This is a genomic window from Halanaerobium saccharolyticum (genome assembly GCF_003259895.1).
Classification (GTDB): domain Bacteria; phylum Bacillota; class Halanaerobiia; order Halanaerobiales; family Halanaerobiaceae; genus Halanaerobium; species Halanaerobium saccharolyticum_A.
Window position 1 is genome coordinate 115,343 of record NZ_QLME01000004.1, and the last position, 46,685, is coordinate 162,027.

Genomic DNA, 46,685 nt, shown 5'->3' on the forward strand with positions numbered 1-46,685 from the left:
AGCTCCTCTAAAATAATAGGCTTAATCTTTTCAATTGCAAATACAACAAAAACACTTATAATACCTTCAATAATAATTACCGGAACATGACTGATTATAGTTAATTTTGCGATTTCCAAGAATGATTGGTTTGTAAAAAATAAAGAAACAGCTACCATTACTGCTGTTAAAAAAACCGCTAGAGCTCCACTAAAAAAAGCAACAGTCCCTAAGAAAACACGACTATTATTTAAATCATATATTTTAAAAAATTGATGAGCAATAATAGCTGGTAAAGCAACATTTAAAGTATTTACGCCAAGAGCAGTTATCCCACCAAATTGAAATAAAATACTCTGCAAAAATAAGGCTATTAAAACAGCTGGAAAAACCTGCCATCCAAGCATAATCCCAGCAATTCCATTTAAAAGAAGATGAATACTGGTTGGACCAATAGGTACATGGATTAATGAGGCCACAAATAAAGCAGCTGAGACAATTGCAGTTTTAGGTATATCTTGATCTTTCATTTTTTTTAAACCAACAGCAACTCCTACAGCAGAAAATAAGCCTCCCCCAAATAAAACCGGTGCTGATAAGACTCCCTCTGAAATATGCAATTAAATTCACTCCCCTGTAATGAAATCAAAAATCAGTCTTTATTAAAGCTATAAATTAGAAGAAGATAACTAAAACTCCACTAATTTATTGATAAATAATTAATTCATATCATATGCTTTAACCCACATTACTGCACCAATTTCATGATCTTTACCTTCAATCTTTTCACCTTCCAGCAAAGCTGCAAAACCCCACCAACCAGATTTAGGTATGGAATAAGAAAAAACTCCATTTTTGTCTGTTTTTACAACCTGAGTGTAGAATGAATCAGCAGGAACTTTAATTCCAGCACCATTTAAACCGCTAAAAGATCCAGCATTAAGGTATTCAACCTCCACTTCTGCATAAGGAACAGCTTCTCCATCTTTTTTAACAATAGCTCTAAAGTTATTACCTGTCCACAAACCATAGGGCCTAGCTAAGGGTACAATCTCTGCTTTTTGACCAATTTCTCGATCCCAGTCACTGGGCATTCCCATTTTATTAACTACGACTTTTGTATATTGAGTTATGTATGCATCTTCTCCAGACTCATAATAGGGAGCCGGTTCTAAATAAAATAGATAATCACCTGGAGCTTTAGTTTGATAAGTAGTTTTCCAGGATTGAGAACCAAAGTATTCAAATGAGACTAATTCAGAAGTTAAATCTGTTTCTCTTCCTTTATTGATCACAGCAAATTTTTGAGGCTTATCCATTTTCATAGTGTGAGAAGCCTCCATAGGGTGAGTAAAAATCAACTGCAGTCCAATTTCTTCTTCCTCCCCCTTACTAATTGTCTCATCAGTAGGTAGAACAAGCTGAAAATGAGCTGAAACACTCAGGGTTATAGCTAAAACAAAAATTATTAAAAATAAAACTGATTTTTTAAACATTAAAATCATCCTTTTCTATTAGTGTTTTTTAAAAATTCTTTAAGCTTTTATTTTAAGCTGTGTTAGATTTCAAATGATGGTCAGGTAAATAAATAATACTTAACTGGCCTGTTTCCGTGTCTTTTCGAACCCTGGCCTCTATTTGATATACTTCTTTCAATAATTCTTCACTTATAACCTGACCAGGATTTCCTTCAGCAACTATTTTCCCTTCTTTCATCACATAAATTCTATCACAATAACTAACTGCCAGATTTAAATCATGAATAGCAGCTAAAACCTCCATATCTAAGGACTTAATCAAATCCAAAATTTCTAACTTATATCTAATATCAAGATGATTTGTAGGTTCGTCAAGAACTAAGAAATCAGTTCTTTGAGCAAGTGCTCTGGCCAACAACACACGTTGTTTTTCACCACCAGAAAGGGTAGAAAAACTTCGTTTAGCATATTCTAGCATATTCACCTTTTCCAGAGAATCATAAATCACTTGATAATCATTAATATTTTCAAATTCAAACATAGATTTATGAGGTGCACGTCCCATCATCACTATTTCTTCAACTCTAAAATCAAAGCTGAAATTATTAAACTGTTTTACAACTGCCATTTTTTTGGCTGTTACTTTTAAGGGTTGTCGGGCTAAGTTGTCTTCGTCAAGATAAATTAAACCAGTATCTGCTTTTAAAACTCTATAGATATTCTTGAGCAAAGTGCTTTTTCCACTTCCATTAGGACCAATCAAGCCAACAAATTCACCTTGAGCAACATTAATATTTATATCTTCTAAAATATTTCTGCCGCCTAATTCAATTGAAACATTATTTGTTTTTAATCTCAAATCAATTCCCCCCAAACCCATATGTTTTTCGAATCAGGATCCAGATAAAAAATGGCGCTCCCAGGAGAGATGTTATAATTCCAATTGGCATTTCTGTCCCCTGCAGTAAGGAACGGGCCAGAACATCAGTCCAGATTAAAAATATAGCACCTGTTAACCCACTAAAAACAATTAATTTTTTGTGATCAGTTCCTACTACTGCTCTTACAATATGAGGAATTATTAAGCCAACAAAACCAATTGTTCCAGCCACATAAACTACCATCCCCGTCATCAGAGCAGTAATAACAATGTAAATTTTTCTATAAAAGTTCAAATCGCTTCCAAGAGTTATTGCACTCTCATCTCCAAGCAGCATCATATTTAAATTACGGAACTGAGATAAAAAATATAATCCTCCGGCTATTAAGATAACAGCAGGCAATAATATATTATCCCAGGTAGCAGAAACAAGACTACCCATTAACCAGAAAGTTAACGTTCTCATTCCCTGAGCATCGTTGGCAATAAATATTATAAAGCTGCTAAAAGCAGAGCAGAGAGCACTAACTGCCATTCCAGATAAAAGCAATTTTATCGAAGAGGACTTAGCTCCGATATTTGCAATACTATAAACTACAAGTGAAGATATTAAAGCTCCTAAAAAAGCAGATAGCCCAATAAAATGAGGGCCAAAAACACTTCCGACTCCAATCATTATAGCAAATGTCGCTCCCAGTGATGCTCCAGAAGAAACCCCAAGCGTATAAGGGTTAGCAAGAGGGTTTTTTACCATAGCTTGCATTACAACTCCAATAACCGAAAGTCCCATTCCAATAACAGCTGCCATTATTACCCTGGGAAATCTGATTCCCCAGATAATATCATTACTAATACCAGAGCTCAGCGAAATATTACTTTTTATAAATAATTTAAAGATATTGTGATAGATTACTCTAAAAGTTTCAAAAACAGTAATATCTACCGGTCCGAATAATAAAGATAATATCATTGAAATTAATAAAAGAACTGTCAAAATAAATATACCAGCAAACAAAACTTTTTTTTCTTTAATAAGCTTCTTTTTAAATTTTATTTGATCATTTCTTTTTTTAGTTATCAATTCTCCGGCTTCCAAAAATATCACCTTTTTCTATCATTAATTAAGAAATTATTTTCTGTGAACTACAATAGTAGAAATGTCTACCAAAAATTTTATCTAAATAATTCAGGATAAAAAGCTTCGGCAAATCTTTCGATCCCATTGATTGTTCTAACTCCTCCAGCATAAGTTTCTGCAAGTGGTGTATAAACAATTCTGTTATTCTTAATTGCTTTTACATTTTGTAAAGCACTATTATTCTTTAACGATTCAGCTGTTTTGTTTGCATTATCCTGCTCAAGATAGTAAATCAGAATAATAATGTCAGGGTTTTTTGCAATTATATTTTCTGGACTGAAAGTTCCACTTTTTTTCGCCAGATTAATACCACCGGCTTTTTCAACCATCTCGTTAACAAGTGAATCTCTACCATAACTGCGATATTTATTATTGCCAGCACCTTCTAGAATAAGAACTTTTACTGTTTTTTTTGCTTCAGTCTTTTTTTGAATAATCTCTATTCTATCTTTCATAGAATTAATAAGTTCAGCTGCTCTTGCTTCAATGTTAAATATTTTTCCGATATCTGAAATATCCTTATAGATATTATCTATTCCCCGATTTTTTATTACTCCTGAATTTCTCTGAATAAAGGTTTTTACCCCTCTGCTGTTCCAGCTTTCTACAGTACCTAGATTTTTGGGTGAAAAGACACTATTCCAGCCCATAATTAAATCTGCCTCTTTTGCTATTACAACTTCTTTAGCCGGATATCTATCTGAAAGCACTGGAATCTTTTCGTACTTCTCTTTCAGTTCTGCTGAAATCGGATTATCAAGCCAGGCAGTTCCAACCATAAAATCTTCTAAGCCCAGTCTTAATAGAAGTTCAGTTGGAGGCTGATTTGTAGTTATGACCCGTTCCGGTTTTTTTTCAAAAGTGATTTTATATTCATCTCCAGCCGTATTATAATTTTTAACTGTAACTGGATAATGATCTTTGGCAAGGGCATAAGCTCCCAGAAGACTAACTAAGATTATAAAACAAAATAAGATTGTAATAATTTTCTTCTTCATCTCTATTCCTCCCTGTCTGACTACCGTTGCATCAAATTTAATTTTTTTAAAATAATAATTTATTCAACTAGAGCAGTAACTTTATCTATGTAAAATTTTTGAACTCGGGCATACTCTCCGAGCCCCTGAAGCTGGATTTCAACTTCAAAACCTTCTGCTTCCAACCTTTTTTTCCAGCTATCTTCTTCCTCTCCTGCCATATCATTTTGCGCATGATCACCAGCTACCAGCATCAGAGGTGCCAGTTTTATTTTCTTATAATCTTTTTCTTTTAACTTTTTAATAACCTGTTCCAGCTCCGGATAACCTTCTACAGTCCCCACATAATAATTATCCAATCCTTTATCTTTGAGAACATAATCAAAAGCAGAATACACAGAATTAGCTGCATGCTGACTTCCATGACCCATTAAAACAATAGCTTGTTTTTCTGATTCAGCTTTAATTTCCTGTGAAATAATGTCTGCAAGCTCAAAATAATCTTCAGTTTTAGTTAAAAGGGCCTGACCTACTTTTAAAACTCTAAATTTATTTTTAAACTTTTTAACAGCTTTAATCAAATCATGATATTCACTACCATTAATAATATGTAAAGGCTGAACAATGACCTGCTGATAACCTTCCTCATATAATCTTTTTAAAGCTTCTTCCGGATTATCAATAAAAATTTTATCCCTTTGTTTTAATTTTTCAATAATCATTCCGGAAGTAAAAGCTCTTTTTAAGTCATAATCCGGATTGTTTTTTGCAATTTCTGCTTCACAGGCTGCAATTGTTTTCTTTCTGGTCTCAGGATAACTGGTTCCAAAACTAACCACTAAAATTGCTTTTTTCTCTTCCTGAGATTTTCTAAACTGATGTGAAAATTTTTGGTCATATAATTTTGATTTTTGATAATCACTATCCAGAAAATCTCCGACTAATATTAGAGCTGTTTTTTTAATTCCTGCTTTTTTGACTTCGGCTGCTATTTCTCCCAGAGTAGATCTAATTACTTTTTCTTCCGGCCAGGAGGCTTTAGATACTACTGCAGCCGGTGTGGCAAGTGGGTACTCTTCTGTCAGATTATTAACAACCTCATCGATCATCTGCACACTCAAAAAGATAGCCATTGAAGCCTGATGCTGAGCTAAACTCTGTAGTTTTTCTTTTTCAGGTACTGCAGTTCTTCCGGCCTGCCTGCTTAAAATTACAGTCTGAGAAACATCCGGCAGAGTATATTCTGCAGCTAAAGCTGCTGCCGCTGCCAGAAATGAACTAACTCCTGGAATTATCTCATATGCTATCTCATTTTCCTCCAGTAAATCAATCTGTTCCTTTATTGCGCCATAAATTGATGGATCTCCGGTATGAATTCTGGCTACATTTTTATCTTCTGCTGCAGCCTGCTTAATTATTTTTATTACCTGATCCAGATTTAAATTAGCACTATTGTAAACTTTAGCAGATTTATTATATTTTAAGACTTCTTTATTGACCAGGGATCCCGCAAAAATTATAATCTCCGAGGCTTCAATTGCTTTTTTACCTTTAATAGTTAATAGTTCCGGATCACCCGCACCGGCCCCAATTATATATACTTTCATTTAAATCCCCTTTCTTTTTACAATCATTAGTGTCAGGTATTCAATTTTCTTATTTTTAAAAACTTCTATGTTTTCGGTATAAAATTCATCTTCAAAACCACATTTGCTTGCAATAAGTACATTTTCCTTTAATCCCAATTTTTCCAGAACAGAGTAGGCTATCTCAAAATTACGGCTCAACTTTAAAATAACCACTGTTTCAAATAAATTAAAGACCTTTTCTATATGTTCTTCATTTTTTAACTCCGATAAGATAGCTGTATTTTCTTTCCCCTCTGCTAAAGGTAAATTATAGCTGGAAGTAGCAGCGGCAATAGAATTAATTCCCGGCACTGTTTCTATGTTAATTGAATTATCCCATTCTTTTATTTTTTTCAGCATGTAAGCATAAGTACTGTACAAAAAGGGATCGCCAATGGTTACAAAAGCTACCGTTTTACCTGCTTCTAATAATTGATATATTTTTTGAGCAGCAGCAGAGCGTGATTGTTCTAACTCCTGCTTGTTTTTAGACATCTTAAATCTTAGTTTAATAACTCTATCTTTTAGATCGATCAGATTTGAAATAATCTCCAATGCTTTGCTGGAGTCACTTTTAGTTGACAGTGGGGTACAGACATAATCAACCTCTTTTAAAATTTCTACTGCTTTTAAAGTAACTAAACCCGGTTCACCAACTCCAACTCCAATTCCATATAATTTTTTGGCCAAATTGCAACCTCCATTCAGTTAGCTATTTCTATTAAGTTTAGCTGTTTTTTACTGCACTAATAATATAAACTGGGGTTAAAGCTCTAAACATCTGATAGTTACTAATATTTTTAGTTCTGGTTACAGCAATATTAACAATATCCAGCTGATAGTTCAATTTTTCCAGCTCCTGCACAGCCGTTGTCAGGGTATTAATTGTAACAGCAGTTAAAACAATTCTACCAGCGCCTTTTAATTTTTGATCAACAGCCGCAAGAATTGCAGCCAGTTGACCACCACTACCGCCAATAAAAACTCTGTCAGCTTCCGGCAAATCAGAAATTCCCACTGGAGCTTCCGTCTCTATTACTTCAATATTATTTAATTTAAACTTTTTAACATTTCTCTTGATTAAGTTAAGGGCCTTCTTTTTTCTTTCCAGTGCATAAACTGTTCCCTTCTCCAGGGCCAGGGCCATTTCAATCGAAACACTTCCGCTCCCAGCTCCAATATCATATACAGTCTGATCTTTTTTAAGTCTTAACTTTGAAATGATCACTGCTCTTACTTCTTCTTTTGTCATCGGCACTTCATCTCTGATAAAATAACCATCAGGAATTCCGGGCGTATTAGCTTCCCATTCTCTCATCAAGATCACCTCTCTGCTTAAAATTAATTTTTCCTCTGTCCAGGATAATCATCACTGTCAGTTTCGAAAATGAAAGTTTTTTTATTTCTGCTGCCCTGCCAACAGTAATCTTTTCATCTGGATAAGAAAGATTTTCGAAAACACAGACTGTTTTATCTTCAACTTTATTTTTTAATAAATACTCCGCAATTTTTGCAGGAGGAAATTTATTATCAGTAAAAAATCCAACCTTAACTTCTTTTTTTAAGAGAGCAAGCAGTTCCTCTTTATTGTCTTTACCATGGAGACTGGTGATGCGCATGTCATTCCAGCTAATTTGAATTCTAGAAGCTGCCAGTTGTAAAGAACTGATCCCGGGAATAATCTCTAAAATATCAACCTCAATTTCCCGTTTTAAATAATTAAGTAAACTATATAAACCGGGATCCCCGGAAACTAAAACAGCAATTTTCTGCTGTTGATAATTATCCAGAATATAGTTTTTAATTTTAGACAGAGGTAAGGTTATTTTAATTTTTTTAGCCTTCTCTTCAGCAAAAGTCTCTAAAGCTCTGCTGCCCCCAATTAGTACATCCATTTTTTCGATAATTTTTTCTGTTTTATTCAACAAATAATCTCTGCTTCCCGGCCCAATTCCCAGCACATAAACTTTATTCAAAATCAAAATCCTCCTCTGCTTCTCTAGAGAGAGCGACAATCCCCTGATTTAAGGTGAAAATTACTGACTTACACTTAATCTTCTTTTCTAACTTCGCTTCTACTTTGCTGACTACTGCCTCACAAATATTTTGTAGAACCTTCTCCAGCTTATGAGCAAGCAGATATTCAACCGCCTCTTCGGCAGTATTAATTGCAAAAATAGCTTCGATCACTTTCTGCTCTGCTCCCGCTAAAGCGGCATGGGCAGCAATAATTTCTCGACGACCATCTGCTAACTTACTGTGGGTATTAAAAATACCACCGGCAACCTTGACTATTTTACCAATATGACCGACCATTATAATCTCATCTATTTCGAGTTCATCTACTTTGGCCAGCATAAAACCGACAAAATTGCTCATTCTGATAATCTGTTCTTCTTTAAAACCGGCTGCCAGAGCTTCTTTTTTTCCGTAATTACCGAAAACTAAAATTAGTTTTTTATATCCTAAAGCCACAGCCTGTCTCAATTCTACAGCCAGTGACTCTTTATAGGCTGATTCGGACATCGGTTCTACAATACCACTTGTTCCCAGAATTGAAATTCCACCTTTAATTCCCAGTTTGGGATTAAAAGTTTTTTTCGCAATTTCCACTCCGGCTGGAGCATAAATAAGAAGCTCCAGAACCTCATTTTCCGGGAAAATATCTCGTACTGCTTTTTTTATCATCTGACGGGGTACAGGATTAACTGCTGCCTGACCAATATCAAGCTGCAGGCCAGGTTTAGTTATCCGACCAATACCCTCCCCAGCTTTGAGAATCACTTTGCTTTCAGCCAGAGCTTCATCTATTTTTATCCTTTTTAATTCAACTGTGATTTTTATACCATCTGTCTGATCTGGATCATCACCGGCATCTTTGACCACTGCCGCCCGGGCCAGATCTTGACTGTAAAAACAATCCTTAACCTCCATTTCGACCTCTATTTCTGCCGGAGTCTCAATCAGAATTTTTTTTACAGTTTTCTGCTCTAATAACATTTCTGCTGCTGCCTTTGCAGCCCCGGCCGCCGTAGTTCCAGTAGTATAACCCAACCTGTATTTTTTGCCGCCTTTGCTGATGTAACGTTCAAAACCCATAATTAAGCCTCTAAATTATATAGAACAGAGTTAACAATAGAAGCAGCAATAGCACTACCACCTTTGCGGCCTTTTAAAGAAATATGTGGTATCTCAGTCTGCATTAATTCGGCTTTAGATTCAGCTGCTCCCACAAAACCAACCGGGGTTCCTACAATAAAATCAATTTTTTTACCCTTTTTACTTAAGTTAATCAATTCAAATAAAGCTGTAGGAGCATTACCAATGGCAAAAATTTTCTTACCTGGTAGATCAATAGCTTTCCGCATGGCCATAATTGATCTGGTTAAAGAAGTTTTTTCTGCCCTATCCCGGACATCCTGATCAGAGATAAAACATTTAACTTCTCCTCCGTATTCGGCCAATTTTCGCTCATTGATTCCCGCTTTAAGCATTGTAACATCAGTTATAATATCTGCACCTTCCCGGATTAAATCACTCATAATTTCTATCGCATCTTGAGAAAATTTAACTTTTGCAGCCAGTTTAGGCTCAGCTGAAGCATGGATCACCCGTTTAATCGTTTTTAATTCTGAATCAGTGCAATCTAATTTTCCAATTTCCTGATCAATCAATCTCATACTTTTTGCTTCAATTTCTCTGGGATTATTATCTTTCATTATTTCCTCCTTCTCGGTTTATTTTAAATTCTACAAATTTATTCAAAAAATTGAACAGTATTTATAATCTTATATATTTTTAAAATAAGCCCTAAAATTTATTTTTCAATTCCTACTCTAGCTTTAACTCCCTTTTTGTAATAGTGCTTGATTTCCTTCATTTCTGTTACCAGATCAGCGTATTCTATTATCTCATCTGCAGCATAGCGTCCAGTGATAACTACTTCTACTCCGGGAGCTCGATTTTCAACAACTTCTATTAACTCCGCTGCCGAAAAAAGTTGATAATAAACAGCAATATTTGCTTCATCCAGAATTACCAGTTCATATTCACCCGATTTTAAAATTTCCGCTGCTGCTTTAAGCCCCTTTCTGGCAGCATTAATGTCCTCCTGCTCAGCTTTTCCATTGATAAAATAATTTAGGCCATACTGCTTAATTTTAATTTTTTCAATCTTACTTAAGCTGTTTAATTCACTATATTTCATTCCTTTGACAAACTGAGCGATATAAACATTTTTTTCTGCTCCCACTGCCCTGACTGCCAGGCCGAAAGCGGCAGTTGTTTTCCCTTTACCATTGCCAGTATAAACATGGACCATTCCCTGCATCTGCTGCACCACCTAATTATCAAAAATAATTTTATATAATTCTTCAAGATCAATATATTTTCTAAACTCTGCTGCCAGATAGTTATAATTATCTTCTCTGATCTCAGCCGCAGTTTTTTCTGCTTCTAAATTTGGACTCAAACCTTTCTGGCTGAGTAGATAATTAATTAATGATTTTCTAAAATCGTCATTTTTGAAGATATCATGCAGATATGTACCCCAGACATTTCCAGATTCATTTACTGTACCATCATAAACAATTTTTTCTACTTCCCCTGATTTCTGTCTTTTAAGCCTGAAAATAGCCTGCTGTTCAGAAGCTCTGACAGTTTTGCCCTGATGAATTTCATAACCAGACAAAACTCTGCCGCTGCTGTTTTTAAAAAAATTGAGCTTATTTAAGGGCTCTGCCCTGACCTGCCTTGTTATTTTTTCAGCTTCCAGAACAGTTTTGATTTTTAAAAGCGAGAGACCTTCTATTTCTTTCTCATTTCCTTCCAGATTATCCGGATCTGATATTTTCTGTCCCAGCATCTGATAACCACCACAAATACCTATAATTTCTGTCCCTTTATCTGCCTGCTTAAGGATTTCTGCAGCCAGATTTGTATTATATAGAAATTTAAGATCATTAATTGTTGTTTTAGAGCCGGGAAGAATAATTAAATCGGGATTTCCGAGCTCAGCTGCTCTCTTTACATATCTCATTTGAATATCTTTAGCTGACTTAAAATAATCAAAATCTGTAAAATTAGACATCCCCGGATAGGCAATAACTGCAATTATAAGCTTAAAGTCCTGATTACCATAATCTTTTTGCTGCAGGCTGTCTTCCGAAGGTAAATTAAGATCTTTTAGATAGGGCATAACTCCCAGAACCTTTTTTTGAGAATGTTTTTCTATCAGTTCCACTCCAGATTTAAAAGCATCGGGATCACCCCTAAATTTATTAACAATAATTCCCTTAACTCTTTTTCTTTCTTTTTCAGTCAGTAAATCCAGGGTGCCCACAATTGAGGCAAAAACTCCCCCTTTATCAATATCTGCAATTAAAATCACAGGTGCTTCAGCAATTTCTGCTGCTTTCATATTTACAAGATCTTTATCTCTTAAATTCACCTCAGCCGGATTACCTCCACCTTCTAAAACTAAAAGATCATAATCCGTCTTTAATTCAGAAATAGCTTCATTTATAATTTGGAGCAGCCTATCTTTTTCCGCAAAATAAGCAGCTGCCTTCATATTTTTATATACTTTCCCCTTTAAAATAATTTGAGACATATCATCAGCAATAGGCTTCATTAAAATTGGACTCATATTAATCTCAGCTTCTACTTTGGCTGCCTCTGCCTGTACTGCCTGGGCAACTGCAATTTCTCGGCCTTCTTTTGTAATATAGGAATTCAAAGACATATTTTGAGATTTAAAGGGGGCTGTTTTATATCCATCCTGAGCCAGAACTCTGCAGAGAGCAGCCGCTAAAATACTTTTCCCGGCATCAGATGCTGTACCCTGAATCATAACTGCATCTGCCATTTAATCACCTTCTACTTAAATTTAATAATTTATCAGTATCAATATTTTCTGCTACCACATCTGCCAGATGGTCAATGTCTTTCTCAATTTCTTTTTGATAGTTATAGTCGTTTAATTTCGAGCTGTCTGAACCATTATTTTTTCTAAGCTTATTTAAAACTGCACTGCGAAAATTATCATTATCAAATAAACCGTGCAGATAGCTGCCGAAGCAATTCCCAGCCTGATTTACTGCACCATCTTTATAATTTGCCCTACACCCGGATCTCTCTGTTATTTTAAATAATTCTTCAGTTTGATTTAAATATTCTGTCTGTCCCATATGAATCTCATAACCTCTAAAAATTTCTTCAAAACTAAATTTAGGAACTTTGTTTTTAAACTTCAGATTCAAATTCAACTTTACCTTTACCTGATGAGTAGTTTTTTCATTTAAAAATTTTGTTTTGATATCCAGTAAACCCAGACCCTCGATTTCTTTTATATTTCCTTCTGTTCCATATTTATCGACTAGTTTTCGTCCGAGCATCTGAAAACCACCACAGATACCAATTATCATAATCCCTGCCTGATCTGCCTTTTTAATTTCCGCTGCCAGACCGCTCTCTTTTAAAAACTTAAGATCCTTAGTTGTAGTTTTAGTTCCCGGAATAATGATTAAATCAAAACTAAGTAAATTCTTTTTATTTTCAACATACTCTAGACTAAGATTCTTTTCCATTTTTAGACTGTTAAAATCAGTGAAATTAGAAAGATGAGGCAGTTTTATAACTGCGGCTTTGAGATTATCTGCTTGAGAACTAAAATTGGTTAATTTTAGAGAAGCTGAGTCTTCTTCCGGTAAATTAAGATCTTTAAGATAGGGTAAAACTCCCAGAAATTCTTTTTCGGTATAGTTCTCCAAGAAATCAACTGCTGGCTTTAATAAATCAAAATCTCCCCGAAATTTATTAATTATCAATCCTTTTACCAGTTTTCTCTGAGCAGGTGGTAAGAGTTTTAAAGTTCCAACCAGAGCGGCAAGACAGCCACCTTTTTCAATGCTGCTGATTAAGAGTACCGGGGATTTATAAATCTCGGCTGTAAACATATTGGCAAAATCTGGAGTAGTTCTATTTATTTCAGCCGGACTTCCTGCTCCCTCCATAATTATGAGATCATTTTCCTGTCTCAATCTTTTAAGTGCCTCTTTAATTGTCCGCTTATAAATTCTAAGATAATCATTTTTCTTTTTTTGATAATTAACACTTTGATCTACCTGACCATTAATGATAATCTGACACCGGCCATCTCCCATTGCTTTAACTAAAATTGGCTGCATCTCTACAGCTACTTCTCTAAAGGCAGCTCTGGCCTGCAGAGCCTGGGCAATCCCGATTTCTCTGCCATCCTTTGTTATGTAGGAATTAAGTGACATATTCCAGGCTTTAAAGGGCACAGTTTTAATACCCTTCCTGGCAAAAATTCTGCACAAAGCTGTAACAAAAAGACTTTTACCTGCATCAGATGCTGTACCCTGAATCATTAAAGTTCCTTTTTTTTTATTCATAGTTCCAAACTCCTTAAAAGTAGATGAAATAAAAAAATCCCAACCCTCCGGTTGAGATTAAAGTATATAATCACAATTGATTCAGTTATCTAGAAAGAAACTAATGCTATAAATAACTATCTTTAATGATTACCTACCTGATACCTGTCCCCGAGGTCATTTGTAGATTATATAAAAGGCAGGTCTCCTGACTTCTGATTTAATGTTTAGATTTCTACCTTCCCTGAAACAAATTACAGGTGGTATAACAAAATCTATAGATCAGTTACAGTGGCGGGCCCGCTCAGGATTTTAACCTGATTCCCTATTCTCTTCAGCCTTAGCTAAAGCACCTTTTATATAAAGTATTCTTTTTTTATAATTCAAACAAACGAATCTATGTATTAACTATATCTCAATTTATTGTATTTGTAAAATTTAATTTACTTAAAATTATTTCCTGATCATAAATTTTCAACTCAGTCAGAGAACAATTATCTATCTGAAACTGCCAGAAATTTTCGGGCTTAGTTGACAGTACAGCTGTCAGATAAACTTTGATAACTCCTCCATGAGTAACTACCAGTATTTTATTGCCCTGGTGTTTCTTAATAAGCTTCTGGAAAAAATCTTCTATCCTCAATTTAAAGTCCAAAAGTTTTTCTCCTCCGGGAGGATAATTGTGGATGGGATCCTGCTGCCAGGCAGAGGCCTGATCGGAATATTGTTTTTTTATTTCTGCAAAACTTAATCCTTCCCAGTCCCCAAAACTCATCTCTCTCAGCTGTTTATTTTCTCTAATTTTTAAATTTTTCTCCCGAGATATTATTAGAGCTGTATTTTTTGCTCTTTTTAAATCACTGCTGTAAATTTGATCAATCTCTATCTTATTAATAATTTTTGCTGCCTTCTGGGCCTGTTTTCGCCCTTTTTTATTTAAATCAATATCAGTCTGGCCCTGAAAAATTGACTTCTGATTCCAGTCTGTTTCTCCATGTCTTAATAAATATAATCTGGTTAACATCAGCTCTCCACCTCAAAATTATTCAGCTTGATATTTTTTTCTTTCTATCAGCTGTAAAATAGATTTTTCTATAGCTTTTTTAACTGTCTGATATTCCGAGTGCTCAGGTTGATAATCACTGCTGTCTAAAATCTGGGGATTGTAATCAGCTATAATTTCTCTTATTTTAGCTAAAAAATCCGCAGAAGCTATTTCCCTAAAAATTAGTTTTCTAAGTTCAATACTATCAATATCTTCTATAATCCTCTGCCTCTTTTCTGACATTATATCAAGCAGAAATTCATATTCGAGGCCAAAATCAGATTCCAGTTTTTTTCTAATATTTTTTGAAAGTGCAGGTAGATTTGAACCAGAAGCGGCAGTTAAAAGCAGTTCGCCTCTTTTTACCATTGCCGGAACTGTGAAATCAGAAAGCTCAGCATTATCAATTAGATTGACCAGAATATTTTTTTCTCTGGCCAGAAGCGCAATTCTTTGATTTAATTCTGAATTATCAGTAGCAGCAAAAACTAAAAACTGTCCGATTAAATCTTTTTCCTGGAATTTGCGTTCTAAAAAAATATATTTTTTTGATTCCGGATTTCGATAAACTGCAAATTTCTGATTATATTTTGGAGCAATTATTTTGATCTGGGCTCCAGTCTGCAGCAGACGCTTAAATTTACGCAGTGCCACCTTACCCGCTCCTACAATTAAAACTTTTTTATCTTTTAAGTTTAAATTAATCGGATAAAATTTCACTGCTCTTCCCCTTTCAAAATTCTATTTACTCTTCTTCTCCTACTGCAAAAATTGTTTTGACAGCTTCCAGCTGATCGTCTCTGGTATTTCCATTTTCTACTGCCAGTTCTTTGAGGCCAACTGTAGGCTGATGTAATAACTTATTTAAAAGTCGATGTCCCAGCTGTTCAATAATTTCTGCTGCCTCAAGTTCTGAATTTTGAAGCAGATGTAGGGCTCTTTTTACTTCTTTTTCTTTAATACCGCGAGCATCATCACGCATTTCTCTAATTAGAGGGACACAGCGGCGCTCACGCAGCCAGCGCTGAAAATTATATTTTTCATCTTCTATTATTGCTTCTGCTTTTGTAACTTCATTTTCTCTTAAATTTAAATTTTTATCAATTACCCGCTTTAAATCATCTAGATTATATAAATGAACTCCGGGAAGTTCTTCTACATTCTGATCAATATCTCTTGGTAGAGCAATATCAATTAAAAACATTGGCCCATGATTTTTCTCTACTGTGTCTAAAAGATCATCTTTGTGAAGTACTGTATGGGGAGCTGCTGTAGAAGCAATTATAATATCAACTTCTTTTACTCGATCTTTAAATTCTTCCCAGTGAATAACTTCGCCTCCATACTCTGCGGCCAGTTTTTCTCCATTGCTGTAGGTACGGTTTGCTACCAGAATTCCTTCTACACCATAATTAAGTAAGTTTTTAAGAGTTAACTCCGCTGTCTCACCTGCACCTAAAATCATCACCTTTTCTCCATTGAGGCTGCCAAAAATATCCCGGGCCAGCTCAACCGCTGCATAACTTATCGAAACTGCCCGCTCGTTAATTTTAGTTTTAGTCCTTACCATCTTTCCAACTTTAATTGCTTCCAGGCAGAGTTGATTTAAATAAGAGGCAGTTAGATTTTCTTCTTTGTATTCTCTAAACTGCTTTTTTATTTGAGCCAGTATCTGATCTTCTCCCTTAACCAGCGAATCAAGACCAGCTGCCACTCGATATAAATGTTCCACGGCCTGCAGATCATGATATTGATAGAGATAATCATTTAAGTCATTAATCTTATATTTAAAATGGCCTTTGAGGGTCTTTTCCAGCAGCTTATAAATATGTTTTTTTAAAAAATTTCTGGCCTCAGCTTCCTTTTCCGAGTAAAGATAAATTTCAAAACGATTACAGGTACTTAATACGAAAAATTCTTTAAACACATTTTTGTTTAAATTCTTTTTTAGTTCATTTTTTATCTCAGCTGTTTTCTGAGAAAGCTGATCTCTGATTGAAATTGGAGCTGTTTTATGATTAATTCCGGATACTAAAAGCTGCATCAAAAGCCTCCTTATTCTTAAAAATTTTTATCTCTGGTTTTTAGATTTTACTTTTACTCATCTTTAATTATATTACAAAGTTTCTTTTACTGCAAAAAAGTTTAGGTACCGGGTACTTGGAAAAAAATTCCAAGTACCCGGTACCTATTTCGCCTGCTTAAATTTTTTCTCCAGTCTGATAACCGTTCCAGTTAATTTTATCTGCTATTTCGCATTCAGAATTGAGTTCTACACCTTTTAAAATTTCTTCTTTAAATTTAGGATAACCTGTACGATCAACAATATAACCTATATGTTCTTTAGCCAGACTGGTATCAATATGTCTTTCTATATAATCATATACATTATTAACAATTGCTATTACCACATCTCTGCTGGCCCACTTTAAAAATGGTTTTGCCAGGCGAGGATTCTTTTTCCCGGTTCTTCCCATAATTACAACTTTAAAAAATTGTTCTCCTCTTTCCCAGGCATTTGTGGGACACTGCAGTATACATTCACCACAGCCAATGCAGCGCTTTTCATCTCTCAGGACACGCTCCTGTTCAAAACTCAGAGCTGAAGTCACCCGCTTATGGCAATTATCAACACAGGCTTTACAACCAATACATCGCTCCTGATGATAAATAGGCTCAACCATTCCCAGAATTCCGAAATCCTGAAGATGACCTTTGATACAATCATTTGGACAACCTGAAAGAGCAATTTTAACATGATAATCATTGGGAAAAATATTTTTTTCTATCTGCTGAGCCATTTCTGTAGTATCATAATTAGAATAACGGCAGACTCGATTACCAATACAGGCAGATACATTACGCGTTCCTGCTGCTGGATAACCTTCTCTGGGATCAGCGATTTTGACCCCAATTTCTTTTTCCATTCCCTCTAAAATTGGAGCAATTTTTTTATTCACTTCTTCAAAATCTGCAAAAGAAATTCCTGGCACCTCAAAACCCTGGCGGGTAGTAATATGTAAGGTTCCATTACCATATTCATCTGCAATTTCTTTGATTAAGGATAGATATTTAGCATTAATATGACCACCGGGAACTCGAATTCTTAGAGCAGTAACTTCCCTATCTTTGGTAATTCTAAAAGCATTTTTCTTTATTTTTTTAGTATTAAAAGACATAATAACCTCCTTCTGTTAGTTAATTTAGTCCCTAATTTCCTTAACTTCTGCATAATTATAAACTGGACCGTCAATACAAACATAATTATCTTCAATTTTACAGTGCCCACATTTACCGAGACCACAGTGCATCTTTCGTTCATAGGAGACCCAGATTTGATCATCAGGAACACCCAGTTTCTGAAATTCAATAATAGAATATTTCATCATCGGTGGTGGCCCAACTACTATTACCTCTGTATTCGCAATATTTTCAAGATGTAATTCTGCAATATGTTCTGTAATTAAACCAACACATTCTCCCCAGATATCACAGGTTTTGTCTACAGTTAATAAAACATCAAATTTTTGACGCCAGCGTTTAATGTCTCTTTCAAACAGAAGGCTGCCTGCATCTTTAAAACCGGCCAGAACTTCAAAATCACTCAGCTGATCTAGATTGTTACCTGCATACTCAATCAAACTTCTTACAGGAGCTAATCCGGTCCCACCAGCCGCAATAATCAAATTTTTATCCTGATAGTTTTCAAAATCAAATCCATTGCCGTAGGGACCGCGCAAATAAAGATAATCGCCCTCTTCTAAATCATGAATTCTATCAGTCAGCTTACCAACTTTTCTGATTGTCAGCTCCAGCCACTGATCAGTAAAATTACTGACAGAAATTGGTGCTTCGCCATAACCAGGTATGGATACTTCTAAAAATTGACCAAAGTTAAGCTCAAAGTCTGACTCAAGCCTAAATGTATATTCAATTTCTGTTTCCTGAAATATTTCTAAAATCTCTGCCTTTTGCGACAAATATGGATTTTTTAAACTTTTCTCAGCAGTTAAAGACATTATACTCCCTCCTCAATGATTGTTGATAATTTATTAATGCATTTTGAAAATGAAATATATTCCGGACAGACGTCATCACAGCGGCCACAGCCAACACACATATCAAAATCAAATCTCTCACCAAAATCATAAATTTTATGCATTGTTTTATAGCGCATCCGGTCTCCATAATCTTCTCTAAAGTTATGTCCTCCTGCCATTTCCGTAAAACCATCAATATGACAGCCAGCCCAGCGTCGAAAACGCTCTCCACTTTTTTTGTTTTCATCATATAAAACATCCTTTACAGTAAAACAGCTGCAGGTAGGACAGGAAGTATTACAGCGGCCACAGGCGATACAGCGCTGGCTATATTCTGTCCAGAGTTGATGTTCAAAAACTTCATTTGTCAGTTTTTCTCGATCCGGCAGCTTAACCTCAACTTTATTTTTTTCTATAAACTGGGGCTCAAATTTAATTTCTTCTGCCTGAGATGAAAACTCTACTGCTAAATCTTGATCATTTACTTCACAGCTGACTCCATTCTCTTCAAAACGCAGAAAAGCTGCATAATCTTCAGCCTCTACAGTATTGCTCTCCATTGAAACACAAAAACAGGAATCAAAACCTGAAGTACATTCAATCACAAAAAATTTGACATTTTCACGCAGCCTTTTATAATATATGTCCTCTTCCGGGCCATTTTCCAAAAATATTTTATCCAGACGCTTAAATGCATTACGGTCACAGGGACGTAAAAAAATGATATATTTATCATCTGTATCTGAAGCTATAAATTGTTCTCCTTCTACAAAATGAAAAAGAGTTTCTCTGATTGGAAAGACAATTTCTTTTGCCGAATACTTACTCTTAACTGTCAATTCAATTTCTTCTAGACTTTTAATTAAGTCATATGTAATCAAATCATTTGCAGAAAAACTATCCTTATTCTTTTTTCGTACTGGAGCATAAATTTGATAATCCTGATTCAGACTCTCTAAAAGTTGATTGAATCCATTTTCACTAAAATTAAAACCCATTCTTTTTCCTCCTTAGCTATAAATGCCAATTACAATTTTAATTTAATATAAAGTCTTTAAGCTGCATTCTTATTTTTGCTTTCTAGACTGGGATGACCGCTGGAAGCATACCAGTAAAGTGCACCAATTAAAATTGCTCCACCGACAATATTACCTGCTGTAACAAAGACCAGATTATAGATATATCCTCCAACAGTTATCGCGGCAGTGTGAGGTATCATTAAACTCATTGCCAGTAGAGACATATTTGCAATACTGTGTTCAAAACCACTGCCGATAAAGGCAAATAAACACCAGAAAATTAATGTCAGTTTGGCTATCTCATTTTTAGCCTTGATTGCAGTCCAGACAGCCAGACAGACTAAAATATTGCATAAAATCCCCCGGAAAAATAATTCTCCAGCAGGGGCAGACATTTTAGCAGCTGATGCACTTAATATGAACTCAGATGTAGGTGAAGCAGAAATTAGGCCTGACTTAAAAATCATCCAGGCAGTAAAAATTGAGCCAACTAAGTTTCCGAGATAACAATAAAACCATAGTTTAAGCATCGAAGCAGCAGTAATCTTTTTATCAAGCCAGCCGACAGTCATAATTAAATTATTGCCTGTAAAAAGCTCAGAGCCAGCAAATAAAACCAGTATTAAAGCCACTGCAAAAGATGCACCCATGACAAGCTTTGTAAATGGTGATCCAGCAGCATTAAGTGGTGCTCCTATTGAAAAAATAAGCATGATTCCTAGTCCAACAAAACTGCCTGCAAAAGCTGAAAAAATAATATATTTCAGCCTATTTGCTTCCATATAATTGACTTTCTTAACGGCAGCATTTCCAACAGCTTCAATATTTTCTCTGTACATTTAAACCATCCTTTCTATGTGAAATTTATTACTATTATATGTGAGTATTTTAACAGGAATACTCGGGTTTCTCTGTGATTTAACTCACAGAGAATAACTATAGAAAACAACAATGGGACCTATCCCTTATCGCCTATAACCTATAAACTCAATTTAACACTTGTCTATCTACATCTGATTTTATATAATTAAGGCAAGTCAGATTAAATATTTAGAATTTTTATTAAATCTATTTTAACTAAGGGAGGGGTTTTAGCATGTATGGGGAAAAAACTATAGAAGAATTCTTAGATGAACTAAGCTCAAACAATTCTATTCCAGGCGGTGGTAGTGCAGCAGCTTTAAGTGGTGCTTTAAATGCTTCAGTTATTAGCTTTATTGCTAACCTGACAGTTGGCAAGGAAAAATATCAGGATGTTGAAGCTGAAGCTAGAGAAATACTGGCAGAAAGTGAAGAATTAAAAAAAGAAATGCTGTTGATGATTGATCAGGACAGTAAAATTCTTTCGGATATTTTGGACAGTTATAAAGTCGGAGATCAGAAAAAAGTTAGATCTGTCTGTCAGGATGCCGTGGAGTTTTCGATGGACATGACAAAAAAAGCAGTCAGACTGATGCGCCTCAGCTTAGAAATTAGTGAAATAGGAAATAGAATGCTGGCCAGTGATTTTGAGGTAGCAGCTTACATAGGAGATGCGGCAGTAGGCAGTGCAATTGCCAATGTTAAAATCAACCTTAAAAGTCTGGATAACGAAGAATATAAAGCAAATATTAAAAATGAATATTTAAAATTAAAAAATGAGAGTTCACGTCTAAAAGAAGAAATAATTGAACTTGCTAATCAATAAGCTTTAATTAATATTTTAGATCCATAATTTATTTAAATTTTAGATATAATTTTAAACAAAGGAAGTGGAGATATGAAAATACTTGATGGTAAAGAAATAGCAGAAAATATTAAAAGAAATTTAACTGCTGAAGTAGAAAATTTAAAAAATACAACCGGAAAAGCACCACACTTAATTGTACTGCAGTATGGAGAAGATGCAGCAAGCAAATCTTACGCTCAAAGAATTGAAAAAAACTGCAAAAAAATTGGCATTGAGTTTGAATACCAGCAGTTTATTGAAGAACCGGCTAAATTTAAGGCCTGCTTAAAAGAAGCAAATGAAGATGATCAAATTACTTCAATTATGGTTCAGCAGCCACTTCCACCTGACTTAATAGAAAGTCTGGAAATGATCAATCCAAAAAAAGATATTGAAGGAATCACTTCTGCTTCTCTGGGAAAACTTTTTGTGGGGCTGAAAACTCTAAATCCTGCCACTGCTGAAGCCTGTATGGAAATCCTGGACTATTATGAGATTCCAATTAAAGGTCAGCGAGCAGTTGTGGTTGGGAGAAGCAATATTGTTGGTAAACCTGTCTCTATCTTATTGCAGCAGAGACATGCTACTGTAACCATGTGTCATTCCCGGACCAGAGATTTAGAATGGGAATTAAAACAGGCTGATATAGTTGTAGCTGCTGTAGGCAGAGCAGAAATGATTAAAGGTGAAATGCTGAATAAAAATTCAGTGGTTATTGATGTTGGCACCAATTTTGTTGAAGGGAAATTACTGGGAGATGTCGACTTTGATTCTGCCGCAGATAAAGTTAAAAGTATAACCCCTGTCCCTGGAGGAGTGGGGACGGTTACCAATCAGGTTTTAATGCGCAATATAGTTAAATCATTTAAAAATTTGCACGAAATTAAATAATTCAAAAAGACCCTGCCTCAAGTCCTAAAGCAGGGTCTTTTTATTAATCTCATAACTATTTATTTCCAGACATTCATTACTGAATAGTTGAAGTAATTGACTTTATTTAGTATTTTAACTATTAACTTTTTTACTCAGTAATTAACTCTAAAGGTACTGGAGTATATTCTTCAACTTCTTCTCCATTGGCTACCTTAACTGCAGTTTCTACTGCCATTTCTCCCATTAATGATGGTTTCTGTGCCACAGTAGCTGCCATTCTACCTTCTTCAACAGCCTCTACTGCATTTTCAATAGCATCAAAGCCAACAATCATAATCTCATCAGAGCGTCCAGCAGCTGAGATAGCTTCCATAGCACCTAAAGCCATATTATCATTGTGAGCAAATACAGCATCTATTTCTGGATTACCCTGCAGAATATTTTCCATAACGGTCATACCTTCTGCCCGGTCAAAACCAGCAGGCTGTCTGGCAATTACTTCTAAGCCAGAATAGCTATCCATACTGTTATTAAAACCTTCACCTCTATCTCTGGCAGCAGAAGTTCCGGGAATACCCTGTAATTCCACAACATTGCCTTCTTCTCCTAACTGCTCAGCAATAAAGTCACCTGCCATTTTTCCGCCAGCAACATTATCAGATGCAATGTGACTTACAACATCTCCACCTTCAGCTGCGCGGTCAACTGTAATTACAGGAACCCCAGCATCATTGGCGGCTGTAATTGCAGAAACAACTGCATTACCATCAACGGGGTTAACAATTAAAACATCAATTTGTTTGATTAATAGATCTTCAACACTGCTTAACTGACTGGCAGCGTCATTTTGGGCATCTACTGTTAAAATTTCTACACCCATTTCTTCTGCCATTGCTTCAGCACCATCTTTTAAGTCAACAAAGAAAGGATTATTTAAAGTAGATACAGCCAGACCAAGCTTAATATCCTGAGCTGCAATACCTGCAGAAAGTCCAACCACCAGAATTAATGATAAAGCTAAAATAATAGTTAATTTTCTCATTTTTTTTATTCCTCCTTGAATTTTATTCTTCTAATGAATTTTGTCAAAAAGAAGCTGCTAACAGGCTCACCTCCTATTTGAAATATTTTTCTTAATTTATATTATCACTGCTGCTGGCTCTTGCGATCTAAGAAGACAGCAAGCAGAATAACAGCACCTTTGGCAACTAACTGATAAAATGAAGATACATTTAAGAGGTTCAATCCATTATTTAAAACCGCAATAATTAAAGCACCAACAATAGTTCCAATTACCCCTCCACTACCACCAGAGAGGCTGGTTCCACCAAGAACAACGGCTGCAATTGCATCTAACTCATAACCTTCTCCTGCCATCGGTTGGGCAGAATTCAATCTGGATGTTAAAATAATACCACTTACAGCTGCTAAAAATCCATTAAGTGCATATACTGCAATTTTAATTTTATCAGTATTGATACCGGATAATTTAGTTGCTTTTTCATTACCACCTATCGCATAAATATAACGGCCCAGAGGTGTTTTTTTAAGCAAAATATAAATTACAAATAAAAGTAAAAACATAATAACAACCGGGACGGGAATTCTACCTAAATAACCTGCTCCAAAAAAACGAAATGTTTTCTCAAATCCGGAAATCGGACGACCATTTGTGTAAATTAAGGTAAAACCTCTGGCTATGGTCATCATTGCTAAGGTTACAATAAATGCCGGCAGTTTGGCCTTTGCAACTGCAATTCCATTAAATAAACCTAAGGCTGTACCAGCTGCCAGACCAATTAAAATAGCTAAAAATACATTAAGACCTGAATTAATAATCATTCCAGCTGAAATCGCTCCAGAAAACGCAAGCATTGAGCCTACTGAAAGATCAATCCCACCTGTTAAAATCACCATTGTCATCCCAAAAGAAACGATTGCTATAATTGAAACCTGTCTGACTACATTTAATAAGTTTGGTATTGTTAAAAAGTAAGGACTTAAAAAAGATAAAATAATTATTAAAGCTAAAAGTCCAATCCCTGTTTTAAATTTATTTAAAATTTCTAAGATATTCTTTTTATTTATATTACTGCTAAGATTATTCACTTTACTGATTCCTCCTTCCGGTTGCCAGCTTCATAATATCTTCCTGATCTGCATCAGCGGCATCCAGCTCTCCCATTATTTCTTTTTCGTGCATTACCAAAATGCGATTACTTAAATTTAAAATCTCAGGCAGCTCTGAAGAAATTAAAATGACTCCCACTCCATTATCGACTAAATCCTGCATCAAATTATAGATTTCTCTCTTAGCCCCCACATCAATTCCACGTGTTGGCTCATCCAAAATCACAACCTCCGGCTTTGTAGAAAGCAGCTTAGAGATTACAACCTTCTGCTGATTTCCTCCACTTAAATTTTTAACCAGCTGCATTTCTGATGGAGTTTTAATACTTAGATCATCAATATATTTTTGGGCAAGTTCTTTTTCAGCTGCAGCATTTATAAAAGTGTGAGCTTTTAACATTGTAGTTAAAACAGAGATACTTATATTATCAGCAACCGGAAGTCCAAGCACTAAACCCTCGTCTTTACGATCTTCACTTAAATAGGAAATACCATTATCCAGAGCATCAGCTGGAGAGTCGATTTTTAATTTCTGACCTCTAAAATAAATATCTCCTGTCTTTTCTTTATAAACTCCAAAAATTGATTTTGCAAGTTCTGTTCTTCCAGACCCCATTAAACCAGCGACCCCTAAGATTTCTCCTTTTTTAAGAGAAAAAGAAGCATTAATAATTTCTCCAGGTACTGCTAAATTATCAACTCTTAAAATCTCTTCTCCCGGATTAAATTTCATTTCCGGAAAACGATCTTCAATTGTTCTACCAACCATCATATTTATTAATTGATCTTCATCAGTCTCAGCTGTCTCCACTTCTCCCACAAATTCTCCATCTCTTAAAACAGTTACTCGGTCACAGATTTCAAAAACCTCTTCCAGTCGATGTGAGATATAGACAATTGATATCTCCTGTTCTTTAAGTCTTTCTATTAGTTCAAATAAAATATCAATTTCCTGATTGGTTAAAGAAGAAGTTGGTTCATCCATCACCAGTATTTCAGCATCCTGAGAAACAGCCTTTGCAATTTCAACCATCTGCTGACTGCCAATATTTAAGTCCTTTATTTTTGCTCTGGGATCAATCTCAACCCCCAGCATATCCAGAACAGCTTCTGTTTTCTGATAAAGTTTTTTATAATTTACAAAAATTCCTTTTCTATCTTCACGACCAAGATAAATGTTTTCTGCCACATTAAGATGGGGAATTAATTCTAATTCCTGGTGAATTATTGCCAGTCCGGCATTTTGAGCCTGCTTTGTACTTTCAAATTCAACTGGCTCACCTTTTAATATAATTTCACCCTCATCTCGTCTATGAATTCCATTCAAAACCTTCATCAAAGTTGATTTCCCAGCTCCATTTTCTCCAAGAAGGGCATGAACTTCTCCTTTTCGAAGAGAAAAGTTAACCTTATCTAAAGCTTTAACTCCAGGAAATGTTTTGGTGATATTTTTCATTTCCAGCACTTTTTCGTTTCCCATTTAAAAATCAACTCCTGAAATTAAAATGATATTAGCATAAGGAATAATTTCTCCACTTCGAACTACAGCCCTGGAGCTATTTGTTTCCATTTTAAATGCTTGATGAGGTAGATATTCGATTTCTACATCCGGCAGTAAAGCAAGTATTTTTTCCTCTAATTCCGGACTCTGCTCTTTAATTTCTGCTGCCAGAATTGCTTTCTCTACCACCAGATCATCTAAAGTAGCGCTAAGTATTTTTAAAAATTCAGGATAACCTTTTGTTAAAGACAAATCTATTCTTTCAACTTCCTGTGGAATCGGAAGACCACAGTCTGCAATAACAAGACTATCTTTATGTCCCATCTCAGCAATTACTCTTGTTAATTGACTATTAATTATTCCGTTTCTTTTCATCTTAGTTACTCCTTTCTGCAAGGAATTCATTTAACTCATTTTGATCAGGGATAGAACTCTGAGCGCCTCTTTTAGTGACTGAATAAGCTGCAGCTTTAACAGCAAAGTCCAGCGCTTTTTGATAATTGTTTTTTTCAATTAAACTGGCTGCAAAAGCACCTGCAAAAACATCTCCAGCCGCTGTAGTGTCAACTGCTTTAACTTTTAAAGAGTCCAAATGAAGTGTCTGTTCTTTATTATAAAAATTAACACCTTTCTCTCCTTCAGTTACTATAATATTCTTTACTCCCTTATTTAAGAGAATCTCGATTTTTTCTGAACGATTTTCCGCTTCAGCAGCTGCTAATAATAAATCCAATTCTCCCTCATTGGGTAGTAGATAATCTATTTTAGATAGGATATGATCAGATAGTTTTTGTGCTGGAGCTGGATCCAGAATTATTTTTGTATTATTTGCTGAGGCAATTTCTACAATCTTTTCAATAGTTTTAAGCGGTATTTCTAACTGTAACAGGATAATTTCTGCTTCCAAAATTTTGTCTTTGATTTTATCAATCTTTTTAAGGTCCAGTTCGTGATTGGCTCCTGGAGATACAATAATTCGGTTATTAGCCTCGGGATCAACTGTGATTACTGCAACACCTGTACTTACACCTTCAATTTCAAAAATATTATCAATTTTTGCTCCCCCATTTTTCAGGCTTGCTTTTAATCTGGAAGCAAAACTATCGTCTCCACAGGCACCAATAAATTCTACCTCATCTCCCAGCTTAGCTGCAGCAAGAGCCTGATTGGCTCCTTTGCCACCCGGGATCTGCTCAAACTTACCTCCAATTATTGTTTCCCCTTCCTGAGGATACCGTTCAGTTTCTACAACCAGATCCATATTCATGCTTCCAATTACAAGTATTTTAGACAATTAATTCACCTGCTTTCTTCTTAATCAATATTTAAACTGATTCTCGAATAATTAAGTTAGTTTTTAAAGTATGATCTTTAATATCTGCTTCCTGATTGTTTATCATTCTCAACAGTACTGTTACTGCTCTTTCTCCCATGCTGTATTTAGGCTGCCGCATAGTAGTTAATTCTGGTCTTAAAAGTGAGGCAATATCAATATCATCATGACCGGCAACTGCAATATCATCCGGGATATTCAAATTAGCTGCAAATAGGGCTTTATATACACCGGCCGCACTTAAATCATTGGCTGCAAAAACAGCAGAAGGTCTATTTTCTAGCTTCAGTAGTTTCTGCATCGCTTCAAATCCAGAATGCTGAGTATAATCTCCTGCAATAATGTAATCATCGTTTATCTCAAGTTCATAATCCTTAAGCGCTTTTTTATAACCTTCCATTCTTTCTCTGGCAGTAGTAGTATTTAAATCACCACTAATATGGGCAATTTTTCTATATCCCTTTTTTAACATGTATTCTGTCATTTGATAGGCAGAATCTTTATTATCAATACTGACCAGAGGATAGGAATCACTGAGCACAGATCTATCAATCTGAACAACCGGAAAATTTGTAGCCTTCAATTCTTTTAGTATTTCCTCATTCCCCAGAGAAAGAGAAACAATTAAACCATCTACCTGTTTACTTTTAAATAATTCAACAGCTTTTCTTTCTCTTTCTAAATGATTGTCAGTATTGAAAAAAATAACAGAATAACCAAGTTTCTGTGCTTTATCCTCAATTGCTCTGGCTACCTGAGGAAAAAACGGGTTGCTAATATCTGGAATAATCAGGCCAATGGTATGTGTTTTCTGCATTACCAGACCCCGGGCCACACTATTAGGATTATAATTCAGCTCATCAATTATTTTTAATATTTTAGCTCTGGTATCATCCCCAACATCAGGTTTGTTATTTAAAACCCGGGAAACCGTGGTAACTGATACATCTGCTTCTTTTGCAATATCTTTGATTGTTACTTTCATTAGTTATCACCTGATTTATAATAAAATTATCAAACAGCCTGCATTAAACAAAAATCAACTTAAAAGTTAAGTCAAAATTTAATATTTCAGATTCGTTAACGTTTACGGTAACGTTTCCATTTATAATTATAAAATATTCTGAAAAATAATTCAAGTGATAATTCTATTGATTTCAGTTAAAATGTGTCTTCAGTTAAAATGTGTCTTCAGTTAAGTTTATCTCTTCCTCAAGCTCAAATTTTAATTTTAAATACTTGAGACGAGGTTATTCTTGATAATCTACTTACTAAAACAATTTCTTAAATTATTTTTTAAGAAAAATAAAAAACTCCCCGGGGGAGGGGAGTAAAATTATAATCATTTAAAATTTATTTAAATTAAGTTAAGAGGGCTCTAACAATTATAAATCCAATCGAAGGTACTACCAGAGTTCCCAGACCGGTGTAAAAAGTAGCTGTCATTGCACCATAAGGAACTAATTCTGGATCAGTAGCGGCCAGACCTCCAGCAACACCACTAGTGGTTCCTATTAAACCACCATATACCATGGCTGAAGTTGGGTTATCAAGACCTACAATTCCTGCAATAAAAGGAGTAATTATCATGGTTAAAATTGATTTAACCAGACCAGCTGCTACAGAAATAGCAATTACTTCTGAACTAACTCCCAGAGCAGTCCCTGTAACTGGACCAACAATAAAGGTCACTGCACCAGCTCCAATTGTAGTTACTACTGCTGGATCTGTATAACCTAAAATTACAGCAATTATACTACCGACCACAAAAGAGAATGTAACTCCAACTAAAAGAGAAATAACTCCCACAGGTCCTGCTTTCTTTAAATTTTTTAGTTTAACACCATAGGCAGTTGAGATAATAGTGTAATCTCGCAGCATACTTCCTCCCAGCAGAGCGATACCGGCCCCACCAAAGATGGAAATATCAGCTAAACCACTGCTGCCTCCAGTAACTCTTCCTCCAATATAAGATAAAACCAAACCAATTATAATTGCCAGAGCAGAAGCTATTCTTTCTTCTCCCATCATAATTGATATCTTTTTTGTAACAAACATAATTAATGCAACCAGAGCTATCGAGATAATTAAATGATCTGCTCCGGCAAATAAATTGACGGCATTTGCAAACAAGTTAAAATCACTTCCAATCTAATTTTTATTTATTTAATTTCGATAATAACGGTACTAAAAACATTGCTCCAATAGTTGTTACTCCACCAGCCAGGATTGCCACTGTTCCACCTCTTATTGCGCCAACAACATTTAATCTTGCTGCCATGGCTACAATAATTGGAATATATAGAGCACTTAAAAATCTAATCCCATTTTCTGTTCTGGTCTTAAAATTAAAACCTCTATTTTCTAAATAATTAACAGTAAGCACCATAAAAAGCATGGCCAGACCAACTCCACCAACATCTCCACCAGTTCCAATAAACTGGCCGAGTAATCTTCCTAAAAAGGATCCCAGCAGCATAAAGAATGCCACAAATCCCATACCAAGAATCTCCATTATTTCACTCCTTTATCTAATAAAAACTATTTATTATTTTAAATAATTAAGAAATTATTCCCTTTTCCCGCATTTTTTTAATCTCTTTGTCACTGAAACCAAGGCTTTCTTTAAGTACTGAATCAGTGTGTTCTCCCATTGCAGGTGCATGTGTTTTTATTTCACCTGGAGTTTCAGATAAATGGAAAGGAGACCCGGCCACCTTAACTTTACCAACACCTGGCTGTTCTAAATCTACTATCATATCTCTATATTTCAAGTTTTTATCTTCAACTACTTTATCTACTGTATTAACAGGAGAATAAGGTAGATCATATTCTTCAAAAATATCGGACCACTCTGCAGTAGTTTTTTCTTTTAATCCCTTAGCCAGAATCGGGATTAATTCACCTTTATTTTCTGCTCTTAAAGGATTTGTCTTAAAACGCTCATCATCTGCTAACTCTGGCATCTCAATTGCCTGACAGAATTTCTGCCAGAGGTTGTCATTTCCAATTGGAGTTACTATATAGTTATCCTTTGTTTTAAAGGACTGGAAAGGTACAATTGTTGGATGAGCTCCACCTAATGGACCGGGGATTTCTCCTGCCATTGTATATCTGGCAATAGCATTTTCTAAAACAGAAACCAATCCATCAACCATTGACATATCTACATGCTGCCCTCTGCCAGTTCTGTCTCTGTAACGAAGAGCACTTAAAATACCAATAACTGCCTGATGTCCTGCCATAATATCACCAATTGAGCTTCCTACACGGCATGGTTCTCCACCTTCGGGTCCAGTAATACTCATCAAACCACTGTAGGCCTGAGCCACCATGTCATAGGCCGGTTTGCTTGCATATTCTTCTAAAGCATCATGACCAAAACCACAGATAGAACAATATATAATATCCTCTTTAATTTTCTTAAGTTCTTCGTAAGAAAAACCAAGTTTTTTCATGGTAGTAGGACGATAATTTTCAACTACCACATCTGCATCACTAATTAGATCTCTTAAAATTTCTTTTCCTTTTTCTTCTTTTAAGTTCAAAACAACACTTTTTTTATTGCGGTTAATACTGATAAAATATCCACTTCGCTGATCCCCCAGTTCATCCTCAACAAAAGGACCGAACTGTCTGGAATCATCACCATAAGGTGGTTCTACTTTGATAACCTCTGCACCCAAATCTGCTAAAATCATTGTAGCAAATGGGGCTGCTAAAACATGACTTAAATCTATTACTTTTACTCCGTCTAATGCGCCCACAAAAAATCTCCTCCTATTATTAAATTAAATCGTTTTTTTAATAAAAAATCAAATTCGACCCAGAGTCAAATGACTCATAGTCGAATTATATAATATTATAATTAATTTGTCCAGCTAATTTTATAATTTTAAAGCAAATTAGTGTTTTTAGTAATATTTTAAAGGTTGATGCTTCTAATCCGTCTTAATGACATTAAAACATTTTGAAAATAATTTTTATTTTCTGTACGTAGATAACCCCGGCATTTAAACCGGGGCTAAACAGAACAGATAGCTGTCCTGGAATTATCTATCCATTATAAGATCGGGGGCCTTTACTTAGAGCCCCCGCCTTGTAGTGAAAAATCTTTGGTTTAACAACACAAATCAAATATTATTAAATACTTGGAGATGCAGCAACTGTTACGATAACTATAGCTTCATAGTCTCCAGCAGCAACTTGAGATACTTTAGGCATCCAGAGAGCTCCATTTAAGTGGAAGTCTATTGGGCCATAACATAATAGTTCATCTGCAAAATCAAGAGTAAAAGTATCATCAAGTCCTGCCGCGGCAGTATTGTGTTCATCTAATAATGGTTGATAAAGAGGGTTATTAGCAGTTAAACCAGTGTTTCCTACTAATGCTAAATCAGTAGCCCAATCACCATAACCATTTATTTGGTCTGTATCTTGATCAGAAGACACTCTAAATATCGTTGGAGCATCCATCCAGCCTGTAAAGTCAGCACTAAGTGTAACATCTACTGTGGTATTAGCATCTACCTTAAATAATTCAACTTGCGGAGAAGCACCCTGCCCTTCCTCAAAATATGCTTCATAAACTTCACCCGAACTTATCCCATTATTCTCAGCATAAGCAATTGCAGAATCCCAGATATCAAGAACACTGTTTCTGGTAGTATTACCATCACTGATATAAATACCTGGCTGGCCGATAGGAGTATTCTCATTCCCAAATAACCCCTTATAAATATCTGGAGTATCAAACCAAACATCATAATAGGGTTCTACGGTAACATTAACAATAACTTCTGCTACTGCAGGTGAAGCAGCTAAACCTACAGCACTAAACCCCGCAACCAATAACATTGCCAGAACAACAACCAATAATTTCTTCATTATCTTCCCTCCTTTCATAAAAGTAGATTTAAACAAGTAATTAAAACATTTAAATTTAAAAACTAAACTGAAGTCCTAGCCAGTATGCTTTTTCATTTTCTATATCTAGGTTCCAGGTATGTCCCAATAATAAAGCATAATTATTAAAATCATAGGTAAAATCTACTCCGGCAAAATCAGATTCAGATAAAGACCTATATTCTAAAGCAAAATTTAAATTTTGACCTAATACAGTCTCAGCTTTTAAATACCAGGTTATTCCATCTCTATCATCTTCAAAATTATAGGATAAAGGATTAAAACTTGCTGTAAAAATAAAAGGACCTAAGACTACTTTATCCCTTAACTTTAAAGCTACCTCTACCTCATCCTCTTCCAGTATAATCAATTCAATGCCCATCCATAAGTCGTCATTAAGATGACCTGTAACAGCTACCAAATTACGACCAGTTAGTACTTCATTTATAGTAAAATCTGTTCTCCATTTAAGTTGATTCTGATAAAATCCAGCTAAAGAAAAACTGTGATTTTTGTCATCATTTTCTTCGACGGCTGTTTTTAAAATTACACTCCCCTTATTTCTTGTTATTTCAGCAGTAGTAAATATTTTTCCTAATCCGGCCAGACTGCTTGATAAATCAGGCAAAGTCAAAATACCTGCAGGTTTAGCACTTAGATAAAGAGCAAAATATCTTCTTTCCATTACCCACGAATTTCCCATTATTTTTTTGATTTTCTCACTGCGGGAATCTTCCATAACTCCCAAAAGATAAGGTGTATTTGGTTTAATCCAGATTTCTGTTTCCAGACCTGTAGGTCCCTGACCAGTTTTTAAATTAATATCTGTAAAAACAGAATCATCTTCTGTAAATGAATTTCTGGGATAAAGCTCGAGCTCAAAAACATTTGAATAGATGATTGAATCAACAGATTCTACATCTAAAAATAGTTCTTCCTGAGCTACATACATGGTTGCTGTATGTCCTGGCGCTACCAGTATTTTCGGTTCTAAAATTAACTCAGTTTTCTCTGCTTCTCTTGCTGCATCAAACAAAATCTCAAAGTTATCACCTAAAAGTTCTACCAATTGATCACGATAAATAAGATTAAATTCCTGATCAGAATCTTCGAAATAATACTGAAGTCTATCCAAATTAACTTTTGACAAATTTTTTCTTGTAATATCTATCACCTGTAAACTATAAAGAATGTGATTTATAGATGCTTGTTTTTCTAATTTATGATTTTCAAGATTTGATTTTTCTTCAGAATCAGTGACAGCAAGAACAGATGCTGAAAATATTAATATAATTAATATTATACTGAAAAAATATCGGACATAGAATAAATATTTTTTATTGTATTCCACAACAACTCCCCCTATACTGATGGATTTACTATTTCCGTAGTTATAAAAATAAATAATTCTCTTTCAGTATCTTCATTTGTTTCCTGACGGAATAACCATCTTATGAGAGGAATATCACCCAGAATTGGAACTTTTCTTACATTGTCTCTTCTATTTTCTATAGTCATTCCTGCCATTACGAGAGTTTCATTGTTTTTAGTATAAATAGTAGAAGAAATTTCACTGCGCCTTATTCTCAGCCTCTGATCCATTTCTTCAGTAAAATGGCTGATAGAAGGAGCAATATTTAATTCGATTTCATCATCTCCAATTATTCTTGGTGAAACCTCGAGAGAAATTCCAACCTCTACTCTTTCCAGCCTGGCAGAAGCATCTTCCGGTTCCAGAATAATAACCTGTTCTTCACCAATAAATAGATTACCTGTACCTCGATTTTGTACAATTATTCTGGGGTCAGCTTTTATTTCCAGCTGTTCATTTTGTTCCAGTGCTCTTAAGTTTGCCAGAATTCTTTCCGGGCTTCCATACCAGGATACCTCTATAGAATCATTATTATAGCTAAACCTGTCTCTATTTTCTTCTGGTGGTATTACTTCACTCAGGTACTCAAAAAGATTGGCACCATATTCTTTAACCAGATCTGACGATATTTCTGTTACTACAACTTGAACCTCGATCTGCTGGGGCATAGAATCTATTTTATTTACTTCCTCAATAAAGTTTTCAATAATAGTTGGAGTAGCAGTAATTGTTATTTCGTTTCTTTCTTCACTACCTCTTAAAAATGGATCATAAAAAGCTGGTAGTAGATCTCTTGCTTCTGAAGTAGTAATATACTTTAATTTAATGTTTCTACTTTCTGCCATATGGCGAAAAGCTGGACTTCTGGGATCTGCCATACTAACCAAATAATAATCATCAAAACGTCTATAAGAATACCCACCACTTAACAAAACCATCTGCAGAGCTTTTTCCAAGCTAACATCTTCTAAGTCAAGAGTTACTAATCCCTGAACAGTATCATCAGCAATGATACTTACACCTGACTGCAGCATCAAATCATTAAGAGCCTCTCTAATATCTGTTTCAAAATATAGAGCAGAAACTAATAGTTCTTCTTTTTCCTCTGCTGCCGCAATAACAGAAAAAAATAAGAGTAAAGATAACATAAGAACAAATACAGTTTTCAGCTTCATAACTTTACCCCTTCCTATTCGATGACAACGGTTTGACTTACAGTATCAATTTCCTGATTTTGATTTGAGATTACAACTTCTGCAGTATAAGTTCCTGCTTCTAGTTCAGCTGTTCTAGCAGTCATAGTAGTTTTTTCTTCAGGTAGAAGCTGAATTTTTCCTTCTGGTAATTTCAAATTAATTGTTTCTACTGTAACATTTTCATCATCTATCAAACGCATACTTGCCCGGGGAATTATATGAACCGGACTTGAATTTTTAAAATCTAAAGTAAAAGTCTGTACTTCTTCTATTTTTTCAAAAACAAATTCTTCAATATTCAGACTGTACTCCCATTCTTCTCCAATTAATATTTCTAAATCTATGGTTTGAGTTTCAATTTCTTTTTCATTTTCATCGACTACAGCAAGTTCTAATTGTCCATAATAACCACCAGCTGCAGCATCTCTAGGAGATCTGAAAATAAAGACTACTCTTTCTGAGTTTCTACTCTGTAATTCTAATTCTTCTTCTCCCCGCAGCTGTAATTCTCCTAAATTAAATATAGAATAGATATTGTTTTCTACTACTTCTTTTCTTCTGATTTTTATTTTATAGTTTTGGTTAGAAATATTATTAAGATCTATTACCTGAGTAACAGGAGATCCTGCCCGGATTTCTTCTGCAATTAGCTCAGGTTCTATAGAAAGATGTCGTACTTCACCAGATTTTCTTAACTCTTCTTCCAGATTAATCTCTTTTCTTTCCACTAACTGTCGATTATTTCCATAGCGTAAGAAAATCTGTAAATTATATTTTCCTGGAAACATTGGCTGACTTAGATCAGCCTGAAAACTGACTTCACTCTCAGGATATATTCTGGTCTCAAGATTATTAGCTCTGGCAGCAGCCTCACTTACCAAATTTAATCTTTCAATCAATCTATTGTTTTCATCTCTAACTGTAGCCTCTGCACCTGCATTAAAATGCAGAGAAGAAGAGTTTTTAATATGAGCTACTACCTGGGGGTTCCCCTCTTTATTTTTATTTAATTCTAATTTTGTAATTTCAGCTCTGGCTCTCTGACCAGGACGATCTATATTTATATTAATTCGGACCGCATATCTTACCTGAAAATTAAAAAAGTCTGGATTGGCAATTTGGCCACCAGCCACCTGTTCTATCATAATCACCGCTGTATGTGATCCAGCTGCATCATAGGGAACACTTATCTGTCCCTGTACTACCTGTTCCTGATTTGGAGGGACCACAACTTCTGTCTGTTCCAGTTCTATCCAGTTTAACGCTAAATGTTGGGCAGGATCCCCTACCTCATAACCTAATCCACCACTAAGGTTTTGAATCGGATGATACGGTATTAAAGCAACAGTTTCTCTGCTGCTGCCCGGAGTTAATAATAATTCGAAATCGGCAGTATCTCCTGGTTTCAAATCAAAATTTAGAACCAGAGGTCTGACTCCCGCTGCAGTTCCTGCAGCAGAAAAAACAAATATAAAAAGACTGAGTAACAAAAATAAAGTTACTTTTTTAAACATTTTTTCCACCTTCTTCTTTATTTTGTTTCATTCTGTTTAATTAATTTAGGAAAAAAAGGAGAGAAAACCTCTAGTGAAGTATCTCTCCTGATTTATTTAATTTATAAAACTAATTAAAACAAGTAGTTAATTAGCTATCCTGACCATTAGCTGCAGCAACTGTTACGATAACTGTTGCTTCATAGTCGCCAGCAGCAACTTGGGAAGCTTTAGGCATCCAGAGAGCTCCATTTAAATGGAAATCTATTGGACCATGACATAACAGTTCTTCTGCAAAGTCAAGTGTAAAAGTATCATCTAGTCCTTCTACAGCCATATTATGCTCATTAAGCAGATCATTATAATCACCGTTGAATACTGGATTAACTGTATTACCAACTACAGCTAAATCAGTAGCCCAGTCACCATAACCATTAATATAATTATTGTCATCATCTGAAGATACTCTAAATAAAGTTGGAGCATTCATCCAGCCTGTAAAGTCAGCACTAAGTGTTACATCAACTATTGTATTTGCATCAACTTTGAATAATTCAACCTGGGGATCTCCTAACTGACCTTCATCAAAATAATCCTGATAAACCTGGCCGGATGTTACACCAGAATTTACAGCAGCAGCTATTGCATTTGACCAGATTCCAGTAACACTGTTAACTGTAGCCTGACCATCACTAATATAAATACCTGGCTGGCCAATAGGATGCATTGTATTACCAAATAAACCTTTATAAGAGCCAGGAGTATCAAACCAGACATCATAATAGGGGTCTACAGTAACCATAACATCAACATCTGCTTCAGCATCAGCCGCTAAACCTACAGCACTAACACCCATAACTAATAACATTGCCAGAACCATAACTAATAATTTTTTCATTTTTTTTCCTCCTAATTTGTTTTTGCCTTTAATCTGGCCGGTTTCACCCTGGCTTACCATCATTCTATAGGTGACCAGTTAAAAATGATGGGTCACAGCCTCCAAATTAGAAAAGATATAATTTAAATTAATACCACTAACATTGTAGCTCAGAGCGTCTTCCCCTTCCAACATGTTTTGAGTTAAGTTAGTTAAATGTAATTTTACCAATCACTCCCTTCACAAAAATAGAATTGAGCAGTTATCAGAAGAATTTGTCTTCTGAATCTCTATAAATAAACGGAATAATTAATCCGTTAATCACATAATCAATTCACTCTTCAGCTGTTATTCACTACCATCATTTACAGCAGCTACTGTATAAATAATTTGTCCTTTATACTCTCCTGCAGTAATCTGACTCCAGCTGCTTTCTCTGGCCCAATAGTATTGAACAATAATATCAAAATTATATACTCCCGGCTCCAGTCTGTATCCCTGACTGCTCTGTAACACATTTCCATCTTTTAATTCTGAAGCCAAGATAGAATAATCATTTTCTTTTTTTCTTCCTATTAGGCTGTCATCCTGATAATTCCCTTTATTGATTAAAAATGTATTTAAACCAAACGGTTGATCAGCTGCTTTTACGGTTTCCCCTCGAACTAATCTTTGAATAAATTCTATTGGAATTCCAAGAGGGAGTGATCTGCCTGTTTTTTCATTACTCAGCTTAGTTGTCTCCCAGCTCAGTTCTACTGCAGTATTAGTTTTAAGATATAATTTTGAAGAAGCTTCTCTTACTTCTCCCCCCTGCCAGGGTTGATCTACTGAGATGTTAATGTCCTCTCCAATTTCCAGATTTATATAAGGATTAATATTAATCAGCATATTTAAACTTTCTTTTTGAGTCTGGGCATAAATATTTGACGAAAAAACTAAAATTAAAAATAGACCAATGCTTAATTCCACTACTATTTTTTTCATAAGTCATCACTCCGCCACGAATTTTTATCTTCCAGAGTTCTAAGGGTAAAAATTATAGTTCCACTGTAAAGTCCAGCCGGCTGCACAGAATTGTTTTCTCCCTCTAAATCGACTCCAAATCTGATCGCTGTTAATCCTTTTTTATAGTCACTGCCATTTATCATTGTAATTATTCCATTTTTCTCCAGGCTGGCAAACTCTTCCTTTTTAAGTTCATTTAAATTATATTGTCGATCCACTGTTTCTAAGCGGTAATATAAATTATCTGGACTTAATGAATTACCCTGTTGATTAAGAAAAGTCTCCTGCTCTAATGCTACCTGAATTTCCCAATCAGTATGATTAGAATCCACATTTATCTCATATAAATCCGGAGCAATAAAAAAATCAGTTTGAGAAGCATTAGATATTTCAAATTCAAATCTATTCTCATTTAAATTAAGAACAACAAAAGGTTTGATTAAAATTTCAATATCTATCTCCCAGTCAAGTTCATCAATATTAATTTTTGCTGAGTATTTTCCTGGTCCAAAATAAAATGCGGGTCTCAATAAAGATATTTTAAACCAGCTTTTCTCTTGCCCATTTTTCATTAATAAAAAACGATAACTTTTATCTAAACTTTGATTAAGATAGGGAGTCTCTATTTTTATATACTGTGATGCTATTTCTTGTCCAGCTGAGTTCTGTAAAACAAAACTATCTATATATATATTATTGTTTTTAAGTTCAGCTTTTTTTTCAGTACTAGCATTTATATTTATAGGATCTGAAATAATTTCCTCAGGAGTATCAACAACCATTTCTATCTTATATCTAGAGGAAGTTAAATAACTGGCTGCAGCTGAATTAGAATTAATAACTAAGAATAATAGTATAATAAGTACTGCTGAAATCTTTACTTTACCAGACATTATTATCCCCTCCATTTCTTTTTCTAAATTATATTAAATATCGAAAATGTTAGAAATAATTTTATTTAAAATTCAACTCTACTGTCTATTGATTATTTAAGATCGGGGGCCATAATTTTCAGCCCCCGCCTTGTAGTGGAAAAGTGTTAGTTTAGTAACACTTGCACTGCTAATTAAGTAAAATCATTTCCACATTAAACCGAGAAAGGTAATTTATAAATATGATATAATAAATAACTTTTTACTTCATATAATTCCCATCTCTTCTTTGCTAAGCTAATAATAACAGTTCAATCTAAAAAAATTCTTATTTTCTTCTCGAAAAAATATCGAAACTACAAAAAGTCGCCTTTAAAGGCGACTTTTTGTTGAGATAATATAATATTATAAATCTTATTCTGATAAAATTAATTTATTTCTCTTATATCAATTGAAGGTTTTTTAACTAACCCAAGTTCCTTATAGAATTGATTAAATCTGGTCATAATTATTCCACTATTAACAAGGCTCATATCTCTTAACAAAATATATACTTTATTATTTAAAATTGAAACTACATCACCAGTTCTTAACTTATTTCCTACTTTTTCCGTTATTTTCTGAAGCGATAGTTCTAACTCGACATTATTAAAATCAATAATCATCAACACAAATTCTTTTTTAAATCTTTTAACATATCTAATCTCAAGTTCAAAAATCTTATTAAAAACTTCCATATTGCAAAACATAGCTCCTGAACTTAAAACAGGATTTTCGTTTAAATCTACTTCTATATCTTCAAGTATATCCTGATTCATCCGAATTCGATGATATTCTTCTTTAAGCTTCTGGCCTGGAAGCACATCGAGTTCTTCTTTTAATATTTTTTCACATTTTTTATAACTATTTATTGCTTCAGCTATCCGACCCAATTTAACAAGAGCTTTAATATAAAGCAAATAAAAATTTTCGCGGTAAGGATCATACCTGATCCCACTATGCAGATAATTAACTGTATCCCGATACTTTTGAGCAGTAAATAATTTTTCACTAAGTACACCAATTAAAGTCAGATAATTTTCTCTTAATTTTTCCCGCTGGATTTCCGTCCAGCCTTCATAACGAAGAGAGTGAAAAAAATCCCCTCTATAAAGTTGAAAAAGATGTTCTAATTCCTCTACTGCTAAATCTTCTCCATGAATCAGCTGATTTGTTTTTTTCTCAAAGTATTCCCAGTCTGTCCAGATCTGATAACTGCTATTTATAGAATATCCTCCACTGACTGATTCAATAATATCTTTTGGAATCCCATCTTTAGCAAGTGACCTTCTCAATAAATAAATAGTGTTATATAATTTGTTTTTTCCATCTTCTAAATCAGACTCTTCCCAGAAAACATCTACCAGTTCCTCTGCAGCGACATTCCTATCTTTAGCAAGTAAAAGATACATTAATAAATAAAGCGCCCGTTTTGAAATCCAGTTACTCCCATCAAATCTTTTCCCCTGATACTGATAATAAAATGGACCGAGACCATAAAAACTAATCTTTTCTTCCTCGCTCATATAAACACACCCCCTGTTGTGATACACATCAATCCACAAAATCTATTAAAAAGGGGCATCTGTCTTTTTCAGGCAAATGTCCATAATTTTAAAAAAATTAAAATGCTGCTTCTAAGATACTTTTTATATCCTCTCTTTTAACCTGACCGGCCGAATTTAAAAGTGTACTATTATGCATTGCTTTATCAATAATCTGCTCAAATTCTGACCTTTTAATCCCAATTTCCTCCAGTCGGACAGGAATACCGGTTAAAAATCTCAGTTCACTTAAAATTCCAACTACAGCGTCCACAGCCATTAAGGCTCTGTCTTCTTCTTTAGTCTTTATAAGTTTTTCTGTACCTTCTAGAGCAAGTAAAATATCCTCATAACAATTTTTGCAGTAATTATACTTTAAATTTAAAAACATCCCATGTGGCAAAAGAACAGCCAGTGCATCACCATGCGAAACCTCAGATATTTTCTCACAGGCATCTCCAACTGCATGAATAATCCCGGCATGAGAATTAGAAAAAGCTATTCCAGCCATTAAAGCAGCATTATTCATCGCCATTCTGTACTTTTTATTATTTACATCATTAACTAGTTTTTTTAAGTTATTTCCAATTAATTTTAAAGCTGCAAAAGCATAAGCATCGCTTAGTGGATTTTTCTGCAGACCAGTATAAGCTTCAACTGCATGTACCAGGGCGTCAACTCCTGTAGAAGCTGTCAGCCTTGGCGGCAGCTTAAAAGTCATCCGGGGATCAATTACCGCCAGATCAGGCATTAATTTACTGGAAATAAACTCTAAATTATTATTGCTACTCTGATCATTAATTACAGCAGACAAAGCAGCCTCAGAACCTGTTCCTCCTGTAGTTGGAACCACAATAAAAGGCTGCATATCACCATGGGCAGTTTCGATACCTGTTAATTTTTTTAAATCATCGACTTTTTCGGAAATAGTCAAATTAACTCCTTTAGCAGTATCAATTATTGCCTCACCCCCCAGGGCAATTATTCCATCACAATTCAATTCGCGATAGCGTTCAGAGGCCTTTTTTACGATTTCCAAGTTTGCCTGATTGGGAACGGTTCTAATAATCTGACGCTGATTTATATCTAAATCTTTAATACTGGCAACTAAGATATCCAGTATTTTAAGTTCATCTAAGGTCTGATTGGTTAAGATTAATGGTTTACTGACATGTAACTGCTCAAGTTCATAATTTAAGCTTGACAGTGCCTGCTCACCTGAGTTAATCTTGACAGGATTAAAAAATTCGAAATAATTCGAAGTTTCCATTTAAATCTCACCCTTTTCTCTAAATAAAGATAATGATCTAAAAATTAACTGCAGCCTGGAAATTTCCCTTTCAAAGTTAGAGGCTAATACCTCTTCTGCAAATTGATCGGACATAATGTAGGCTTCCACTATTTCTATAATATAAATTAGAGAGACTGCATATTCTAAATCTCCTTCTACAACTACCTTGTGCTCAGAAAAAGCCTGTCTGATACCTTCTTTAGCAGCCAGCACCTGATAGGCAAACTCTTCATCCTTAAAATACAATTTTAGATCAATATTTTCCGGATAACGATGATAGCCAAAATATTTAACCTTATTCTCCTGTTTTTTAATAACAATATATAGCCCTTTCTTTTTCACCGCGACTCCTGCAGTAAAATTTTCTGGTAGATATGATAATTCTTTTTTTATTCTTGAATCTCTATCAGAGAGGATAGTACAGGAGCGACCTATAAGTGAAAGAATAAATTTATCTATAATATGATGCAGATATTTCAATATAAGAGCCCCCTCTATTATAAATCTCTATATTTTGCTCTTACTCCACCCACAAGTTTAAGCCTTGTTCTCGCGGCAGTAAGATGGGCTTTGCCAATTTCTTTGATTGATAATCTAACAGGTACAGCAACATTTTTAAGATGCATCCCAATTAAGGCATCTCCGATATCAATACCCAGATCTGCTTCCATATTTTCAACAGTAACTGGATTATCATATAGTTCAAATGCTTCTGTCGAAAAAGCACCTCCAGCATGACGCTGAGGAATAACATTCACCTCTGAAAAGCGGTAGAGCTGCTGACATTTTTTTTCGATTACAAGGGAACGATTTATATGTTCACATCCCTGAACTGCAAGATATAACTCAGATTCATCCATAATTTTCATAACTCTCTTAATTATTTTTTTTCCGAGTTTTAAATCAGTTGCAGAGCCAATTTCTTTTCCCTGTATTTCACTGGTACTTCCTCCCAATAATAAAATTGAACCGGGTTCTGGTTTAACAATATCTATTAATTCTCTGATGGCTTTTTCAACCTCAGTTAGTATTTTCTCTGTATTCATTAATATCTCCTTTCTAAACTTATCCATGTCTATATTTTATCTCAAAAGTATCTATATCGCAAATATGTGATAATTTGTACAAATTGCTATTTTTATTATATATACAGAAAAAGCCGGGATCCAGCCCCGACTTAATAATCAACTTTATAGTTTAGCTGCTATTTCTGCTTCCAGCTCAAAATAACGATCTTTAGCAGCTTGAGATAGTTCATTCATTATTTCTTCTCTAAATTTAAAGGCTAGTTTTTTACGATCGTGGCGCTGATTATCATTTAAAATTTCGGACCAGCTAATTTTTTTGCTTTTATTGAAAAGATCATAATCAACCAGTCTTTCTCCATCACTATTATATTCAAAAGCAAATAATATTTTTTTGATTTCAAGAGGGGATAAAAAAGTAAAAAGTCTGATCTGATAAGCAGTGATTGAAAACAGAGCAAAAGCATGATCTTTAGTCCAGGATTCACCCAGAATAATACCAGCTTCCAGATCAGATAAAATAGTCATCAATCGCTCATATTCTAATTGATAAAGTTCATCCGAATCATAGATATTAATTTTAAGCTCAGACCACTGATTATCCTCAAGTCCATGAGTAATGTATCTCACAGCATCCCGCCGCAGCTCCTCAAAAACTAAAGTTGATTCTTTTTTTACCAATATATTATCTCTTACTTTTTTTAAAGATTTCAATCTTGATTTTATCGGTTCTTCGGTAAAAGAAATAATTGTGCTTTCTGCACTTCCCCGATCTATCCCTTCTAAAATTGAAACTTCCCGCGCCTGATAATTTTCAATAACCTCTTCTATTACTTTTTTTCCGTCTTCAGGAATCCGCATTACCAACTGACCTGGTCCGGCAGTAACTTTTTCCACTGCTTGACTCAACCTGGCTTCATTTAAAATCACTGCCAGTAGAGCTGTAGAATTCATCGGTAAATATAAGATCAGATCTGAATCTTCAACTTTAAAACTTTCTTTCTGCTGATCACTCAAAAATACTATTACCGATTCTTCTGCTGCCAGTTCAATCGCTGCCTGAAAGTCAAGTTTTTTTACTTCAGTCAGCTGTGAAAGCTGCTCGCAGAAAAAATCAGGTTGCTTTACTTTTAAAAAAAGATAGCGAGGACCACTGCGGACAAAATTCATCAAACCACTCCTGCCTGTGATAATTATTTAAAATTTCTAAAAACTTAAATTAAAAGAAATTAGCCAGATCCTTGCAAATCTGACTAAGAATAATTTCTTATTTAGATCATATTAAAAGTTTTATACTGTCTACCCTGATTTACTGTCCAGGGGTAATTAATTTTATAATCCGCTTTAGAAGGTAAAAGCAAATAATTAATATTTAATATTCCATTCAAATATTTATTTTCACTCTCAAAATTTTGCTGATGGTTATGACCATATAAATTAATATCTGCATTTTGGGGCAGATTTTCAGGATAGTGAGCAAGTCCAATCTTGACTCCATCTAACTCTACTATACTTCCTTCAGCCATTATTTCACTTCTATTTTTATTATTTTCGATTATCTTTACATCATCATGATTACCGGGTATATAAATAATCCGGGCTGCTGTCAGTTTTTCTAAATTACTAATAAATTCAGCTGATTTTTTCTGGTATTTATCCAGCAGCTCATCTCCAGAATCTTCTAATTTTAAATTGTCTACCAGATCTCCTGTATGAATTATTACATCAGGCTGACTGTAGTTCAACATTTTATAAATATGAGAATAAATTGACTCTGGTGTATCACTAATATGCATTATTTTTAATTCATTTGAACTGTGAAACTCATCCGGTAATTTATAACGGTTTTTAAAGTCAGAAATTCCAATGCTGAAATTCCTGAATACCTTTTTTAATACTGAAGTCATAAAACCACTCCTCTGCTACTCTGCTGATTGACTTCATAATTATATTCTTTTGATTATCTTTAATTATAATACTTTGGCAGTTAAAATTCAAGTAAAATTTCAACTTTTTCCGATCCAAATTATTTTATCGCTTTAATCAATTCAGATAACTAAAACTTAGCCAGTGCTTTTCCTTTTAGGTAATTAAATGATCGACCCTGATAAGTATTGCGCTCGTTCATCCTCTTAATAATTAGATCATGGATTTCCCACCAGGGAGTATCCCAGTTTTCAAAAATTGATTCCTCACCGGGAGCTCTTCCAATTAAACGCTGAACAGCTATATCGGGAGCCAGATTTTCTAAAAACAAAATTACTCGATCAATATATTCATCCAGAGAACAAATTTCTAGTTCTCCCTCTTTAAACTGTTTCGCAAAAACAGAGTTTTCTCTAATGTAAAGCGCATGTAACTTGACATGATTTACTTCCAGGGCAGATAAAATTCTGGCTCCTTCAATAATATCTTCTCTATCATCACCCGGTAAATTTAAAATCATGTGAGCCCCAACCTCGACTTTAAATCTTTTTGCAGTTAGAACTGCATCAATAAATTCTGCCAGTCCGTGCTGTCTGTTCACTTTTTTTAATGTTTTATAATTTACAGTCTGCAAACCAAATTCAAAGGCCAATTCAATTTCCGATGAAACTTCCAGCAGAGAACTTTTTATAGCTGAAATATATCTTTCATTGATCGCATCCGGTCTGGTAGAAAAATAGACTGCAGCAACTCCTTTAACCTCTGCTGCCTCTTTTGCATATTCCTGTAATTTATCAAGTGGTAGATAAGTATTAGTATAATTTTGAAAATAGGCAATAAATTGATCTACACCATAACGCTCTCCAATATATTCTCTATTTTCCAGAAGCTGATTTCTAACCGACATATCATCAGGCAGCATTTCAAAATCTGCACCTTCTTCACCACAAAAATAACAACCTTCTGTTGCAAAACTGCCATCTCGATTGGGACAGGTAGTCGGTAAATTTACAGGCAGCTTGTATGTTTTCTTACCGTATTTATCTTTTAAAAACTGTGAGTATTTATAATATGGTTCTTCCATTTCTACACCCCTCAAACTGTCTTCTTTAACTCAGAAAGTCGTTTTTCTCTCTTTTTTAAATAGTTAATTACATTTTTTTGACTGCGGTTTATTATTAACCCTGTCTCAAAATCCTCACTTTCAAAAATGAAATTGAGGCTTGAATATTCACCAATTTCATCATGAAAATGAGCATCACTATTAACTGCCAGTTTAAATCCATATTTTTTGGCCAATCTTAATAACCTCAGTGATTCACTTTTTATACCCCTGGTGTGATCTTTTTTGGGGCTATAGGAACTTGCGTTAAGCTCTAAAATAACATTATTTTCTGCCGCTGCCCGGGCAACTTTTTCTAAATCAATTGGGTATTCTTTCTGCACAGGATGAGTTATCATATCCAGATATGGATTCTCCATTGCTTTAATTGTTGCCGCAGTATAATCATTTTTATTTTTTAAATTATGTCCTGTTAAACGGTGAATTCCAGCAGAAACAAATTCCAATCGCGCCAGTTCTTCAGCATCTAAATCCAATGTGCCCTCATCTAAAATATTTGCTTCTACTCCTTTAATAATTCTAACCCCATATAATTTATCCGGTACAATCGAAAAATTACCAAAATGATATTTATGAGGTCCACCAGGCATCTGGGGACCATGATCAGTTACTGCAATTAATTTTATCCCTTTAGTAAAAGCACCCTTGGCCATTTCATCAACTGTAGAATAGGCATGGCCGCTTGCTACTGTGTGGGTGTGTAAATCAGTATTTATTTTTAACACATTAACACTTCCCTTCCTTATTTTACTTATAAGCTTATAAAAATCAGGTTAATTATACATTAATATTCAATCTTAAATTGCAATGTTAAATTGAACTAATTTCAAACTGTAATAATTTTAATTGTATAGAATTTGTTTTAGTTGATCTTCAAAAGCTTCATTTGGA

General features: G+C 34.7%; 48 protein-coding genes, 1 pseudogene and 2 riboswitches (1 of these 51 cut by a window edge). Of the genes and pseudogenes, 2 read left to right on the plus strand and 47 right to left on the minus strand.

Going from position 1 to position 46,685, the window contains the following annotated elements; translation table 11 throughout:
• The 22 genes and pseudogenes from cbiM to C7958_RS04665 all read right to left on the minus strand — a co-directional run.
• Positions 1-599, minus strand: partial view of a cobalt transporter CbiM gene (gene cbiM, locus C7958_RS04565; RefSeq protein WP_111571492.1) — the 5' portion only. It extends 13 nt beyond the left edge of the window; the window shows 599 of its 612 coding nt (coding positions 1-599); the start codon lies at positions 597-599; the stop codon falls past the left edge of the window.
• 99 nt (positions 600-698) lie between these two features.
• Entirely contained in the window at positions 699-1,475 is a 777-nt protein-coding gene (locus C7958_RS04570; protein WP_111571493.1) for a DUF4198 domain-containing protein, read from the minus strand.
• Between the two features lie 52 nt (positions 1,476-1,527).
• The gene (locus C7958_RS04575; RefSeq protein WP_111571494.1) at positions 1,528-2,316 is read right to left on the minus strand and encodes an ABC transporter ATP-binding protein; all 789 of its coding nucleotides are present in this window, start codon (positions 2,314-2,316) and stop codon (positions 1,528-1,530) included.
• Position 2,317: 1 nt separating this feature from the next.
• Complete coding sequence (locus tag C7958_RS04580) at positions 2,318-3,433, minus strand: FecCD family ABC transporter permease (protein ID WP_258394130.1); 1,116 nt, start codon at positions 3,431-3,433, stop codon at positions 2,318-2,320.
• A 77-nt stretch (positions 3,434-3,510) separates the two neighbouring features.
• Positions 3,511-4,473, minus strand: coding sequence for an ABC transporter substrate-binding protein (locus C7958_RS04585; protein WP_111571495.1), 963 nt, complete (start codon positions 4,471-4,473; stop codon positions 3,511-3,513).
• A gap of 59 nt (positions 4,474-4,532) precedes the next feature.
• On the minus strand, positions 4,533-5,291 hold the full coding sequence (locus C7958_RS16075) for a sirohydrochlorin cobaltochelatase (RefSeq protein WP_375669752.1): 759 nt from the start codon (positions 5,289-5,291) through the stop codon (positions 4,533-4,535).
• A 24-nt stretch (positions 5,292-5,315) separates the two neighbouring features.
• A pseudogene (gene cobM / locus C7958_RS16080) lies at positions 5,316-6,059 on the minus strand (precorrin-4 C(11)-methyltransferase); the annotation flags it as partial.
• The gene (gene cobI / locus C7958_RS04595; RefSeq protein WP_111571497.1) at positions 6,060-6,770 is read right to left on the minus strand and encodes a precorrin-2 C(20)-methyltransferase; all 711 of its coding nucleotides are present in this window, start codon (positions 6,768-6,770) and stop codon (positions 6,060-6,062) included. It lies immediately after the preceding pseudogene.
• Positions 6,771-6,807: 37 nt separating this feature from the next.
• Positions 6,808-7,398: a precorrin-6Y C5,15-methyltransferase (decarboxylating) subunit CbiT gene (gene cbiT / locus C7958_RS04600; protein WP_111571498.1), complete on the minus strand. Its 591-nt coding sequence runs from the start codon at positions 7,396-7,398 to the stop codon at positions 6,808-6,810.
• Entirely contained in the window at positions 7,379-8,056 is a 678-nt protein-coding gene (gene cbiE, locus C7958_RS04605) for a precorrin-6y C5,15-methyltransferase (decarboxylating) subunit CbiE (protein ID WP_111571499.1), read from the minus strand. Before cbiE ends, cbiT begins: the two co-directional genes overlap by 20 nt.
• Positions 8,049-9,179 (minus strand): cobalt-precorrin-5B (C(1))-methyltransferase CbiD, encoded by a 1,131-nt coding sequence (gene cbiD, locus C7958_RS04610; protein WP_111571500.1) that lies wholly within the window; start codon positions 9,177-9,179, stop codon positions 8,049-8,051. The genes cbiE and cbiD overlap by 8 nt, the downstream gene beginning before the upstream one ends.
• 2 nt (positions 9,180-9,181) lie before the next feature.
• On the minus strand, positions 9,182-9,799 hold the full coding sequence (locus tag C7958_RS04615; protein ID WP_111571501.1) for a precorrin-8X methylmutase: 618 nt from the start codon (positions 9,797-9,799) through the stop codon (positions 9,182-9,184).
• 98 nt (positions 9,800-9,897) lie between these two features.
• Entirely contained in the window at positions 9,898-10,410 is a 513-nt protein-coding gene (gene cobO, locus C7958_RS04620) for a cob(I)yrinic acid a,c-diamide adenosyltransferase (protein ID WP_111571502.1), read from the minus strand.
• A gap of 12 nt (positions 10,411-10,422) precedes the next feature.
• A complete protein-coding gene (locus C7958_RS04625; protein WP_111571503.1) occupies positions 10,423-11,946 on the minus strand; it encodes a cobyric acid synthase in 1,524 nt (507 codons plus the stop codon).
• Between the two features lie 4 nt (positions 11,947-11,950).
• Positions 11,951-13,495 (minus strand): cobyric acid synthase, encoded by a 1,545-nt coding sequence (locus tag C7958_RS04630; RefSeq protein WP_111571504.1) that lies wholly within the window; start codon positions 13,493-13,495, stop codon positions 11,951-11,953.
• Between the two features lie 160 nt (positions 13,496-13,655).
• A riboswitch (cobalamin riboswitch) is annotated at positions 13,656-13,846 on the minus strand.
• A 43-nt stretch (positions 13,847-13,889) separates the two neighbouring features.
• Entirely contained in the window at positions 13,890-14,498 is a 609-nt protein-coding gene (gene cobC, locus C7958_RS04635) for an alpha-ribazole phosphatase (protein WP_111571505.1), read from the minus strand.
• Between the two features lie 18 nt (positions 14,499-14,516).
• On the minus strand, positions 14,517-15,239 hold the full coding sequence (locus C7958_RS04640) for a precorrin-2 dehydrogenase/sirohydrochlorin ferrochelatase family protein (RefSeq protein WP_111571506.1): 723 nt from the start codon (positions 15,237-15,239) through the stop codon (positions 14,517-14,519).
• Between the two features lie 25 nt (positions 15,240-15,264).
• Complete coding sequence (gene hemA, locus C7958_RS04645; RefSeq protein ID WP_111571507.1) at positions 15,265-16,563, minus strand: glutamyl-tRNA reductase; 1,299 nt, start codon at positions 16,561-16,563, stop codon at positions 15,265-15,267.
• 157 nt (positions 16,564-16,720) lie between these two features.
• Positions 16,721-17,698: a sulfite reductase subunit C gene (gene asrC / locus C7958_RS04650; protein ID WP_111571508.1), complete on the minus strand. Its 978-nt coding sequence runs from the start codon at positions 17,696-17,698 to the stop codon at positions 16,721-16,723.
• A gap of 24 nt (positions 17,699-17,722) precedes the next feature.
• Positions 17,723-18,538: an anaerobic sulfite reductase subunit AsrB gene (gene asrB / locus C7958_RS04655; RefSeq protein WP_111571509.1), complete on the minus strand. Its 816-nt coding sequence runs from the start codon at positions 18,536-18,538 to the stop codon at positions 17,723-17,725.
• Positions 18,538-19,557 (minus strand): anaerobic sulfite reductase subunit AsrA, encoded by a 1,020-nt coding sequence (gene asrA / locus C7958_RS04660; RefSeq protein WP_111571510.1) that lies wholly within the window; start codon positions 19,555-19,557, stop codon positions 18,538-18,540. The genes asrB and asrA overlap by 1 nt, the downstream gene beginning before the upstream one ends.
• Positions 19,558-19,613: 56 nt before the next feature.
• Positions 19,614-20,417 (minus strand): formate/nitrite transporter family protein, encoded by an 804-nt coding sequence (locus C7958_RS04665; protein ID WP_111571511.1) that lies wholly within the window; start codon positions 20,415-20,417, stop codon positions 19,614-19,616.
• Between the two features lie 257 nt (positions 20,418-20,674).
• Between C7958_RS04665 and C7958_RS04670 the strand changes: the two genes are divergently transcribed.
• Both C7958_RS04670 and C7958_RS04675 read left to right on the plus strand, forming a co-directional pair.
• Positions 20,675-21,265 carry a cyclodeaminase/cyclohydrolase family protein gene (locus C7958_RS04670; protein WP_111571512.1) on the plus strand — a complete coding sequence of 197 codons (591 nt, stop codon included), beginning with the start codon at positions 20,675-20,677 and terminating at the stop codon, positions 21,263-21,265.
• Positions 21,266-21,337: 72 nt separating this feature from the next.
• Positions 21,338-22,177 carry a bifunctional 5,10-methylenetetrahydrofolate dehydrogenase/5,10-methenyltetrahydrofolate cyclohydrolase gene (locus tag C7958_RS04675; RefSeq protein ID WP_111571513.1) on the plus strand — a complete coding sequence of 280 codons (840 nt, stop codon included), beginning with the start codon at positions 21,338-21,340 and terminating at the stop codon, positions 22,175-22,177.
• A gap of 130 nt (positions 22,178-22,307) precedes the next feature.
• Here the strand turns inward: C7958_RS04675 and rbsB are convergent, their stop codons facing one another.
• From rbsB to C7958_RS04790, 25 genes are all read right to left on the minus strand, one after another.
• On the minus strand, positions 22,308-23,201 hold the full coding sequence (gene rbsB / locus C7958_RS04680; RefSeq protein ID WP_111571514.1) for a ribose ABC transporter substrate-binding protein RbsB: 894 nt from the start codon (positions 23,199-23,201) through the stop codon (positions 22,308-22,310).
• Between the two features lie 104 nt (positions 23,202-23,305).
• On the minus strand, positions 23,306-24,268 hold the full coding sequence (locus C7958_RS04685; protein ID WP_111571515.1) for an ABC transporter permease subunit: 963 nt from the start codon (positions 24,266-24,268) through the stop codon (positions 23,306-23,308).
• Position 24,269: 1 nt separating this feature from the next.
• The gene (locus C7958_RS04690) at positions 24,270-25,769 is read right to left on the minus strand and encodes a sugar ABC transporter ATP-binding protein (RefSeq protein ID WP_111571516.1); all 1,500 of its coding nucleotides are present in this window, start codon (positions 25,767-25,769) and stop codon (positions 24,270-24,272) included.
• Positions 25,770-26,165, minus strand: a complete 396-nt coding sequence (gene rbsD / locus C7958_RS04695; RefSeq protein ID WP_111571517.1) for a D-ribose pyranase — start codon at positions 26,163-26,165, stop codon at positions 25,770-25,772. It lies immediately after the preceding gene.
• Between the two features lies 1 nt (position 26,166).
• Positions 26,167-27,084: a ribokinase gene (gene rbsK, locus C7958_RS04700; protein WP_111571518.1), complete on the minus strand. Its 918-nt coding sequence runs from the start codon at positions 27,082-27,084 to the stop codon at positions 26,167-26,169.
• 31 nt (positions 27,085-27,115) lie between these two features.
• Entirely contained in the window at positions 27,116-28,108 is a 993-nt protein-coding gene (locus C7958_RS04705; protein WP_111571519.1) for a LacI family DNA-binding transcriptional regulator, read from the minus strand.
• 377 nt (positions 28,109-28,485) lie between these two features.
• Positions 28,486-29,256, minus strand: a complete 771-nt coding sequence (madM, locus tag C7958_RS04710) for a malonate transporter subunit MadM (RefSeq protein WP_111571520.1) — start codon at positions 29,254-29,256, stop codon at positions 28,486-28,488.
• Positions 29,257-29,281: 25 nt separating this feature from the next.
• Complete coding sequence (locus tag C7958_RS04715; protein ID WP_111571521.1) at positions 29,282-29,638, minus strand: malonate transporter subunit MadL; 357 nt, start codon at positions 29,636-29,638, stop codon at positions 29,282-29,284.
• 46 nt (positions 29,639-29,684) lie between these two features.
• Positions 29,685-30,890 (minus strand): CaiB/BaiF CoA transferase family protein, encoded by a 1,206-nt coding sequence (locus tag C7958_RS04720; RefSeq protein WP_111571522.1) that lies wholly within the window; start codon positions 30,888-30,890, stop codon positions 29,685-29,687.
• A 376-nt stretch (positions 30,891-31,266) separates the two neighbouring features.
• The gene (locus tag C7958_RS04725) at positions 31,267-32,010 is read right to left on the minus strand and encodes a hypothetical protein (RefSeq protein WP_111571523.1); all 744 of its coding nucleotides are present in this window, start codon (positions 32,008-32,010) and stop codon (positions 31,267-31,269) included.
• A gap of 55 nt (positions 32,011-32,065) precedes the next feature.
• On the minus strand, positions 32,066-33,379 hold the full coding sequence (locus C7958_RS04730; protein WP_111571524.1) for a hypothetical protein: 1,314 nt from the start codon (positions 33,377-33,379) through the stop codon (positions 32,066-32,068).
• Between the two features lie 11 nt (positions 33,380-33,390).
• The gene (locus C7958_RS04735; protein ID WP_111571525.1) at positions 33,391-34,575 is read right to left on the minus strand and encodes a type II secretion system protein GspD; all 1,185 of its coding nucleotides are present in this window, start codon (positions 34,573-34,575) and stop codon (positions 33,391-33,393) included.
• A 14-nt stretch (positions 34,576-34,589) separates the two neighbouring features.
• Positions 34,590-36,110 carry a COG1470 family protein gene (locus tag C7958_RS04740; protein WP_111571526.1) on the minus strand — a complete coding sequence of 507 codons (1,521 nt, stop codon included), beginning with the start codon at positions 36,108-36,110 and terminating at the stop codon, positions 34,590-34,592.
• A 130-nt stretch (positions 36,111-36,240) separates the two neighbouring features.
• Entirely contained in the window at positions 36,241-36,987 is a 747-nt protein-coding gene (locus C7958_RS15530) for a hypothetical protein (RefSeq protein ID WP_133960271.1), read from the minus strand.
• Positions 36,988-37,013: 26 nt separating this feature from the next.
• Positions 37,014-37,099: riboswitch (cyclic di-GMP riboswitch) on the minus strand.
• Positions 37,066-37,197, minus strand: coding sequence for a hypothetical protein (locus C7958_RS15885; protein ID WP_258394131.1), 132 nt, complete (start codon positions 37,195-37,197; stop codon positions 37,066-37,068). Its footprint overlaps the riboswitch before it by 34 nt.
• Before the next feature lie 117 nt (positions 37,198-37,314).
• Positions 37,315-37,953 (minus strand): hypothetical protein, encoded by a 639-nt coding sequence (locus C7958_RS04745; protein ID WP_111571527.1) that lies wholly within the window; start codon positions 37,951-37,953, stop codon positions 37,315-37,317.
• Positions 37,950-38,867 carry a hypothetical protein gene (locus C7958_RS04750; RefSeq protein ID WP_111571528.1) on the minus strand — a complete coding sequence of 306 codons (918 nt, stop codon included), beginning with the start codon at positions 38,865-38,867 and terminating at the stop codon, positions 37,950-37,952. Before C7958_RS04750 ends, C7958_RS04745 begins: the two co-directional genes overlap by 4 nt.
• A gap of 407 nt (positions 38,868-39,274) precedes the next feature.
• Positions 39,275-40,411, minus strand: coding sequence for an AfsR/SARP family transcriptional regulator (locus C7958_RS04755; RefSeq protein ID WP_111571529.1), 1,137 nt, complete (start codon positions 40,409-40,411; stop codon positions 39,275-39,277).
• A gap of 97 nt (positions 40,412-40,508) precedes the next feature.
• Positions 40,509-41,699 carry an iron-containing alcohol dehydrogenase gene (locus tag C7958_RS04760; RefSeq protein WP_111571530.1) on the minus strand — a complete coding sequence of 397 codons (1,191 nt, stop codon included), beginning with the start codon at positions 41,697-41,699 and terminating at the stop codon, positions 40,509-40,511.
• On the minus strand, positions 41,700-42,200 hold the full coding sequence (locus C7958_RS04765) for an SCP2 sterol-binding domain-containing protein (protein ID WP_111571531.1): 501 nt from the start codon (positions 42,198-42,200) through the stop codon (positions 41,700-41,702).
• A 17-nt stretch (positions 42,201-42,217) separates the two neighbouring features.
• Positions 42,218-42,766 (minus strand): TIGR01440 family protein, encoded by a 549-nt coding sequence (locus C7958_RS04770; protein ID WP_111571532.1) that lies wholly within the window; start codon positions 42,764-42,766, stop codon positions 42,218-42,220.
• 144 nt (positions 42,767-42,910) lie between these two features.
• Positions 42,911-43,915, minus strand: coding sequence for a hypothetical protein (locus C7958_RS04775; RefSeq protein ID WP_111571533.1), 1,005 nt, complete (start codon positions 43,913-43,915; stop codon positions 42,911-42,913).
• A gap of 101 nt (positions 43,916-44,016) precedes the next feature.
• Entirely contained in the window at positions 44,017-44,652 is a 636-nt protein-coding gene (locus tag C7958_RS04780) for a metallophosphoesterase (protein WP_111571534.1), read from the minus strand.
• Positions 44,653-44,801: 149 nt separating this feature from the next.
• Positions 44,802-45,755 (minus strand): TIGR01212 family radical SAM protein, encoded by a 954-nt coding sequence (locus C7958_RS04785; RefSeq protein ID WP_111571535.1) that lies wholly within the window; start codon positions 45,753-45,755, stop codon positions 44,802-44,804.
• Between the two features lie 11 nt (positions 45,756-45,766).
• On the minus strand, positions 45,767-46,519 hold the full coding sequence (locus C7958_RS04790; protein WP_111571536.1) for a phosphatase: 753 nt from the start codon (positions 46,517-46,519) through the stop codon (positions 45,767-45,769).
• Positions 46,520-46,685 lie beyond the last annotated feature (166 nt).

Bases quoted from the DNA above. Each gene is read 5' to 3' on its own strand.
- C7958_RS04570 (WP_111571493.1), bottom strand. From the start codon at position 1,475: ATGTTTAAAAAATCAGTTTTATTTTTAATAATTTTTGTTTTAGCTATA.
- C7958_RS04585 (WP_111571495.1), bottom strand. From the start codon at position 4,473: ATGAAGAAGAAAATTATTACAATCTTATTTTGTTTTATAATCTTAGTT.
- cbiT (WP_111571498.1), bottom strand. From the start codon at position 7,398: ATGAGAGAATGGGAAGCTAATACGCCCGGAATTCCTGATGGTTATTTT.
- cbiD (WP_111571500.1), bottom strand. From the start codon at position 9,179: ATGGGTTTTGAACGTTACATCAGCAAAGGCGGCAAAAAATACAGGTTG.
- C7958_RS04615 (WP_111571501.1), bottom strand. From the start codon at position 9,799: ATGAAAGATAATAATCCCAGAGAAATTGAAGCAAAAAGTATGAGATTG.
- cobO (WP_111571502.1), bottom strand. From the start codon at position 10,410: ATGCAGGGAATGGTCCATGTTTATACTGGCAATGGTAAAGGGAAAACA.
- C7958_RS04625 (WP_111571503.1), bottom strand. From the start codon at position 11,946: ATGGCAGATGCAGTTATGATTCAGGGTACAGCATCTGATGCCGGGAAA.
- C7958_RS04630 (WP_111571504.1), bottom strand. From the start codon at position 13,495: ATGAATAAAAAAAAAGGAACTTTAATGATTCAGGGTACAGCATCTGAT.
- cobC (WP_111571505.1), bottom strand. From the start codon at position 14,498: ATGTTAACCAGATTATATTTATTAAGACATGGAGAAACAGACTGGAAT.
- hemA (WP_111571507.1), bottom strand. From the start codon at position 16,563: ATGCAGCTTTTAGTATCCGGAATTAATCATAAAACAGCTCCAATTTCA.
- asrC (WP_111571508.1), bottom strand. From the start codon at position 17,698: ATGTCTTTTAATACTAAAAAAATAAAGAAAAATGCTTTTAGAATTACC.
- asrB (WP_111571509.1), bottom strand. From the start codon at position 18,538: ATGTCTTTAACTGCTGAGAAAAGTTTAAAAAATCCATATTTGTCGCAA.
- asrA (WP_111571510.1), bottom strand. From the start codon at position 19,557: ATGGGTTTTAATTTTAGTGAAAATGGATTCAATCAACTTTTAGAGAGT.
- C7958_RS04665 (WP_111571511.1), bottom strand. From the start codon at position 20,417: ATGTACAGAGAAAATATTGAAGCTGTTGGAAATGCTGCCGTTAAGAAA.
- C7958_RS04670 (WP_111571512.1), top strand. From the start codon at position 20,675: ATGTATGGGGAAAAAACTATAGAAGAATTCTTAGATGAACTAAGCTCA.
- C7958_RS04675 (WP_111571513.1), top strand. From the start codon at position 21,338: ATGAAAATACTTGATGGTAAAGAAATAGCAGAAAATATTAAAAGAAAT.
- rbsB (WP_111571514.1), bottom strand. From the start codon at position 23,201: ATGAGAAAATTAACTATTATTTTAGCTTTATCATTAATTCTGGTGGTT.
- C7958_RS04690 (WP_111571516.1), bottom strand. From the start codon at position 25,769: ATGGGAAACGAAAAAGTGCTGGAAATGAAAAATATCACCAAAACATTT.
- rbsD (WP_111571517.1), bottom strand. From the start codon at position 26,165: ATGAAAAGAAACGGAATAATTAATAGTCAATTAACAAGAGTAATTGCT.
- C7958_RS04705 (WP_111571519.1), bottom strand. From the start codon at position 28,108: ATGAAAGTAACAATCAAAGATATTGCAAAAGAAGCAGATGTATCAGTT.
- C7958_RS04715 (WP_111571521.1), bottom strand. From the start codon at position 29,638: ATGGAGATTCTTGGTATGGGATTTGTGGCATTCTTTATGCTGCTGGGA.
- C7958_RS04725 (WP_111571523.1), bottom strand. From the start codon at position 32,010: ATGAAGAAATTATTGGTTGTTGTTCTGGCAATGTTATTGGTTGCGGGG.
- C7958_RS04735 (WP_111571525.1), bottom strand. From the start codon at position 34,575: ATGAAGCTGAAAACTGTATTTGTTCTTATGTTATCTTTACTCTTATTT.
- C7958_RS04740 (WP_111571526.1), bottom strand. From the start codon at position 36,110: ATGTTTAAAAAAGTAACTTTATTTTTGTTACTCAGTCTTTTTATATTT.
- C7958_RS15530 (WP_133960271.1), bottom strand. From the start codon at position 36,987: ATGAAAAAATTATTAGTTATGGTTCTGGCAATGTTATTAGTTATGGGT.
- C7958_RS04745 (WP_111571527.1), bottom strand. From the start codon at position 37,953: ATGAAAAAAATAGTAGTGGAATTAAGCATTGGTCTATTTTTAATTTTA.
- C7958_RS04750 (WP_111571528.1), bottom strand. From the start codon at position 38,867: ATGTCTGGTAAAGTAAAGATTTCAGCAGTACTTATTATACTATTATTC.
- C7958_RS04755 (WP_111571529.1), bottom strand. From the start codon at position 40,411: ATGAGCGAGGAAGAAAAGATTAGTTTTTATGGTCTCGGTCCATTTTAT.
- C7958_RS04760 (WP_111571530.1), bottom strand. From the start codon at position 41,699: ATGGAAACTTCGAATTATTTCGAATTTTTTAATCCTGTCAAGATTAAC.
- C7958_RS04770 (WP_111571532.1), bottom strand. From the start codon at position 42,766: ATGAATACAGAGAAAATACTAACTGAGGTTGAAAAAGCCATCAGAGAA.
- C7958_RS04775 (WP_111571533.1), bottom strand. From the start codon at position 43,915: ATGAATTTTGTCCGCAGTGGTCCTCGCTATCTTTTTTTAAAAGTAAAG.
- C7958_RS04780 (WP_111571534.1), bottom strand. From the start codon at position 44,652: ATGACTTCAGTATTAAAAAAGGTATTCAGGAATTTCAGCATTGGAATT.
- C7958_RS04785 (WP_111571535.1), bottom strand. From the start codon at position 45,755: ATGGAAGAACCATATTATAAATACTCACAGTTTTTAAAAGATAAATAC.